The organism is Pseudomonas inefficax (genome assembly GCF_900277125.1).
GTDB lineage: Bacteria > Pseudomonadota > Gammaproteobacteria > Pseudomonadales > Pseudomonadaceae > Aquipseudomonas > Aquipseudomonas inefficax.
Genome location: NZ_OPYN01000187.1, coordinates 114,444 through 170,488, shown reverse-complemented (window position 1 = coordinate 170,488; position 56,045 = coordinate 114,444). Strand labels below are relative to the sequence as shown.

54 protein-coding genes (2 of these 54 cut by a window edge) are annotated in these 56,045 nt (G+C 63.2%); 32 read left to right on the top strand and 22 right to left on the bottom strand.

Annotated elements, in window-relative coordinates; all coding sequences use genetic code 11:
* The 6 genes from eutH to JV551A3_RS23565 all read left to right on the top strand — a co-directional run.
* Positions 1-1,007: the 3' portion of an ethanolamine utilization protein EutH gene (gene eutH / locus JV551A3_RS23590; protein WP_133974570.1), read on the top strand. 226 nt of this gene lie to the left of the window's left edge; the window shows 1,007 of its 1,233 coding nt (coding positions 227-1,233); its start codon lies beyond the left edge, outside the window; its stop codon occupies positions 1,005-1,007.
* Between the two features lie 85 nt (positions 1,008-1,092).
* Positions 1,093-1,893, top strand: coding sequence for a helix-turn-helix transcriptional regulator (locus tag JV551A3_RS23585; RefSeq protein ID WP_133974568.1), 801 nt, complete (start codon positions 1,093-1,095; stop codon positions 1,891-1,893).
* A gap of 155 nt (positions 1,894-2,048) precedes the next feature.
* On the top strand, positions 2,049-2,327 hold the full coding sequence (locus JV551A3_RS23580; RefSeq protein ID WP_133974566.1) for a BrnT family toxin: 279 nt from the start codon (positions 2,049-2,051) through the stop codon (positions 2,325-2,327).
* Entirely contained in the window at positions 2,305-2,559 is a 255-nt protein-coding gene (locus JV551A3_RS23575; protein WP_046614667.1) for a BrnA antitoxin family protein, read from the top strand. The genes JV551A3_RS23580 and JV551A3_RS23575 overlap by 23 nt, the downstream gene beginning before the upstream one ends.
* A gap of 77 nt (positions 2,560-2,636) precedes the next feature.
* Positions 2,637-3,032, top strand: coding sequence for a hypothetical protein (locus JV551A3_RS23570; protein ID WP_013973698.1), 396 nt, complete (start codon positions 2,637-2,639; stop codon positions 3,030-3,032).
* Positions 3,033-3,138: 106 nt separating this feature from the next.
* Positions 3,139-4,065, top strand: a complete 927-nt coding sequence (locus JV551A3_RS23565) for a DMT family transporter (RefSeq protein ID WP_112253194.1) — start codon at positions 3,139-3,141, stop codon at positions 4,063-4,065.
* Positions 4,066-4,192: 127 nt separating this feature from the next.
* Here JV551A3_RS23565 and JV551A3_RS23560 read toward each other — a convergent pair whose 3' ends face one another.
* A complete protein-coding gene (locus tag JV551A3_RS23560) occupies positions 4,193-5,365 on the bottom strand; it encodes an MFS transporter (protein ID WP_133974564.1) in 1,173 nt (390 codons plus the stop codon).
* Between the two features lie 105 nt (positions 5,366-5,470).
* Between JV551A3_RS23560 and ptrR the strand changes: the two genes are divergently transcribed.
* Positions 5,471-6,364, top strand: a complete 894-nt coding sequence (gene ptrR / locus JV551A3_RS23555; protein WP_133974562.1) for a putrescine utilization regulator PtrR — start codon at positions 5,471-5,473, stop codon at positions 6,362-6,364.
* A 124-nt stretch (positions 6,365-6,488) separates the two neighbouring features.
* Positions 6,489-6,617, top strand: coding sequence for a PA1414 family protein (locus JV551A3_RS31220; RefSeq protein ID WP_009683677.1), 129 nt, complete (start codon positions 6,489-6,491; stop codon positions 6,615-6,617).
* Between the two features lie 187 nt (positions 6,618-6,804).
* Here the strand turns inward: JV551A3_RS31220 and JV551A3_RS23545 are convergent, their stop codons facing one another.
* Both JV551A3_RS23545 and speB read right to left on the bottom strand, forming a co-directional pair.
* Positions 6,805-8,184 carry a sodium:solute symporter family protein gene (locus JV551A3_RS23545; RefSeq protein ID WP_133974560.1) on the bottom strand — a complete coding sequence of 460 codons (1,380 nt, stop codon included), beginning with the start codon at positions 8,182-8,184 and terminating at the stop codon, positions 6,805-6,807.
* Between the two features lie 277 nt (positions 8,185-8,461).
* Positions 8,462-9,412 carry an agmatinase gene (gene speB, locus JV551A3_RS23540; protein ID WP_133974558.1) on the bottom strand — a complete coding sequence of 317 codons (951 nt, stop codon included), beginning with the start codon at positions 9,410-9,412 and terminating at the stop codon, positions 8,462-8,464.
* Positions 9,413-9,635: 223 nt separating this feature from the next.
* Here speB and JV551A3_RS23535 point away from each other — a divergent pair, with 223 nt between their 5' ends.
* The 3 genes from JV551A3_RS23535 to JV551A3_RS23525 all read left to right on the top strand — a co-directional run bounded on the left by JV551A3_RS23535 (position 9,636) and on the right by JV551A3_RS23525 (position 13,195).
* Positions 9,636-10,529 carry a LysR family transcriptional regulator gene (locus JV551A3_RS23535; protein ID WP_133974556.1) on the top strand — a complete coding sequence of 298 codons (894 nt, stop codon included), beginning with the start codon at positions 9,636-9,638 and terminating at the stop codon, positions 10,527-10,529.
* Between the two features lie 139 nt (positions 10,530-10,668).
* Positions 10,669-12,234, top strand: a complete 1,566-nt coding sequence (locus JV551A3_RS23530) for a methyl-accepting chemotaxis protein (RefSeq protein ID WP_133974553.1) — start codon at positions 10,669-10,671, stop codon at positions 12,232-12,234.
* A 361-nt stretch (positions 12,235-12,595) separates the two neighbouring features.
* Positions 12,596-13,195 carry a tRNA-uridine aminocarboxypropyltransferase gene (locus JV551A3_RS23525; protein ID WP_133974551.1) on the top strand — a complete coding sequence of 200 codons (600 nt, stop codon included), beginning with the start codon at positions 12,596-12,598 and terminating at the stop codon, positions 13,193-13,195.
* Positions 13,196-13,366: 171 nt separating this feature from the next.
* Here the strand turns inward: JV551A3_RS23525 and JV551A3_RS23520 are convergent, their stop codons facing one another.
* The 3 genes from JV551A3_RS23520 to JV551A3_RS23510 all read right to left on the bottom strand — a co-directional run bounded on the left by JV551A3_RS23520 (position 13,367) and on the right by JV551A3_RS23510 (position 15,996).
* The gene (locus JV551A3_RS23520) at positions 13,367-14,725 is read right to left on the bottom strand and encodes a TolC family outer membrane protein (RefSeq protein ID WP_112253187.1); all 1,359 of its coding nucleotides are present in this window, start codon (positions 14,723-14,725) and stop codon (positions 13,367-13,369) included.
* 310 nt (positions 14,726-15,035) lie between these two features.
* The gene (locus tag JV551A3_RS23515) at positions 15,036-15,455 is read right to left on the bottom strand and encodes a YbaN family protein (RefSeq protein WP_166674294.1); all 420 of its coding nucleotides are present in this window, start codon (positions 15,453-15,455) and stop codon (positions 15,036-15,038) included.
* Positions 15,409-15,996, bottom strand: a complete 588-nt coding sequence (locus JV551A3_RS23510; RefSeq protein WP_133974549.1) for a YecA/YgfB family protein — start codon at positions 15,994-15,996, stop codon at positions 15,409-15,411. The genes JV551A3_RS23515 and JV551A3_RS23510 overlap by 47 nt, the downstream gene beginning before the upstream one ends.
* Positions 15,997-16,242: 246 nt before the next feature.
* Between JV551A3_RS23510 and recQ the strand changes: the two genes are divergently transcribed.
* Both recQ and JV551A3_RS23495 read left to right on the top strand, forming a co-directional pair.
* Positions 16,243-18,390: a DNA helicase RecQ gene (gene recQ / locus JV551A3_RS23500; protein WP_133974547.1), complete on the top strand. Its 2,148-nt coding sequence runs from the start codon at positions 16,243-16,245 to the stop codon at positions 18,388-18,390.
* A 150-nt stretch (positions 18,391-18,540) separates the two neighbouring features.
* Positions 18,541-18,978 (top strand): MarR family transcriptional regulator, encoded by a 438-nt coding sequence (locus JV551A3_RS23495; protein ID WP_013973685.1) that lies wholly within the window; start codon positions 18,541-18,543, stop codon positions 18,976-18,978.
* A gap of 116 nt (positions 18,979-19,094) precedes the next feature.
* On the opposite strand, the gene JV551A3_RS23490 is transcribed toward JV551A3_RS23495, so the two are convergent.
* Entirely contained in the window at positions 19,095-21,281 is a 2,187-nt protein-coding gene (locus tag JV551A3_RS23490) for a patatin-like phospholipase family protein (protein WP_133974545.1), read from the bottom strand.
* A gap of 67 nt (positions 21,282-21,348) precedes the next feature.
* On the opposite strand from JV551A3_RS23490, the gene JV551A3_RS23485 reads away from it, so the two are divergent.
* A complete protein-coding gene (locus JV551A3_RS23485) occupies positions 21,349-21,630 on the top strand; it encodes an Rdx family protein (RefSeq protein ID WP_133974543.1) in 282 nt (93 codons plus the stop codon).
* A 1-nt stretch (position 21,631) separates the two neighbouring features.
* Here the strand turns inward: JV551A3_RS23485 and JV551A3_RS23480 are convergent, their stop codons facing one another.
* Entirely contained in the window at positions 21,632-22,522 is an 891-nt protein-coding gene (locus JV551A3_RS23480) for a DMT family transporter (protein WP_133974541.1), read from the bottom strand.
* A 178-nt stretch (positions 22,523-22,700) separates the two neighbouring features.
* A complete protein-coding gene (locus JV551A3_RS23475) occupies positions 22,701-23,474 on the bottom strand; it encodes a helix-turn-helix transcriptional regulator (RefSeq protein ID WP_133974537.1) in 774 nt (257 codons plus the stop codon).
* Positions 23,475-23,605: 131 nt separating this feature from the next.
* Here JV551A3_RS23475 and JV551A3_RS23470 point away from each other — a divergent pair, with 131 nt between their 5' ends.
* Positions 23,606-24,418 carry a UDP-2,3-diacylglucosamine diphosphatase gene (locus tag JV551A3_RS23470; protein ID WP_133974535.1) on the top strand — a complete coding sequence of 271 codons (813 nt, stop codon included), beginning with the start codon at positions 23,606-23,608 and terminating at the stop codon, positions 24,416-24,418.
* Positions 24,419-24,548: 130 nt separating this feature from the next.
* On the opposite strand, the gene JV551A3_RS23460 is transcribed toward JV551A3_RS23470, so the two are convergent.
* The gene (locus tag JV551A3_RS23460; protein ID WP_133974531.1) at positions 24,549-24,860 is read right to left on the bottom strand and encodes an Mpo1-like protein; all 312 of its coding nucleotides are present in this window, start codon (positions 24,858-24,860) and stop codon (positions 24,549-24,551) included.
* 153 nt (positions 24,861-25,013) lie between these two features.
* Between JV551A3_RS23460 and JV551A3_RS23455 the strand changes: the two genes are divergently transcribed.
* A complete protein-coding gene (locus JV551A3_RS23455; RefSeq protein ID WP_133974529.1) occupies positions 25,014-26,075 on the top strand; it encodes an AraC family transcriptional regulator in 1,062 nt (353 codons plus the stop codon).
* Here the strand turns inward: JV551A3_RS23455 and JV551A3_RS23450 are convergent.
* The gene (locus JV551A3_RS23450) at positions 26,032-27,486 is read right to left on the bottom strand and encodes a TrkH family potassium uptake protein (protein ID WP_133974527.1); all 1,455 of its coding nucleotides are present in this window, start codon (positions 27,484-27,486) and stop codon (positions 26,032-26,034) included. The genes JV551A3_RS23455 and JV551A3_RS23450 overlap by 44 nt on opposite strands.
* 102 nt (positions 27,487-27,588) lie before the next feature.
* Between JV551A3_RS23450 and JV551A3_RS23445 the strand changes: the two genes are divergently transcribed.
* Entirely contained in the window at positions 27,589-28,146 is a 558-nt protein-coding gene (locus JV551A3_RS23445; RefSeq protein WP_133974525.1) for a nitroreductase family protein, read from the top strand.
* 145 nt (positions 28,147-28,291) lie between these two features.
* Here JV551A3_RS23445 and JV551A3_RS23440 read toward each other — a convergent pair whose 3' ends face one another.
* The 5 genes from JV551A3_RS23440 to JV551A3_RS23415 all read right to left on the bottom strand — a co-directional run bounded on the left by JV551A3_RS23440 (position 28,292) and on the right by JV551A3_RS23415 (position 31,988).
* Positions 28,292-29,632 carry a sensor histidine kinase gene (locus JV551A3_RS23440; protein ID WP_133974523.1) on the bottom strand — a complete coding sequence of 447 codons (1,341 nt, stop codon included), beginning with the start codon at positions 29,630-29,632 and terminating at the stop codon, positions 28,292-28,294.
* A 60-nt stretch (positions 29,633-29,692) separates the two neighbouring features.
* Positions 29,693-30,109, bottom strand: a complete 417-nt coding sequence (locus tag JV551A3_RS23435) for a Spy/CpxP family protein refolding chaperone (RefSeq protein WP_112253174.1) — start codon at positions 30,107-30,109, stop codon at positions 29,693-29,695.
* A gap of 101 nt (positions 30,110-30,210) precedes the next feature.
* Positions 30,211-30,888: a response regulator transcription factor gene (locus JV551A3_RS23430; protein WP_112253173.1), complete on the bottom strand. Its 678-nt coding sequence runs from the start codon at positions 30,886-30,888 to the stop codon at positions 30,211-30,213.
* A 205-nt stretch (positions 30,889-31,093) separates the two neighbouring features.
* Positions 31,094-31,393 carry a YciI family protein gene (locus JV551A3_RS23420; RefSeq protein WP_012273585.1) on the bottom strand — a complete coding sequence of 100 codons (300 nt, stop codon included), beginning with the start codon at positions 31,391-31,393 and terminating at the stop codon, positions 31,094-31,096.
* 1 nt (position 31,394) lies between these two features.
* The gene (locus JV551A3_RS23415; RefSeq protein ID WP_133974521.1) at positions 31,395-31,988 is read right to left on the bottom strand and encodes a septation protein A; all 594 of its coding nucleotides are present in this window, start codon (positions 31,986-31,988) and stop codon (positions 31,395-31,397) included.
* Positions 31,989-32,055: 67 nt separating this feature from the next.
* Between JV551A3_RS23415 and JV551A3_RS23410 the strand changes: the two genes are divergently transcribed.
* The 6 genes from JV551A3_RS23410 (at position 32,056) to JV551A3_RS23385 (ending at position 38,652) form a co-directional block, all read left to right on the top strand.
* Positions 32,056-32,916 (top strand): PHP domain-containing protein, encoded by an 861-nt coding sequence (locus JV551A3_RS23410; protein ID WP_023661025.1) that lies wholly within the window; start codon positions 32,056-32,058, stop codon positions 32,914-32,916.
* A gap of 13 nt (positions 32,917-32,929) precedes the next feature.
* Positions 32,930-33,559 carry an L-threonylcarbamoyladenylate synthase gene (locus JV551A3_RS23405; protein WP_112253257.1) on the top strand — a complete coding sequence of 210 codons (630 nt, stop codon included), beginning with the start codon at positions 32,930-32,932 and terminating at the stop codon, positions 33,557-33,559.
* Positions 33,560-33,684: 125 nt separating this feature from the next.
* A complete protein-coding gene (locus tag JV551A3_RS23400) occupies positions 33,685-34,410 on the top strand; it encodes a segregation and condensation protein A (protein ID WP_166674293.1) in 726 nt (241 codons plus the stop codon).
* Positions 34,397-35,164 carry an SMC-Scp complex subunit ScpB gene (scpB, locus tag JV551A3_RS23395; RefSeq protein ID WP_133974517.1) on the top strand — a complete coding sequence of 256 codons (768 nt, stop codon included), beginning with the start codon at positions 34,397-34,399 and terminating at the stop codon, positions 35,162-35,164. Before JV551A3_RS23400 ends, scpB begins: the two co-directional genes overlap by 14 nt.
* A gap of 274 nt (positions 35,165-35,438) precedes the next feature.
* On the top strand, positions 35,439-36,506 hold the full coding sequence (gene rluB / locus JV551A3_RS23390) for a 23S rRNA pseudouridine(2605) synthase RluB (RefSeq protein WP_133974515.1): 1,068 nt from the start codon (positions 35,439-35,441) through the stop codon (positions 36,504-36,506).
* Between the two features lie 727 nt (positions 36,507-37,233).
* Entirely contained in the window at positions 37,234-38,652 is a 1,419-nt protein-coding gene (locus tag JV551A3_RS23385; RefSeq protein ID WP_166674292.1) for an amino acid permease, read from the top strand.
* Between the two features lie 170 nt (positions 38,653-38,822).
* On the opposite strand, the gene JV551A3_RS23380 is transcribed toward JV551A3_RS23385, so the two are convergent.
* Entirely contained in the window at positions 38,823-39,707 is an 885-nt protein-coding gene (locus JV551A3_RS23380; RefSeq protein WP_133974513.1) for a LysR substrate-binding domain-containing protein, read from the bottom strand.
* A gap of 152 nt (positions 39,708-39,859) precedes the next feature.
* On the opposite strand from JV551A3_RS23380, the gene ydiJ reads away from it, so the two are divergent.
* Positions 39,860-42,880: a D-2-hydroxyglutarate dehydrogenase YdiJ gene (gene ydiJ / locus JV551A3_RS23375; RefSeq protein WP_133974511.1), complete on the top strand. Its 3,021-nt coding sequence runs from the start codon at positions 39,860-39,862 to the stop codon at positions 42,878-42,880.
* A 139-nt stretch (positions 42,881-43,019) separates the two neighbouring features.
* Here ydiJ and JV551A3_RS23370 read toward each other — a convergent pair whose 3' ends face one another.
* From JV551A3_RS23370 to phhA, 4 genes are all read right to left on the bottom strand, one after another.
* Positions 43,020-44,216 (bottom strand): MFS transporter, encoded by a 1,197-nt coding sequence (locus tag JV551A3_RS23370; RefSeq protein WP_133979149.1) that lies wholly within the window; start codon positions 44,214-44,216, stop codon positions 43,020-43,022.
* Positions 44,217-44,307: 91 nt separating this feature from the next.
* The gene (locus JV551A3_RS31215; protein ID WP_015271274.1) at positions 44,308-44,436 is read right to left on the bottom strand and encodes a hypothetical protein; all 129 of its coding nucleotides are present in this window, start codon (positions 44,434-44,436) and stop codon (positions 44,308-44,310) included.
* 190 nt (positions 44,437-44,626) lie between these two features.
* Complete coding sequence (locus JV551A3_RS23365) at positions 44,627-44,983, bottom strand: 4a-hydroxytetrahydrobiopterin dehydratase (protein ID WP_003254532.1); 357 nt, start codon at positions 44,981-44,983, stop codon at positions 44,627-44,629.
* Positions 44,984-45,022: 39 nt separating this feature from the next.
* The gene (gene phhA, locus JV551A3_RS23360; RefSeq protein ID WP_133974508.1) at positions 45,023-45,811 is read right to left on the bottom strand and encodes a phenylalanine 4-monooxygenase; all 789 of its coding nucleotides are present in this window, start codon (positions 45,809-45,811) and stop codon (positions 45,023-45,025) included.
* Between the two features lie 256 nt (positions 45,812-46,067).
* Here phhA and JV551A3_RS23350 point away from each other — a divergent pair, with 256 nt between their 5' ends.
* On the top strand, positions 46,068-47,627 hold the full coding sequence (locus tag JV551A3_RS23350; protein ID WP_133974506.1) for a sigma-54-dependent transcriptional regulator: 1,560 nt from the start codon (positions 46,068-46,070) through the stop codon (positions 47,625-47,627).
* Positions 47,628-47,782: 155 nt separating this feature from the next.
* Here JV551A3_RS23350 and JV551A3_RS23345 read toward each other — a convergent pair whose 3' ends face one another.
* The gene (locus JV551A3_RS23345) at positions 47,783-48,037 is read right to left on the bottom strand and encodes a DUF2790 domain-containing protein (RefSeq protein WP_003260110.1); all 255 of its coding nucleotides are present in this window, start codon (positions 48,035-48,037) and stop codon (positions 47,783-47,785) included.
* Between the two features lie 397 nt (positions 48,038-48,434).
* Here JV551A3_RS23345 and acs point away from each other — a divergent pair, with 397 nt between their 5' ends.
* From acs to JV551A3_RS23310, 7 genes are all read left to right on the top strand, one after another.
* Complete coding sequence (acs, locus tag JV551A3_RS23340; RefSeq protein WP_112253161.1) at positions 48,435-50,396, top strand: acetate--CoA ligase; 1,962 nt, start codon at positions 48,435-48,437, stop codon at positions 50,394-50,396.
* A 634-nt stretch (positions 50,397-51,030) separates the two neighbouring features.
* A complete protein-coding gene (locus JV551A3_RS23335) occupies positions 51,031-51,816 on the top strand; it encodes an ABC transporter substrate-binding protein (protein ID WP_019099125.1) in 786 nt (261 codons plus the stop codon).
* Between the two features lie 88 nt (positions 51,817-51,904).
* Positions 51,905-52,594, top strand: a complete 690-nt coding sequence (locus JV551A3_RS23330) for an ABC transporter permease (RefSeq protein ID WP_112253159.1) — start codon at positions 51,905-51,907, stop codon at positions 52,592-52,594.
* Positions 52,591-53,289: an ABC transporter permease gene (locus tag JV551A3_RS23325; protein WP_003260115.1), complete on the top strand. Its 699-nt coding sequence runs from the start codon at positions 52,591-52,593 to the stop codon at positions 53,287-53,289. Before JV551A3_RS23330 ends, JV551A3_RS23325 begins: the two co-directional genes overlap by 4 nt.
* A gap of 22 nt (positions 53,290-53,311) precedes the next feature.
* A complete protein-coding gene (locus JV551A3_RS23320) occupies positions 53,312-54,076 on the top strand; it encodes an ABC transporter ATP-binding protein (protein ID WP_025340127.1) in 765 nt (254 codons plus the stop codon).
* A gap of 98 nt (positions 54,077-54,174) precedes the next feature.
* On the top strand, positions 54,175-55,155 hold the full coding sequence (gene argR / locus JV551A3_RS23315) for a transcriptional regulator ArgR (RefSeq protein WP_133974504.1): 981 nt from the start codon (positions 54,175-54,177) through the stop codon (positions 55,153-55,155).
* Between the two features lie 341 nt (positions 55,156-55,496).
* Positions 55,497-56,045 carry the 5' end (the start) of an aspartate aminotransferase family protein gene (locus JV551A3_RS23310; RefSeq protein WP_133974502.1) on the top strand. Its footprint extends 672 nt past the window's final position, so 549 of the gene's 1,221 nt are visible here — the first part of the coding sequence; the start codon lies at positions 55,497-55,499; its stop codon lies beyond the right edge, outside the window.

Below are 56,045 nucleotides of genomic sequence, written 5' to 3'. Positions count from 1 at the left end.
CCGATGCCGGCATTGCCGGGCCGATCTTCATCGCCTCGGACCTGGGCGGTTACCAGCTGGCCCAGGCGCTGTCGCATAGTCCCGAAGGCTGGATCCTCGGCCTTATCACTGGCTTCCAGTGCGGTTCGACGGTGATCTTTGTCATCCCGGTGGGCCTGGCAATGCTCAACAAGGCCGACCACAAGTACATGGCGCTGGGCATCATGGCCGGGCTGCTGAGCATCCCGATCAGCATCGTGTTGATCGCCATGGGCATGCAGGCCATGGGCCTGGGCGTGCGCCCGGACATCGCCACGGCGGGCGCTGCGACCCAGGCGCTGCACTTCACCCTGCCCACCCTGCTGCGCAACCTTTCGCCGCTGATCCTGTTCTGCGTGGCACTGGCGGCGGCGCTGCGCTACTTCCCCAACCTCATGGTCAGCCTGTTCCTCAAGCTGGGGCAGTTGATGTACGCCGCCGTGACGCTGGTGCTGGTGGCGTCGATCGTCGAGTACTTCACCGGTGCGTTCACTTCGCTGTTCGGTGGCTGGGGCTTCGCCCCGATCATCGCCGACAAGGACGACCAATTCCGGGCGCTGGAGATTGCCGGCTACGTGGGCATCATGCTGTGCGGTGCGTTCCCGATGGTTTACCTGATCAAGCGTTTCCTGTCGCAGCCGATCGAAAAGGTGGCGTCGGAACTCGGCCTGTCGACGGTGGGCGCGGCCGGCATCCTCGCGGCCTCGGCCAACATCCTGGCGATGTTCCGCCTGGTGGCCGACATGCCGCCGAAAGACAAGGTGCTGGTGATTGCCTTTGCCGTATGCGCCGCCTTCACCTTTGGTGATCACCTGGCCTACTCGGCCAACTTCCAGCCCACGCTAATCGGGCCGCTGATCATTGGCAAACTCGCCGGTGGCCTGCTGGGCATGCTGCTGGCCTACTGGCTGGCGGTGCCCAAGGCACTGGAGCTGGGCCGCCAGGAGGAAGAGGCCGGCCTGCTGCCCGCCAGTGCACCGTTGCACTGACAGGGCCAGGCATCGTTCAATGCCGTTCAGGCTTGCACAGCCGGGCGGCATTTGCGCCTTCTCCCACACCGCACGGGCCTCCGCAATGAACAGCGACAACGCCGACCGCCTGGGTGCGGTCATTCGCAGCATCGGCAGCGATGCACTGGGCCCGGCCCTCGACACCGCGCTCAAGGGCGTGGTCGATTTCGACATGAGCTGCGCCTACCTGTTTCGCTTCAACCAACCCGCGCTGCTGATTCATGACGGCTACAACCAGCGAGTCGCCGAACGTACGCTGAAAGCCTACCTGCGCGGCGGCTATCTGCTCGACCCGTTCTACGTCGCCTGTACCAACAACCACCCGGGTGGCCTGTGGCGGATGCGCGAACTCGCCCCGGACAGCTTCTTCGCCTCGGGCTTTTCCATCTCCCACGACATCCACCCCTGCGTCTCGTCGCACCACGGCAGCCTGATCGAAGAGATCGGTTTCATCGTGCCGGTAAGGCTACGGACCGCCCTGGTGTATTCGTTGATGCGTGGCCTGGACAAGGGCGCGTTCGAGGCCGAGGAAGCGCAGCGACTGGCAGCGTTGACGCCGGTCATCGATGCCATTTTCAGCCAGCACCTGCGCCTGGCACATGCCGATGACCTGGCCGACCCGCAGGAGTCCGACAGCCAGTTGGAAGATGCTTTCGTCGATATCCTCCAGGGCCAGCTGACCGAAACCCAGCGGCATGTGGCCAAGCTGATCCTGCAAGGGCACAGCAGCCAGTCGATCTCACGCGAGCTGGGCATCTCGGAGGGCACAGTGAAAGTACACCGGCACAACATCTGGCAGCGGCTGGGGATTGCCGGGAATGCGGAGCTGTTTCGATTGTTCATCAACTATCTGGTCAAGCAGTAACCGAGCCTTGCTAGCCGGTTGGCCAGGCCACTTCCCTCCAGGTTGTAATCCCTTTCCCAAAACCTCCTGAAGCTATTGAAGAGTGGGCGATCGCCCCCTAGCCTTGGCATGGATCAGGAGGTATCGTATGTACAGATGTAATTACGGAGCGTCCCATGTTCTTTGAATGGGACGATGCCAAGAACCAGATAAACATCCGCAAGCACGGCATCGATTTCAGCGATGTTCCAGATATGTTCAATCACCCGATGTTGAATCGCCGTGATGACAATACGGACCATGATGAGGAGCGCTGGGTCTGCCTGGGCTGGCTGAAGTGTCTGATAGGCGTGGTCGTGTACACGGAAAGGCAGGGTGATGTCATTCGCATCATTTCTGCACGCAAAGCCACCAGATGGGAGGCCAAACATTATGACCAAAGCATCGAAAACTGACTGGAGTCGCCTGGCTCGACAGGACGACCAGGCTATTGATACCTCGGATATTCCTGAGCTGGATGAAAATTTCTTCCGAGAGGCCGAGCTGCGAGTTCCAGCCAAGCAGACGGTGACCATTCGCCTCGATTCCGATGTCCTCGCCTGGTTCAAAGAGCAGGGTAGTGGCTACCAGACCCGGATCAACCAGTTGCTGCGCCAGTACATGCAAGCGCAACAACGCCAGCGCTAAGATATTTCGGAACGCCGGGCAACCTCGATAGGTCCCAACCTGTGTACCCCTTCCGTCCACAGCAGGAGCCCGTAGCCATGAGCATCGCCTACGATTGGGACCTGATCGAGCGTTTGCTGCACGAGGTGCAGAACGGCGCCGGTCACAGCTTCACGCCACGCCCCTATGCCGAGCAGCACGCTGCGGCACTGGCTGCCAAGGGGGAGCCGGTGGGCGACCTGGACCACTTGAAAACCCGTGCCTGCGAGTACGAAAGGCTGTTGTTCGAGCGTGGTTTCATCGAAACCCGGCCCGAAGAGGACGGCGGCAACGGCGAGAACTTCGTGCTGACCGAGCGTGGTTCGCGGCTGATGAGCCTGATCGACAGCAGCATCCCGGGCTTCGAGCACCCGCGCCAGGTGCTGGACGAGCAGGAGGATGCGCTGGACGAAACCACATTCGAGCAGGTGTCGGCGAAGGCACAGATCGCCTGAGGTCGTTTTGAGGGTGGCAAGGGCGGCCATGGAAACCCGATAATCGGTAGTTCATGAACACTACCGAGACCTCGCCCATGCCAATGACCACCGTCGAGGCCCGCCTATGAGCGCGGTCCGCAAGAACCCTGATGCCTTTGCCTTCCAGGTGATGCTGGGGCTATGCCTGATCTGGGGTTGCCAGCAGGTTTTGATCAAGACTGCCGCCATCGATATCGCGCCGGTGATGCAGGCGGCGTTGCGCAACGGCATCGCCGCCGTGCTGGTGGGCCTGATGCTGTGCTGGCGCGGAGGTTGGAACCAGGTCGGCAGCACTTGGCGTGCCGGGGTGGTGGCGGGCGGGCTGTTCGGCCTGGAGTTCCTGTTCATTGCAGAGGGGCTGAAGCTGACCTCGGCGGCGCACATGTCGGTGTTCCTCTATACCGCGCCGGTGTTTACCGCGTTGGGCCTGCATTTCAGGTTGCCCAGCGAACGCCTGCGGCTGCTGCAATGGCTGGGGATCCTGCTGGCGTTCGGCGGCATTGCCATGGCATTTGCCGGCGGTATGTCGTTCGAGCACATGGATGGCCGCACGCTGTTGGGCGATGCCTTTGGCGTGATCGCCGGGCTGGCCTGGGGGGCGACTACAGTGGTGGTGCGCTGCTCGCGGCTGTCGGAGGCGCCGGCGACCTTGACCCTGTTCTATCAGCTGGCGGTGGGCTTTGCCGGGTTGCTGCTGATTGCCTTGCTCAGCGGGCAGATCGGCGCGGTGGCGCTGACGCCGCTGGCGATGGGCAGTGTGCTGTTCCAGGGGATTGTGGTGTCGTTCATCAGCTACCTGACCTGGTTCTGGTTGCTGCGCAAATACCTGGCATCGAACCTTGCGGTGTTTTCGTTCATCACCCCGCTGTTCGGGGTAACCTTTGGCGTGTTGCTGCTGGATGAGCCGCTGAGCCTGAACTTTGTGGTTGGCGCGTTGATGGTGCTGCTGGGGGTGGTACTGGTGAGTGCCGAGCCTTGGGTGAAGCAGCAATTGCGTAAGTTTGTGGGGTAAGGGCTGGCCTGTACCGGCCTCTTCGCGGGCTCGCCCGCTCCCACAGGTACTGCACAGGTCTTGAAGATTGTGCGGCCCCTGTGGGAGCGGGCGAGCCCGCGAAGAGGCCAGTACAGGCAACCACAACTCAGGATGCAGCCTTGGCTTGACAGGCGCTGCCTTGCTGTACCGAGCTGGCAAACAAGACCAACCCCCCAGCCACCACCAACCCTCCCGCCGCCACCATCAGCGCCGGCTGCAGCCCGCCGCTGTAATGGCTGCTGACCGCCGCCAACAATGGCCCGCTCAATTGCCCCAGGGCAAAGCAGGCCGTCAGCAGCCCGGCATTGCGCTGGGTGGCATGCGGCGCCAGCTCCCGCGAACGTTGCATCACCAGCTGCATGCAGGCCAGGAACGGCCCGCCACACAGCACCACGCCCAACGCCAGCCCGACACCCCCGCCCATCAGGCAGGCCAGTACACCCAGCCCCTGCAGCCACAGGGTGGCGGTGAGCCAGATCGAGGTACGGCCGCCGCGGCGCAGGCTGACCAGCAGCACTCCCAGCGCCGCCGCCAGGCCGAACGCAGGCCAGAACAGGTCGGCAAGCCACTGCCCACGAAAATGCTGGTTGGCCATCTGCGACAGGAAGGTGGCCGGCAAGATGTAGCCCACGCCATATAGCGCATACACCAGCCCTAGGCGGCCGATGCCGACACTGCCCGTCGGGCCTTGGCGTGCAGCTGACGGCACCGGCGCCGCTTGCAGCGCCCCGGGCAGCCAAGGCCGGACCGCCAGCAGCATCACCAGCGCGGCCACGGCATAGATCAGCCACAGTGCTGCCGAGCCCAACCCCCACAGGTGCGCCACCAGTGCCAGCAAACCGGTCAAGGCAATACCCAGACCAGGCCCTGCGAACACCAAGGCACCCAGGCGCTGTCGGTTATTGGCATTGGCTACCTGCTGGCTGAGACTGGTGATCATCACCAACACCCAGGCGCTGGCCACGCCTGTGCCGAAGCGCAGCAGCAGGTGGCTCCAGAATCCGTCGGCGGCCCATGAGACCAGGGTCAGCAGCACGCACAGCCACAGCCCGCCGTGCAGGCGCAGGCGCACCTGGCCCGGCGAGCGGGCGAACATGGCATCGACTGCGCCGATGAAGTAACCCAGGTAGTTGGCCGCTGCGACCAGCCCGGCGACCGTCAGGTCGAGCTGGCCTTCGGCGATCAGTTGCGGCAGCTGCGGAGTCAGGGCGAAACGCCCGATGCCCATGGCCATCATCAGCGCCACGGCGCTGGCCAGCAGTTGAATGAGTGGCGACATGACAAGTCTCCTGCAAGGGGTAAGCGATGGTTGGCAGGTTAGGGCGGTTTCTTTTTCAATAAAATTGAATAATGATGATCAAGTTGTTCTGTTTTGGAGAATGCCGTGGAGTTCAGCCAACTGCGTATCTTCCAGGCCGTTGCCGAGGAAGGTTCGGTCACCCGTGCCGCAGAGCGCCTGCATCGGGTACCGTCGAACCTGTCGACGCGCTTGCGCCAGCTCGAGGAACAGCTGGGTGTCGAGCTGTTCCTGCGCGAGCGCCAGCGTCTGCAGCTGTCGCCGGCGGGCAAGGTGCTGCTGGACTATGCCAACCGCATGTCTGCCTTGCGCGACGAGGCACTGGCCGCCGTGCGCGGTGGCCAGCCGGCCGGGGACTTCGTGTTGGGGACCATGTACAGCACGGCGGCGACCCATTTGCCGAGGTTGCTGGCGCGCTATCACCAGGCCTATCCGGCGGTTAACCTGCAGGTGCGTGCGGCGCCCAGTGGCGAGCTGCTGGAAGGCCTGCTCAACCACACTTTGGACGCGGCCCTGGTGGACGGGCCGCCGGGCCTGGCCGGGCTGGATGGTGTGCCGCTGTGCGATGAGCAACTCGTGCTGATTACCAGCCCCGAGCACCCGGCGGTGCACACTGCCAAGGACGTGGCGGGCAAGGCGGTGTTCACTTTCCGCCAGGGCTGCTCGTACCGCATGCGCCTGGAGGCCTGGTATGCCCATGCCCATACGCCCATGGGCCGGGTGATGGAGATCGAGTCGTACCAGAGCATGCTGGCCTGCGTGATCGCCGGCGCGGGCGTGGCAATGATGGCCAGGTCGATGCTCGACAGCCTGCCCGGGCGCGATCAGGTAAGGGTCCATCCGTTGCAGGCGCCATTCGATCAGGCGGTCACCTGGTTGATGTGGCGCCAGGGCATGCGTGGGGCGAATTTGCAGGCCTGGATCGACCTGCAACAAAGCGAAACGATTAACCAGTCGTCGGAATGCGCCGGTACGGCTTGATCCGTATCAAAATGGCCCTTATCTGTAGCTGTAGAGGCATGCGTAATACAGGACATAGGGCTATGATCTGTATGAAACATCGCAGGATTGAATTGCCGTGAGGCTGACCCGTCAAGGGGGCATTATGAATAAACCACTGTCCAACTGGCTCCACGACCTGGCTGTCGCCTTGGGGCTGATTCCACCACCCTTGCAGCCGGTGCCGATCCCGACTGATGAAGAGCAGCGCAAACGCCAACCGCGTCGTCGCTGATACAGACAAAGGCCGCTGCACCTGGGTGGGTGCAGCGGCCTTTTTGTGCCTGATGAAAATCTGTTGCCTGTACCGGCCTCTTCGCGGGTAAACCCGCTCCCACAGGTCTCCCACAGCACTCGGCCTGTGATATTCCTGTGGGAGCGGGTTTACCCGCGAAAGGGCCAGTACAGGCAGCCCGGATCTATCAGGCCAGCTTCACCGCCGCCGCCGGCTTGCGCGACATCAGGCTGACCACCACAAAACTCACCAGGCCAACCGCCAGGCTGTAGTAGATCGGCGTATTGGCCTCCAGCCCATCCTTGAACATGAACAGCAGCGCGGTCGCGAAGCCCAGCGACATGCTGGCGATAGCCCCGGCAGTGGTAGCGCGCTTCCAGAAAATCGCGCCGATCAGCGGGATCAGCATGCCGCCGACCAGCAGGTTGTAGGCCAGGGTCAGGGCATTGATTACATCGTTCACCACCAGGGCGATGCCCAGCACCACAAGGCCGGTGAGCAGGGTGAACAGGCGGCTGACGCCCAGGCTCGACGCCTTGCCGCCACGCAGCTTGGGCAGCAGGTCTTCGGTCAGGGTGGTCGACGCAGCCAGCAGGCCGGCGCTGGCGGTGGACATCATGGCGGCCAGCGCCGCTGCCATCAGCAGGCCACGGATGCCATCGGGCAGGGTGGTCTTGATCATCTCGGCAAAGGCATTGTTCGGGTTGGCCAGGTCGGGCATCAGCACATGCGCGGCCATGCCGATCGCGGCGCAGGCCAGGCCGTACAGTACGCAGTACACACCGGCGGTGGTGCCGGCGCGCTGGCAGACCTTCTCGTCACGGGCAGTGAACACTCGCTGCCAGATGTCCTGGCCGATGAGGATGCCGAAGAAGTAGATCAGGAAGTAGGTGATGATGGTGTCCCAGCCAATGGTGGTCAGCTGGAAGCTGGCCGCCGGCAGCTTGGCCACCAGGGTGTCCCAGCCACCGGCCTTGTACAGGCACACTGGCAGCAGGATGAACATCAGGCCGACGGTCTTGATCACGAACTGGACGATGTCGGTCAGGGTCAGCGACCACATGCCGCCAATGGTCGAGTACAGCACCACCACACCACCGCCCAGCATCAGCGAGGCCCAGAACGGCAGGTCGAGCAGCACCTGCAATACAGTGGCCATGGCCAGGGTCGAGGTGACACCGATCATCAGCGCGTAGGCCAGCATGATCACGGCGCTGGCCTGGCGTGCGGCCGGGTTGTAGCGCTGCTCAAGCACCTGGGTCACGGTGAAGATGCGCAGGCGCAGCAAGGGTTTGGCGAGGAACAGGTTGAGGGCGATGATGCCCAGGCCCAGGGCTGCGCACAGCCAGAAGCCTGAGATGCCGTGGACGTAGCCCAGGCGTACGGTGCCGACGGTAGAAGCGCCACCGAGTACGGTGGTGGCCATGGTGCCCATGTACAGGACCGGGCCGAGGTTGCGCCCGGCCACCAGGTAGTCCTCATGGGTTTTCGCGCGCCGCATGCCATACCAGCCAAGCCCGAGCATGCCGGCGGTATAGATCATTACAACAATGATGTCCAAGGCCATTGGGGGTCTCCCGATTATCTTTATTATGGCGAGATTGACCACGCGGGCGGGTTCACGGCGCCCGGCGGTCTTGTCGTGTTGTTGGCGGGCCTCAATGGCCCTCCCATATGGCTCCTGCCGGGGTGTAGCGAGTACTGCGGGCGCTTTCTGTAGGAGCGGCCTTGTGTCGCGATCGGGCCGCAGAGCGGCCCCGGCAGCCTATGCGACACCGCCACAGTCCGGGGGCCGCCTTGCGGCCCGGTCGCGACACAAGGCCGCTCCTACAAAGGGCCGTCGTTTACCGGCGGACAACGCCCGGTAGCACGCAGAGCATCTCGAACAGCAGGTTGGCACCGAGCAGCGAGGTGTTGCCGGTGGTGTCGTAAGGCGGGGAGACTTCGACAAGGTCACAGCCGATCAGGTCCAGGCCGTGGCAGCCGCGAATGATCTCCATCGCCTGGATGGTGGTCAAGCCACCGATTTCCGGGGTGCCGGTACCAGGCGCCCAGGCCGGGTCGATGCCGTCGATGTCGAACGACAGGTACACCGGACCACCGCCGACCTTTTCGCGCACTTCGGCCATCAACGGTTCCAGCGACTTGTGCCAGCACTCTTCGGCCTGGACCACACGGAAGCCCTGGCGGCGGCTCCAGTTGAAGTCATCGGCGGTGTAGCCCTGGGCGCGCAGGCCAATCTGCACCACGCGGTCGCAATCGAGCAGGCCTTCTTCCACGGCGCGGCGGAAGGTGGTGCCGTGTGCGATTTTCTCGCCGAACATGTGGTCGTTGACGTCGGCATGGGCATCGATGTGCACCAGGCCGATCTTGCCGTGCTTCTTGTGCAGCGCGCGCAGGATGGGCAGGGTGATGGTGTGGTCGCCACCCAGGGTCAGCGGGATGATGTTGTGTTCGAGGACCTCGTCATACGCTTCTTCGATGATGCGCACGGCGTCCAGCAGGTTGAAGGTGTTGATCGCCACGTCACCGATGTCGGCCACCGACAGCGAGTCGAACGGTGCGGCCCCGGTGGCCATGTTGTACGGGCGGATCATCACCGATTCGGCGCGGATCTGGCGCGGGCCGAAGCGGGTGCCGGAGCGCAGCGAGGTACCGATATCCAGTGGCACGCCGATGAAGGCGGCGTCCAGGCCTTGGGCACTTTGCAGGTGGGGGAGACGGAGCATGGTGGCGATGCCGCCGAAACGCGGCATTTCGTTGCCGCCCAGTGGTTGGTGGAGGATCTTGTCCACGGTGGGCCTCATCAGTCGGTCGATTGTTCTGTTTGTTCGAACCTGTGCCGCCGCGCGCCTTTCAGGTTTGGTCTTGCTGGCGGGCAGGGACATTTCGGCCAAGTCTGCTGAAGGTAGTGCCGGGGAAAAATCGCTACCGGCAAATACTTAGTTCAGGAATTTCTGAACTAAAGGCGCAGAGCGGTTAGACTGCGCGCAAATACCCTTGCGGAACCGTTGCATCATGGCCTCGACCTTGCCCGACCTGAAACTGCTGCGCATCTTTGTCAGCGTGGTGCGCCACCAGGGCTTTGCCAATGCCCAGCGCGAACTGAACCTGTCGACCTCGGCCATCAGCACCTACATGAGCCAGCTCGAAGGCGCCCTGGGGATCGTGCTGTGCCACCGCGGCCGTGGCGGGTTCAGCCTGACCAGCAAGGGCGAGCTGTTCCACCAGGAAACCCTGCGCCTGCTGGCCGAGCTGGACGGTTTCGAACAGTATGCCGCCGCCCTCAAGGGCGAGTTGCGCGGCACCCTCAACCTGGGGGTGATCGACTCCACGGTCGGTGACCGGGCCTTGCCGCTGGCCGAGGCCATCGGCGCCTACAGCCAGGAACACCCGGCCGTGCACTTGCACCTGTCGGTGTCCAGCCCTTACGAGCTGCAACTGGGCGTGCAGGACAACCGCCTGGACCTGGCCATCGGGGCGTTTTCCTCGCGCATGAGCGGGCTGCTCTACCAGCCGCTGTATCGTGAGCAGCACTGGCTGTATTGCAGCAACCGCCACCCGTTGTATGCCGAGCGGCGCATCCCCGAGCAAGTGGTGACCCAGCAGCGCATGGTCGGGCGTGGCTACTGGAGCCAGGCCGAGCTGGCCCGGCATGGCTTCAAGCACAGCGCGGCAACCGTGGAGAGCATGGAGGCGCAGTTGATCCTGATCCTGTCCGGGGCCTACATCGGCTACCTGCCCGAGCACTATGCCCAGGCCTGGGTCGACAAGGGCGACTTGCGCGTGCTGTCGCCGTCGACCTTCGGCTACCAGGCACCGTTTTCGCTGATCATTCGCCGCGGGCGCAGTCGCGAGCCATTGATCCAGACCTTCCGCGACCTGCTCAAAAGCCAGCTCATCGTGGGCTGAAGTCCGGCACATGCTGTATTTCGTCGGTGCTCGTTAAATAGTTGGCGCCGCTGACCGACAACATAATGGCGCCCTGCTATATATCAAATCAGCGTGTGCTGCTGACTACCTCCCTTTAATCCTGCAAGGATTGCCCAAGATGCGCATGAATTTGCCCGTCACTGAGCACGAAAGAACCTTTCCCAACGACCAACGCCTGATTTCCACCACTGACCTCAACAGCCGCATCACCTACTGCAACGACGCTTTCGTGGAGATCAGCGGGTTCACCTACGACGAACTGGTCGGCCAACCCCACAACCTGGTGCGCCACCCGGACATGCCGCCGGCCGTGTTCGGCCACATGTGGGAAACCATCAAACAAGGCAAACCTTGGATGGGCGTGGTCAAGAACCGAGCGAAGAACGGCGATTACTACTGGGTCAGCGCCTATGTCACGGCCATCTACGAGCAGGGCCGCATCAGTGGCTACGAGTCGGTGCGCTCAGTGCCCAGCCGTGAGCAGATCCGCCGTGCCGAGGCGCTGTACGCGCGCTTGCGGACCGGCCGCGCACCGGTGCCGTGGGTGGCCCGCCTGGGGCATGGCCTGGGCCACGGTTGGCCATTGATCGGTGCTGGCCTGGTGTCGGCAGCGGGCTACCTGTGGCTAGCGCCTTACGCGGCGCTCGGGGTGTTGATGGCCAGCCTGCTGGTGGCCTGGTATCTGGTCGAGCACCGGCAGAACCAGGCCGTCCGCCGCACGCTGGCCGAACATCCCAAAGCCTTCACCAGCCCGCTGGTGGCGCTGACCTACAGCGATAACCCGGGCCTGCAAGGCCAACTCGACCTGGCCATCATCAGTGAGGAAGCGCGCCTGCAAACGGCGTTGACCCGCCTGGTGGATGCAGGGGTCGGGGTGAAGTCGCGGGCGGCGCAGTCGTCCGACTTGTCCGATGCCCAGGCACAGATGCTCGACCGTCAGCGCAACGAGACCGACCAATCCGCCGCCGCCATCGCGCAGATGGCGGCGACCATCCAGCAGGTTACCCATAACGTGCAGAGCACGGCGCATGCAGCGGGTGATGCCGACCAGCTGGCGCAGCAGGGCAGCGAGCTGGCCATGCAGAGCTTGCAAGCCATGGGCAGCATGAGCAATGCGGTCAACGATATCGGCCAGGCCGTCAATGCGCTTGCCGAGCAGACTCAGTCGATCGGCAGCGTGGTCGACGTGATTACCTCGATCGCAGAGCAGACCAACCTGCTGGCGCTCAACGCGGCCATCGAGGCGGCCCGTGCCGGCGAACAGGGGCGCGGGTTTGCCGTGGTGGCGGACGAAGTGCGATCACTGGCCCAGCGCACCCGTGCTTCGACCGAAGAGATCCACCAGATCATTGCTTCGTTGCGCGCCGGGGCAGAGCGTGCGGTGAGCACCGCCAGCCGCGGCGAGCAGATCTCGCGGGACAGTGTGCACAGTGTCGAGGCGGTGCAGGCAGCGTTGAGCGGGATTGCCCAGGCGGTCAGCCGTATCACCGGCATGAGCCAGCAGATGGCGACGGCATCGGAGCAGCAGAGCCATGTGGCCGAGGACATCAACCAGCAGATCGTGCGGATAGCCCACCTGTGCGACCAAAGTGCCGGGCAGGCCAGGCAAGGCGCCGAAATCAGCCAGGACCTGGAGCGCATGGCGGAATACCTGCATAGCCTGGCGGAGCGGTTCAACCGCTGAAATCGCAGGGGCTGCTTTGCAGCCCTTTCGCCGGCAAGCCAGCTCCCACAGGTACAGCACAAGGCTCAGGCCTATGGTGGTCCTTTGGGAGCAACTGGCTTGGATATCTCTTCAAGCCAGCACTGTCCCTTGTAGGAGCGGCCTTGTGTCGCGATGGGCCGCGCAGCGGCCCCGACAATATTTGCTGCGAAGCTGAAAACCTGGGGCCGCTTCGCGCCCCATCGCGACACAAGGCCGCTCCTACAGGTATTTGCACATGGCTTGGGGTCAATGCGGTCGAAGTGGGAGCTGGCTTGCCGGCGAAAGGCCCGCAAAGCGGGCCCCGGTTCTGTGGCAAACTGTTCCCGCCAAGGAGAACCCCATGCCCAGACTCCGCTGCGAGCGCTGCCAGCGCCCGCTCGACCATTGCCTATGCTCACTGATCCCCGCACTCGAAAGCCGCACCCGCGTCATCCTGCTGCAGCATCCCAGTGAAATATCCCATGCCCTGAATACCGCCCGCCTGGCCGCTCTTGGCCTGAACAACGCCGAGTTGCGGGTAGGCGAGGTATTCGATGACCTGAGCGAATTGCTGGCGACCCCGGGTTACCGGCCGGCCCTGCTGTTCCCGGGCGATGACGCCCAGGAATTGCTGGCCTATGGCGAGACGGACGACAAACCCTTGCTGTTGATCGTGCCCGACGGCACCTGGCGCAAGGCGCGCAAGCTGCTGTACCTGAACCCGTTGCTGGAAGCATTGCCGCGGGTGACGCTGGGGGCTGTCGCACCTTCACGCTACCGGTTGCGCAAGGCGCCGCAGGCGGGGGCGTTATCGACTATCGAGGCCGTGGTGGGGGCGTTGAACGCGTTGGAGCAGCCTGCCTGTTTCGATGCGCTGCTGGCACCGTTCGAGGCGTTGATCGAGGGGCAGATAAGGGCCATGGGTGTAGAGACGTTTCAGCGCAATCATGGTGAGGGGTGAGGTGGCAGTGATGGCCCTATCGCCGGCAAGCCAGCTCCCACAGGTGCAGCGGCAGGGCCCAAGTTTGTGTTTCTACAGCTGGAACACAAAGGGTGAAGCTTGAGCTGTACCTGTGGGAGCTGGCTTGCCGGCGATAGGGCCGCAAAGCGGCCCCGGCTATCTCGAACCCGATCAACGCATATCGGGCAAACGCGCCTCGGTGCGTACTTCGGTTGAAGCCAGCGCTTCCGGCGGCAGCGAAATACGTTGCTTGCTAAGCAGCTCGCCCATGGTCGCCAGTACGCGATAGCGCGAGAACTCCTCGGTGTAACGCACTTCGGTGTAGCGGCGGTCGGCGTTGTACAGCTCGTTCTCACTGTCCAGCACGTCCAGCAGGGTGCGTTGGCCCAGGCCGAACTGGTCCTGGTAGGCCGCGCGCACGCGCTTGGTGGTCTCGGCGTATTCACGCGCAGTCGGCAGCTGCTTGCTGGCGTTGTTCATGGCGTTCCACGCCAGGCTCAGGTTCTCGGTCAGCTCACGCAGGGCGTTGTTGCGAATGTCCAGGGCCTGGTTGACCTTGTGTGCGTCGGAGTTCAGGCGGGCCTTGTCGCTGCCGCCGCGGAACAGGTTGTAGTTCATCTCGACGCCAGCTTGCCAGTCGTTATTGTTGTGACCCTTCTCGCCGCCGGTGTTGTTGTTGGCACCTGTGGCCAGGATGGCATCGAAGCGAGGATAGAAGGTCGACTTGGCCACTTCGTACTGTTTCTCGGCGGCATTCACGTCAGCCTGGGCCGACTTGATATAAGGGTTGTTCTGGCGCATGCCTTCACGCGCCTGTTCGAGATCGGCCGGCATTTCCACCTTGATCGATTGTGGGCTTTCCAGCTCGTCCGGCATACGGCCGACGACGCTGAAGAAGTTGGCCTCGGCATCGGCCAGGTCGACTTCGGCGGTGTCCAGGTTGTTTTCAGCCAGGGCGCGACGTGCGCGGGACTGGTCGAGGTCGGCGGTGCTGCCGACGCCGCGCTCGTTGCGCAGGCCGATCTGGTCGTTGACCCGCAGGTGGGCTTGCAGGTTGTTCCTGGCCAGGGTCACCAGCTCGCGGCGCTTGAGCACTTCCAGGTAAACCTCGACTGCACGCAGCGCGACATCCTGGGCAACAGCCTGGGTGTAGTAGGCGCGGGAGGTGGAGACCGCTTCGGTGCGGCCCACTTCATTCGAGGTGTTGAAGCCGTCGAAGATCATCTGCCGCAGGCGCAGCTCGGACTGGGTGTAGTTGAGGGTTTCCTTGTTGTGGTTGCCCTCGGCACGAGTCGTAGTGTTGTCCGAACGCTGGCGACCATAGCCGGCGACCAGATCCACGGTAGGGTAGTAGCCACCACGCGCAAACTTCACATCTTCATCAGCCGACAGCTTGCTGTTGCGATTGGAGCTGACCTGCGGGTGGTAATCCACGGCGCTCTGGACAGCCTCGGTGATCGACATCGCCTGTACGTTGGCACTCGCCAGGGCCAACAGTAATGCACTGGTGATGGGGTTCAAGACGCGCATGGTACATCTCCCTGATCCTGGAATTGATCCTGCCGCTCGCCAAAAAAATGACGATAAAGAAATTACACATAGTGTTGCAGGTTTTTAATAAGACAGCTAAGTACATTCATCGCGATAGATAAGAAGATTTATTCATATCATATTGACATTTAATAGTTAAACTGTCTAACAGGCTTACGAAAGAACAAGATTCGGGCAGCGAAAAAAAACCTGTAAGCCAAGTAATACGTGGCTTCCACAGAGTTCCAGAATTATTTCGGATAAGTAGGATAAAAGTTAGGCGAAGTTGATATTTGGCGACAAAATATTGTCACTTTGGCTTGCGCAGGGTTTTCTGGCTGAGGATATACAGGCTTACCAGCACGGCACTGGCCAACATGAAGGTGCGCGCCCAGAACAGGGGGACCAGATAGCACGACAGGCCGATGCTGGCCCACATCAGGCCGATGGCGTAGACCTTGCCCTTGAGGGGGATACCTTCACCACTGAGGTAGTCACGGATCCATGGCCCGAGCTTCGGGTGATGGACCAGCCAGTGGTGAAAGCGCGGCGAGCTGCGGGCAAAGCAGGCGGCCGCCAACAGCAGGAACGGGGTGGTGGGCAGTACCGGCAGGAATATCCCCAACACCCCCAACGCGACGCTGAGCCAGCCGGTGGCCAGCAGCAGGTAGCGCACAGGCGTCTTAGTGGTGGCGTGGCTTGAGCAGCGCCGGCTTTTCGTCAGGGGCATGCAGCAGCAGGAACAGCGCCGTCAGCGCTTCGGGGATCTGTACGATCATGTCGTCCTGCAGGTTGGCGTTGCTGGCGATGTCGGCGAACTCCGGCTGCTCGTCGAACAGGCCCGAGCCGACCATGATCGGCAGCAGCATCTCGCTGACTTCTTCTTCGGCGTTCTCGAACCAGGCCTCTTCACGCAGGAATACGCCTTCCATGAAGCCGATGCACCAGCCGCGCAGGTCGGAATCGTCCGGTTCGTCGGTCAGGTCGAGGTCGCACGGCAGCTCGAACTCGTCGTCGCTGGCCAGCTGGCGGGCGATGTGTGCCTTGAGCGCCACCAGGGTGGCCTCGATCTCGGTGCGCTGAGCGTCGCTGGCGTAGTGCGGCTCTTCGGCGAACAGGGCGTCGATCCACTCGCGCTCGGGCACGTCCTCTGCATTGATCGACAGGGCGGTGAGGTAGCCGTGGGCGGCGACGTAGTCCAGAGCTTCTTCGTGCAGCTCGTCGGCGTCGAGGAAGGCTTGCAGGCGGGTCAGTTGCTCGGCGAAGGACATTACAGGGCTACCTTGGGGAATAAACGATAACGAATTCTAGCACCTTGCGACGGCGGCGGGGCAAAGGGAACGTCTATCGCAGTGGTGCCCTGCGCGGGGCGGTGCTGCGGTATACTCCGCGATTTTTCATCCAGGGGCAGGTTTTGCCGGCTGCCTGGCAAAAACCGCTTACGCATTTGGCGTGTGCGGGGCGGGTTTTTCGTCCAGCCTGTATCCGGGATGGTACGGCGATTTGTGGAGTTGCACATGCTCGAACAGGCTCAGCGCGTTCTCAAGGACGTCTTCGGCTACGACAGTTTCCGCGGGCGCCAGGCAGCGATCATCGACTGCGTGGCCAATGGCGGCGATGCCCTGGTGCTGATGCCCACCGGCGGCGGCAAGTCGCTGTGTTTCCAGGTGCCGGGGCTGCTGCGCCCGGGCCTGACGGTGGTGGTCTCGCCATTGATTGCGCTGATGGACGACCAGGTCGCCACGCTCGATGAACTGGGTGTGCCGGCCGCCGCGCTGAACTCCACGCTGACCCCGGAACAGCAGCGTGACCTGGCCGGGCGCTTGCGCCGTGGCGAAGTGAAGATGCTGTACCTGGCCCCCGAGCGGCTGGTGCAGCCGCGCATGCTCGACTTCCTGCGCGACCTGGATATCTCGCTGTTCGCCATCGACGAGGCCCACTGCGTGTCGCAATGGGGCCACGATTTCCGCCCCGAATACCTGCAACTGGGCCAGTTGGCCGAGCTGTTCCCGCATGTGCCGCGCATCGCGCTGACCGCCACCGCCGACATGCGCACCCGCGAAGAGATCGTCCAGCGCCTGCACCTGCAAGGCGCCGAACGCTTCCTGTCGAGTTTCGACCGGCCCAACATCTTCTACCGCATCGTGCCCAAGGAGGCGCCGCGCAAGCAGCTGATGGCCTTCCTCGGCGAGCGCCGCGGCAACGCCGGCATCGTCTATTGCCTGTCCCGCAAGAAGGTCGACGAAACCGCTGCCTTCCTCTGCGATCAGGGCTTCCCGGCGCTGCCGTATCATGCCGGCCTGGCTGCCGAGACGCGTGCGGCCAACCAGCACCGCTTCCTCAACGAGGAAGGGCTGATCATGGTCGCCACCATCGCCTTCGGCATGGGTATCGACAAGCCCAACGTGCGCTTTGTCGCCCACCTTGACCTGCCCAAGTCGCTCGAGGCGTACTACCAGGAGACTGGCCGCGCCGGCCGTGACGGGCTGCCGTCCGATGCCTGGATGGCCTACGGCCTGCAGGACATGGTCATGCTCAAGCAGATGCTGCAGAACTCCGAAGGTGACGAGCGCCACAAGCGCATCGAGCAGCACAAGCTCGACGCCATGCTGGCCCTGTGCGAAGAAACCCGCTGCCGCCGCCAGTCACTGCTGGCCTATTTCGACGAAACGCTCGAGCAACCGTGCGGGCACTGTGACAACTGTGTCGACCAGGTGCAGACCTGGGATGCCACCGAGCCTGCCCGCCAGGCGCTGTCGGCGGTGTTCCGCACCGGCCAGCGCTACGGTGTCGGTCACCTGGTCGATGTGCTGCTGGGCAAGGACACCGAGAAGGTGCGCAATTTCGGCCACGAAAAACTCTCGGTGTTTGGCGTCGGCAAGGGGCTGGCCGAGGTCGAGTGGCGTTCGCTGTTCCGTCAGCTGGTGGCGCGCGGTCTGGTCGACATCGACCTGGAAGGCTACGGTGGCCTGCGCCTGTCCGACAGCTGCCGGCCGCTGCTGCGTGGCGAGGTGACCCTGCAGCTGCGCCGTGACCTCAAGCCACAGACCACCGCCAGGACTTCTTCGTCCAGTGGCGGCAGCCCGGCCAGCCAACTGGTGCGTGCCGAAGAGCGCGAGCTGTGGGAGGCACTGCGTACCCTGCGGCGCAAGCTGGCCGAAGAACACAGTGTGCCGCCCTATGTCATCTTCCCCGACTCGACGCTGCTGGAGATGCTGCGCAGCCAGCCGGTCAGCCTCAGCGACATGGCCCAGGTCAGCGGCGTGGGGGCGCGCAAGCTGGAGCGTTATGGCCAGGCCTTCCTCGAGGTGCTGAACAACAGCGGCGGCACCGACGAAGCACCGAAAGTGGTGCTCGACCTGCGCCACGAACTGATCAGCCTGGCCCGCGCCGGCATGACTCCGGCGCAGATCGCCGGCCAGCTCAACTGCAGCGAGAAGAATGTCTACAGCCTGCTGGCCGAGGCGCTGGGCCGCCAGGAATTGAGCCTGGAACAGGCCCTGGACCTGCCGGAAGACCTGATGATGGAGGTGCAGGATGCCTTCCTCGATGGCGAGGGCGAGTTGCCACCAGTGTCGGCGATTGCGCCGCTGTTCGGGGCACGGGTGCCGGAGGGCGTGCTGTACTGCGTGCGGGCTGCGCTGGCGGCCGAGTTCGAACTGTAAGTGACGACAGGTTCGAAGGCAGAACTGCCATCTGCTGACCTTTGTCATGTTTTTTGACGATTATCGGATATTCCAGGGTGCCCGAGCCTTGCCTCGTGGGGCGGGGCATGGTTAGCTGCCTAATAATTAGATCTGTTCAATGAGTTGCTTATGCCCCTGACCGACAACCAACACCGCTTCGGCATGCAGCTGGCCCAGATGTCCCGGGGTTGGCGTGCCGAGCTGGACCGCCGCCTGGCCGGGCTCAACCTGTCCCAGGCGCGCTGGCTGGTGTTGCTGCACCTGGCCCGTTTCGAAGAGGCCCCGACCCAGCGTGAGCTGGCCCAGAGCGTGGGCGTCGAAGGCCCGACCCTGGCGCGCCTGCTCGACAGCCTGGAGGCGCAGGGGCTGGTACGTCGGCAGGCAGTGCTGGAGGACCGGCGGGCGAAGAAGATCGTGCTGTGCCCGCCGGCCAAGCCACTGATCGACCAGATCGAGACTATTGCCAATCAGTTGCGGGTCGAGCTGTTCACTGGCGTGGATGAAGCGGAGCTACAGGTGTGCATGCGGGTGCATGCCAAGATCCTGGCCAACCTCGAAAAATCCTGAGGGGCCCTGGGGCCGCTTTGCGGCCCATCGCGACACAAGGCCGCTCCTACAGGGGATCGCGTACTCCTGTAGGAGCGGCCTTGTGTCGCGATGGGCTGCAAGGCAGCCCCGACGGTTCAGAAGGTATGCCCCAGGTTCAGGTACACCGCCTGCTCATGCGCACTGTTGGCCCCGTAGCTCAGGTTCAACGGCCCCAGCGGCGTCTCCAGCCCCAGGAAGATGCTCGCCGCGTTGATGTAGCCACTGTCGAACTCGTTATCGTTGTTCCAAGCCCGCCCTCGCTCAAGCGACCCTCCGATGTACAGCGGGAAGTCCAGCGGCACGTAGGCCCGTGGCGTCAGGCGGCGGTAGTAGACCATGCGCATCAGGCTCACGTTCTGCCCCGATACCGAATCCTGGCGGAAGCCTGAAAGCTCCCGCGCGCCACCCAGCACGAAGCTCGAAGTCACCACCTCGGTATCATCCAGCGTGCGCCCGTAGCGCCCGCCCAGCACGAAGGTGTTCGGCCCGCTGCTGATGGCCTTGTCCAGGTTGAACATCCACTGCCGGTAATCCTGGTCGGAATCCAGCGACTGGTCATACTTGCGCAAGGTCAGGCCGATATCTTCGCCGCGGTGCGGGAAGTACACATTGTCGAGGGTGTCGAACGAGTACTTCAGCTCGTAGAAACCTTCGTTGAAACTGACCTTGGGCAGGTCCTGGTCGCCGATGCGCACCTCGGCTTCGCCCCAGGCCTTGCCCACGCCCAGGCGCACTTCACCGTTGGTGCCGATCTGCCGCCCCAGGTTCAGGCCGAAGCCGTAGCGCTCCAGGCGATACTCGGCCACTGGGTCGTTGTCCAGGGTGGCTTCGATGTTCTGCGAGCCGAAGTCCAGATACGGTGCGATGAAATAGCGCGAGCCCACATCCAGCGGCTGGTAGAACTCGCTGTACAGCTCCTGCTGGTCGCCGATCTGGCCACGGGTCAGCCATTCGGCGCCGAGGCTGTTGATGCCGTTGACCCGGTAGCTGGCACCCAGGTTGAAGGCACTGTCGCCGCGCAGGTCGTCCGACAGGTTCAGGCCCAGGCGCAGGTAGTCGGTGCCACCGCGTCGGCCACGGGCATTGATCACCAAGGTGTTGTCGTCGCCCTTGTGCACCACGCGGTACTGTACCCGGTCGAAGTAGTCCAGGCCGTACAGCGTGCCCATGTCGGTCTGCAGGCGGCCGAGCTCCAGCGGCGCATCGATCGGTTGGCGAATGTACGAGCGGATGACCTCGTCGCTGACCTTGGAGTCGTTCTCGATCTTGATTGCGGTGATCGTCGGCGTGCGCTGGCGCGGCGAGCGGGCCACGGCCAGGTTGTTGTCACCTTCGGGCTGGCGCAGGGCGGCAAGGCGCGGGTCGAGCAGGCGGGTGGCGCGGTAGCCGGCCTCGATCATTTCTTTGGCGCGGCCAAAATCGGTCACGCCGAAGGCAGTCAGCGGTGGCTGGATGAGGATGTCATCGCGGTGCAGGCTGGCCAGTTGTTCTTCCGAGTTGCGCCGGGTCATCAGGGTGATCGACTGGTTGAGCACGTCGACCACCGTGGCCAGCTGCTTGCGGTCACGCAGCGGGGTGCCGATGTCGACCACGATGGCCAGGTCCACACCCATTTCACGGGCGACGTCCACCGGGATGTTGTCGACCATGCCGCCGTCCACCAGTAGCCGGCCGTCCAGCTCGACCGGGGCGAACACCGCCGGGATCGACATGCTGGCGCGGATCACCTGGGGCAGGTGGCCACGGCGGAATACCACCTTTTCGCCACTGGCGATATCGGTGGCCACGGCGCGGAAGGGGATGGGCAGCTTGTCGAAGTCACGGGTATCGGCGGTGTGCGCCAGCTTGCTTTCCAGCAGCAGCGCCAGGTTCTGGCCCTGGATCACGCCCAGCGGCAGGCCCAGGCTGCCGTCGTCGCGAAAACTGAGCTTCTGCTTGACCAGGAAGTCGCGGTCATCCTGCTTGCGCCGGAACGGCACATCCTTGCGCGGCGGGGCGTCGGACAGCGCCTGTTGCCAGTCGAGGGTGGTGGCGAGCTTTTCCAGCTCTTCGACGCTGTAGCCCGAGGCATACAGGCCGCCGACCACGGCCCCCATGCTGGTGCCGGCGATGGCGTCGATGCGCACACCCTGTTCCTCCAGGGCCTTGAGCACACCAATGTGGGCCAGGCCACGGGCCGCGCCCCCCGACAACACCAGGCCAACCTTGGGCCTGGCGGCTTCGGCGGCGAATACCGTGAGGGAGGTGAGGGTGAGCAGGAAACAGAACAGCAAACGGCGCATCGTGAGTCTCAAACCGTGGGCTAAAGACCGCTAGTATAAGCGGCCCCTCACCTGGAGATGTCTCACCATGGCCGACAGCAAACCGGAAATCGTCATCACATATTGCACCCAGTGCCAATGGCTGCTGCGTGCCGCCTGGCTGGCCCAAGAACTGCTCAGCACCTTTACCGACGACCTTGGCCGCGTGGCACTGGAGCCTGGCACCGGCGGTATCTTCCGCATCACCTGCAATGGCGTGCAGGTCTGGGAGCGCAAGGCCGATGGTGGCTTCCCCGAGGCCAAGGTACTGAAGCAGCGGGTTCGCGACCAGATCGACCCGCAGCGTGACCTGGGCCACAACGACCGCTGAATCAGGCGCCCTCGGCCAGCGGCCGCTGCCTGGGCGGTTGTTCGGCAGCCAGGCGGCTGGACAGTACGATGGCGAAGATGATCAGTGCGCCGCCCAGCAGCATGCGCAGGGTGGGGGTTTCGGCGAACACCACCCAGGCCACGGCGATGCCATAGACCGGCTCCATGCCGAACACCACGGCGGCGGTGCGCGCCTTGATCACCGACAGGCTGGCGACGAACAGGCTGTGTGCCACGCCGGTGCAGAAGATGCCGAGCAGGGCGATCCACAGCCAGTCCTTGGTGGTTACGCCAGCCAGGCCCGGTGCCGCGAACGGCAGCAGGCACAGGCCCACCACCAGGTTCTGCCACAGTGCCGCCTGCACCGCAGGCAAGCGGCCGGAGCCAGCGCGGTTGGTGAGTGACAGCAGGGAGAACAGCAGCCCCGACAGCAATGACCAGAGCAGGCCACCGGTGGCTTCACTTGCCAGGTCGAATGCCGGCGTGACCAGTACCAGGCCGATGCTGACTAGCAGTACCAGCAAAGCCTCGTTGCGGCGGATGCGTTCGCGGAACAGCAGGCCCTCGAGGATTACGGTAAAGGCCGGGAAGCTGGCGAAGCCGAGGGTGGCGATGGCCACGCCGGCAACCTTTACCGCGATGAAGAAGCTGACCCAGTGCCCGGCCAGCAGTACGCCGCCGAGCAGCAGGCGGCGGACGTCCTGACCGCTCAGGCGTTGCCAGCCCGGCCCGGCCAGGCTGGCGAACAGGGCCAGGGCGAGCACGGCGAAGGCGGCGCGGCCGAAGACGATGATCGCCGGGCTGGCGCTGGCGGCCAGTTTGCCGAAGACGCCGGTAAGGCCGAAGAACAGCGCGCCGATATGCAGGGCGCCGAGGGCGGTACGGTGGTTCATGGGTGGTCCTTGCTCAAGATCTCTACTGGCTGTGCCGGCCTCTTCGCGGGTAAACCCGCTCCCACAGGTACTGCACAGGTTTCGCAAGCGGCGCGATATCTGTGGGAGCGGGTTTACCCGCGAAGAGGCCGGCACAGGCAAAGTGTAAAGGTTCAGGCCAACACATTCTGTCGCCAGACTAGTGTGCCTTGTCGCCCGACTCTCGCCGCAAAGCCAACGGCGTACACCCGAACGCCCGCAACATCGCCGCCGAAAACGCGCTCTGCGAGCCGTACCCCACCTGCGCAGCAATCTCCCCCATCGGCAGCAAGGTCTGCATCACCAGCCGTCGCGCCTTGAGCAAGCGCCGCTGGCGAATGTAGTCCATTGGCGTCATCCCGCACTCCGCTGTGAAGCGCGCATGCAGGCGGGCGCTGGACAACCCGGCGATGCGCGCCAGGTCAGCCACTTGCAGCGGATAGGCGGCATGCTGCTCGATATGCGCATCGAAGGCTGCATAAGGCAGACGCTGGCTGGCCGTGACGCTGGCTGCCACCGTGGGGTTGAGGCTGGCCAGCAGCAGCGCTGCCCCTTGCCGGGCAATCAGCGGGTCGTGCATGGGGCTGGTCGCCAGCCAGTCCACCAACTGTTGCTGGCGTTCATCCAGGCCCAGGGCGGCAGGGCGGTCGAGCAGGCGACGGCTGGCATCGGCATGTTCGCCCAGTTGCTCGCGCAACCAGTGGTCCCCTGGTACATCCAGCACCAGGCAATCGCTGCCGCCATCGCTGGCGCAGGTGTGGTGGGCGCCCGCCGGTACCACGATCAGCCCCTGTCGATCGATCCCGGCGCCATGCCCCTGCACCTCGAACTCCAGGCGACCGCGCAGGCCAAACACCAGTTGCGGGTGTTCGTGGCTGTGGGCGATCAGGCTGTCGCGGTAATGGCGCAGCGAGAGGATCGGGCCGGCGCTCATGGGGAAAGATGTCCTCACAGGGTAGAAACGCATTGTGCCTCATTCCCTGCAGTCCATCACTCGTAACGGTTTTGCCACTGCGCTGTCATCCGCGCCTGCCAGTCTCCAGCAAACCGCGCCGGAGCCTGCCCATGACCCATGCCGAACTGTCCCGTCCCTCGCGCAAGCAACGCGTGCGTACCCTGTGGATTTCCGATGTGCATCTGGGCACCCGCGACTGCCAGGCCGAACACCTGTCGCAGTTCCTCAAGGGCTACCAGGCCGACCGCATCTACCTGGTGGGCGATATCATCGATGGCTGGAAGCTGCGCGGCGGAATCTACTGGCCTCAAGCTCACACCAACGTGATCCGCCGCCTGCTGACCATGAGCAAGCGGGGCACCGAGGTGATCTACGTCACCGGCAACCATGACGAATTCTTGCGCCGTTACTCCAGGCTGATCCTCGGCAACATCCAGTTGGTGGACGAGGCCGAGCACCTGACGGCCGATGGCCGCCGCCTGCTGGTGATCCATGGCGACCAGTTCGATGTAATCACCCGTTACCACCGCTGGCTGGCGTTCCTCGGTGACCGTGCCTACGAGTTCACCCTGGTGCTCAACCGCTGGCTCAACCACTGGCGTGCCCGCTATGGATACGGCTATTGGTCACTGTCGGCGTACCTGAAGCACAAGGTCAAGGGCGCGGTGAACTTCATCAGCGACTTCGAGGATGCCATTGCCCACGAGTGCACCCGCCGTGGTTTTCATGGGGTGGTGTGTGGGCATATCCATCATGCCGAGATTCGCCAGGTGGGGGAGGTGGAGTACCTCAATTGCGGGGATTGGGTGGAGTCGTGCACGGCGCTGATCGAGCATTGGGATGGCACGATCGAGCTGTACCGTTTCGCCGAGGCGCAGGCGCGGGAAGCGCAGGCAGCGGCGGCGGTGCGCGAACTGGCTTAGGGCTTGATGGCCCTGGGGGCTGCCTTGCAGCCCATCGCGACACAAGGCCGCTCCCACAACGACCAAGTTTAAGCGGTCGTTGTGGGAGCGGCCTTGTGTCGCGAAAGGGCCGCAACGCGGCCCCAAAAATCTAAAGGTTGATCTTGCCCAGCAGGATATCCCTGAACATCGCGAAATCCCCGATCAGGCTATACAGCGGATGGGTAAAGGTCGCAGGCCGGTTCTTTTCGAAAAAGAAATGCCCGACCCAGGCAAAGCCGTAGCCGAACACGGGCAAGGCCAGCAGCAGCAACCATTTGCCACTGCCGATGGTATAGGCCAGCAGGGCAATCACCAGGCTGGTGCCGACGAAGTGCAGGCGGCGGCAGGTGGGGTTGCTGTGCTCCCCCAGGTAGTAAGGGTAGAACTCGGCAAAACTGCGAAACTGCGCTGTGCTGTTCATGGCAGTGCTCCGGGATTAATACTTCTGGACAAGATGCACGGCGTGGAGCCTGATTCGAGTCTAGAGTGACTGGCGAGGCCTATCAGTGACAATAGGCGCCAATTGAATATCCTTGGGGTTCACCGCAGGAGCGGTCAGCATAAGATGCCTGTCATGAGCGAAAGAACCACGTCGGCCAGCTGGGCATCAGGGATCGTCAAGGCACTCGAACTGGAAGGGCTGGACTGCCGGGCCATGTTCAAGCAGCTGGGGCTGGACTTCGCAGCTCTCGACGACCCCGACGCGCGCTTCCCCCAGGACTCCATGACCCGGCTGTGGCAACTGGCGGTGGAACTGTCGGGCAACGAGGCCATAGGCCTGAACATGGCGAGGGTGGTGCGCCCGGCTTCGTTCCATGTGGTGGGTTATGCGTTGATGTCCAGCCGCACCCTGGCCGAAGGCTTCGAACGCCTGGTGCGTTACCAGCGCATCATCGCCGAAAGCTCCGACCTCAGCTTCGTCCTCGGCCCCGAGGGCTATTCGCTGATCCTGACCGTACACGGCGACCATCTGCCACCGACCCGGCACAGTGCCGAAGCGTCGCTGGCCTGCGCGCTGGCGCTGTGCAGCTGGCTCAGCGGTCGGCTGGTGCAACCGCGCCGGGTGCTGGTGCAGGGGCCGCAACCAAAGGACATCGAGCCGTACAAGGTGGCGTTCCACTCGCCGCTGGTGTTCGGTGCGCCGCACGATGCGTTGGTGTTCGAACGCGCCGACATGGAGGCACCGCTGCCCACGGCCAACGAAGCCATGGCCATCCTGCATGACCGCTTTGCTGGCGAATACCTGGCGCGTTTCTCGGAAAGCCGGGTCACCCATCGCGTGCGTCAGGTACTGTGCCGCATCCTGCCGCAAGGCGAACCCAAGCGCGAAACCCTGGCCCAGGCCCTGCACCTGTCGCAGCGCACCTTGCAACGGCGGCTGCAGGAAGAAGGCACCAGCTTCCAGACCTTGCTCGACGATACCCGCCGCGAACTGGCCGAACAGTACCTGGCGCAGCCAGGCATGACCCTGCTGGAAACCGCCTACCTGCTGGGTTTTGCCGACCCCAGCAACTTCTATCGGGCGTTCCGTCGCTGGTTCGATGCCACGCCCAGTGAATACCGCGCCCGCCTGGGTGCCGAGCCCGAGGTGGTCAGTGGCGCCAGAACGCCGGCATGCACAACACTAGCACGGTGATGATTTCCAATCGGCCGAGCAGCATGCCGCTGGCGAGAATCCACTTGGCAGCGTCCGGCAGCATGGCGTAGTTGCCCGACGGGCCGATCACTTCACCCAGGCCCGGGCCTACACCCGAGACCGTGCCGGCAGCGCCAGTCAGGGCGGTCATCCAGTCCACGCCAAGCAACGACAGCAGCAACGCCATGACGCAGATGGTGATGGCGAAGAAGAACGAGAAAGTCAGGATCGAACGCACGATTTCTTCGTCGAGGCGGTGGCCGTTGTACTTCTGCTTGATCACTGCGCGCGGGTGGATCAACTGGTTGAGGCTGGCCTTGAGCAGGATGTAGGCGACCTGGAAGCGGAAGATCTTGATGCCGCCTGCCGTCGAGCCGGAGCAGCCGCCGACGAAGCCCAGGTAGAAGAACAGCATCAGCGAAAAGTTGCCCCACAGGCTGTAGTCACCCAGGGCGAAGCCGGTGGTGGTGACCACCGAGGTCACGTTCAGCGCCACGTGGCGCAGGGCGTCCAGCCAGTGCAGGTTGGTGGTGGCCCAGTACCAGGTGCCAAGCACCAGCCAGGTGACCACCAGCATGCCCAGCAAACCTTGCACCTGCTGGTCGCGGATCAGTGCCTTGCGGTTGCCGCGCAGGGTCGCCACATAAAGGGTGAAGGGCAGGCTGCCGAGGATCATCACCACCACCGCGACCCAGTGCACGGCCGGGATATCCCACTTGGCCAGCGACTGGTCGGAGGTGGAAAACCCGCCAGTGGAAATCGCCGACATGGCGTGGTTGATAGCATCGAACGGGCTCATGCCGGCCCACCAGAAGCCCAGCGCGCCCAGGATAGAGAAGCCGACGTAAACACCCACGATCGACTTGGCGACCATGTGCGAGCGCGGCATGACCTTCTCCGAGCGGTCGGAAGATTCGGTCTGGAACAGGCGCATGCCACCGATGCGCAGCAGCGGCAGGATCGCTACCGCCATGCCGATGAAGCCGATGCCGCCGAGCCAGTGCAGCATCGAACGCCACATCAGGATGCCCGGCGACATGTTATCCAGCCCGCTGAGCACGGTGGCGCCGGTGGCGGTGATGCCCGACATGCTTTCGAAGAAGGCGTCGGTGTAGCTGATGTGCTGGGTCAGCAGGAACGGCAGGGCGGCGAACACACACACCACCAGCCAACTGCTGACGGTCAGCAGGTACATGTCGCGCGGGCGCAGGTGCACGTGTTCGGGGCGGCCCTGGAGCACCAGGGCCAGGCCGGCGATGAAGGTGATCAGGCTCGACCAGAGGAACGAGGGCATGTCACGGGTGCGTTCGAAGACCACCAGCGTAGCCATGGGCACGGCCATGCTGACGGCGAGGGTAATCAGGAAGATGCCGATGATGAAACCAATGATCCTTAAGGTCGGCAACGCCATGTGATCTGCTCTGACTCGAAACGGAAGGGCGCCATTCTACCTATGGGTCTGGTGATGTAAACGCTAGAATGGCGACACATTTATCTGCCAGGAGGGTAGCCGATGGAGGCTCTCGACGCATTGCTCAACCGTGTTTCCGTGCCACGCCTGACCGACCCGGCGCCCAATGCCGCCCAGCGCGAGGCACTGTTCCAGGCCGCCCTGCGCGCCCCGGACCACGGCCAGCTGCGGCCGTGGCGCTTTCTCACCATCGAAGGCCAGGGCCGCGAGAAGCTGGGTGAGCTGTTCGCCGAAGCGCTGCAGCACAGGGGGGATGCCAGCCAGGCTGCCCTGGACAAGGCCCGCGCCATGCCCCTGCGCGCGCCGTTGCTGATCGTGGTGGTTGCCAAGCTGCAGGACCATTTCAAGGTACCCAAGTCCGAGCAGCGGCTGGCGGCGGGCTGTGCGGCGCACGGCATCCTGATTGCTGCATATGCGCAAGGTATCGGTGCGGTATGGCGCACCGGGGACATGGCTTTTGATGCGCATGTGCACAAGGGCCTGGGGTTGGCCGGGAACGAGGAGCTGATCGGTTACCTGTACGTGGGGACGCCGCTGACCGAGCCGCGTACCGCGCCTATTCTGGAAACCGCTGATTTCGTCAGTGCCTGGGGCGAGTAACCTGGCCTTTGGCTGATTGCTGTATCAGGGCTGCTGGCCCTTTCGCGGGTAAACCCGCTCCCACAGGTGCGGCGTAAGTCTTGAGTCTTGCGTAGGTCCTGTGGGAGCGGGTTTACCCGCGAAGAGGCCAGAGGCCTTCACATCATCAGCTGCCGGTTGCCTCGGTCTCAGGCAACTCCAGCCGAGCTACAAATCCACCTTGTGGGTGATTGTCCAAAATCAGACTACCGCCATGCCGCTCCGCCGCCTTGCGTGCAATCGCCAGCCCCAGCCCATGCCCCGGCGCATCCTGCCCCGGCGCACGGAAGAACGGTTCCCCCAGCTGCGCCAGGTGTTCCGCCGCTGCCCCCGGCCCATGGTCACGCACGCTGATCACGATACGGTCCTGCTCGCGCACGGCGCCGACTTCGATCGGCTGGCCCTGCGGGTTGAAGCGCAGGGCGTTGCGCAGCAGGTTGTCCACGGCACGCTCGATCAGCGTTGGCCAACCCTGCAAGGTCAACCCCGGCTGTGCCTCCAGGCGCACGTCCTGCTCTGGTGCGCTAAGCTGGGCGTCCTTGCGCACGCTGCCGAGCAGGGCGTTGAGGTCGACCGGCTCGGCATGCGCCTGTTCGGCATCGACCCGCGCCAGGGCGAGGATTTCGCTGATCAGGTCCTCAAGGCGGTCGCATTCGCGGGTCAGGCGTGGCCACAGCGCCTCGCGCTGCTCAGGCTCGGCACGCTCGGCCAAGGCCAGGGCGATACGCAGCCGGGCCAGCGGTGAGCGCAGTTCATGGGAAACATCGCGCAGCAACTGGCGCTGGCTGCCGATGGTGCTTTGCAGGCGCGCGCCCATCTTGTTGAAGTCCTTGGCCAGCACACCGAACTCGTCACGCCGCGCTGCCAGCCGCGCCAGGCTGTTCTGCTGGTAGGTGGTCTGGCCCAGGTCATGCACGGCGCTGCGCAGGCGGCTTAACGGGCGGGTGATGGACAGGGTTACCAGCAGGCTGAACAGGGTCAGCACCACCAGCGCAATGCCCAGCGCACTGAGCGGCCACAACAGGCTTTCGCGGTGCCAGGCATCCAGCGCCGGGTGGGGTATGCGGTAGATCAGCAGGTACGTCTCACCGGTGTCGGGGCTGGTGTATTCCTCGGTCAGCCGGCGCCACGGCAGGCGCCGCTGGTCATTGTGCTGGCGTGCCTCGAAGGCCGCCGCACGGCGCGGGAAAGTGCCGGGCACCACGGCTTCGCCACTGTCGTCGAGCACCTGCACGTCGATCTTGTAGCGGTCCTTGCGCCGTTCCAGGAAGTGCTGTGCCGAAGCCAGGCCTTCCTGTTCGTAATGTTTGGCCCACTTGCTGGCCAGGGTATTCAGGCCCGGGTGGCGGCTGAGGATCCAGGCATCCTGGTTGAGCATATGGCCCAGCAGTATCGACAGGCCTGCAACCAGGGTGATGGCCAGCCAGAAACTGGCCAGGATGCGCCAGAACAGTGAACGCAAGTGCACCTCCTGCAAACAAGAAAAGCCCGGCTCGCACTGAGGCGGGCCGGGCATCGGGCTGACAGCTTACTGGGCCTTGTTGCCTTTTTCAGCTTTCCAGGCCTGGAACTCCTGCCACTCGGCTTTCTTTGCGGCGCGTTCCTTCTGCAGTTCGTCGAACTTCTTCTGCTGCTCAGGCTTGAGCAGGGCACGGACCGCGCCGTCGGTCTTGTCGCGGTTGGCCTGCAGTTCGTCTTTCATCGCCTTCTGGTCGGCGGCCGGCAGTTTGGACAGGTAGCGCTCGGTGATGTCGCGGCGCTGTTTCATCTGTTCGCCCATCAGCTTGCCGATCTGCTGGCGCTGGTCACGGCTCAGGTCCAGCTGGTGGAAAGGCGCATCACCGCGATGATGTGGGCCGTCGTGGCGCGGGCCGCCTTCAGGCATGGCCATGGCCACGGTCGGCAGGGCGGCGGCGAACATCAGGGCGATAAGGGTCTTGCGCATGGTGTCTCTCCTTTCATGGGCCGGTGGTTACCGGATGAGCACAGTCTAGGGAGATCACCGTCAAGCGCGGTCAGTGGATGGTAAAGGCTCGGTAAAGATGTTCAGAGGCAGTAGTAATAGCCACGGCTGCGCAGGGCGACGATGCGTGGCCGGCCATCGGCGTGGGGGCCGATCTTCTTGCGCAGGTTGCTGACGTGCATGTCCAGGCTGCGGTCGTACAGGGTCAGCTTGCGGCCCAGGCCGATCTGCGCCAGCTCCTGCTTGTCCAGCGGCTCGCCGGGTTGGCGCAGCAGCGCTTCGAGAATGCGGCTTTCGGACAGTGTCAGGGTCATTTCGCGGCCATCGATGCTGGCCACGCCACGGGCAGGGCTGTAGACCAGGTCGCCCAGTTCCACCTGGCTGGTGGTGGCGGTGGGGTGGCTGCGGCGCAGCACGGCACGCAGGCGAGCGGTGAGTTCACGCGGGTCGCAGGGTTTGGCCAGGTAGTCGTCGGCGCCCAGTTCCAGGCCGAGAATGCGGTCCAGCGGTTCGCCGCGGGCCGAGAGCATCAGCACCGGCAGTTCGGCATGCTCGCTGCGCAACTGCTTGAGCAGTTCCAGGCCGCTGCCGTCGGGCAGCATCACATCGAGCACCACGGCCGAAGGGGCGTGCGTTGCCAGGGCCTGGCGTGCGCTCTGGCCGTCGTGGCAGGCGCGCACGGTAAAACCTTCCTGGGTCAGCCAGCTGCCGAGCAGCTCGCACAGCTCCTGGTCATCATCTATCAGTAACAGCTCGCTCATGACTCACTCAATTCAACCATTGACGGCGGCTATTCGGCCCGCCAGTGGCAAAGATACCGCAGACTGATGGCAACAGTATAACTGCCGGTACCGCGTCGGCTTCTTCGCGGGCTTGCCCGCTCCCACAGGTAACCCACAAACCTCAGGACCTGTGATGTCCCTGTGGGAGCGGGCAAGCCCGCGAAGAAGCCGACGCGGTCTCAGATCAAGGCAGCACTTGCTTGAACGGCTTGACCACCACCTTGTCGTACACGCCCGCGGCAATGTAAGGGTCGGCATCGGCCCAGGCCTGCGCGGCGGCCAGGGATTCGAACTCGGCAACGATCAGGCTACCGCTGAAACCCGCTTCGCCAGGGTCGTTGCTGTCGATGGCCGGGTGCGGGCCGGCCAGTACCACGCGGCCCTCGGCCTTCAACTGCTGCAGGCGTTCGATGTGCGCCGGGCGGGCGGCCAGGCGCTTTTCCAGGGAGTTTGCGACGTCGCTGGCGATGATGGCGTAGAGCATGTCAATCCTTGGGTTTGGAGGTAGAAGGGTCGTCGTGCAGGTGGCGCGACAGGTACACGCCCTGCGCCACCAGGAACAGTACGGTCATGCCCAGGCTGCCGAACACCTTGAAGTCGACCCAGAAGTCCTGGAAGGTGAAGGCGACGAACAGGTTGGCCGCGCCGCAGAACAGGAAGAAGCCGATCCAGGCCAGGTTCAGGCGTGTCCAGATGGCATCGGGCAGGCTCAGGGCGTGGCCCATGATGCGTTTGATCAGCACCCGGTCGCCGATGAAGTGGCTACCGGCGAAGCCCAGGGCGAACAGCCAGTTCACCACCGGCGCCTTCCACTTCAGGAAGGTTTCGCTGTGGAAGGTCAGGGTCAGGCCACCGAACACCAGGCAGGCCACCAAGGTCAGCCACTGGCCCTTTTCCAGCTTGCGCTGGCGCAGGAACAGCGCGCCGTAGACCACCAGCGAGCTGATGATCAGCATGGCCGTGGCGCTGTAGATGCCGCCGAATTCGAAGCTGTGGCCGGCGACTTCCATGGGGCGCGGGTCTAGCTTGTAGACGATGAAGAACAGCAGCAGCGGGATGAAATCGATGAATTGTTTCACAATGGCAGCCAGAATCGGGATGTGACGGCATAATAACAAACATCGATTCCAGCGAAAGCGCTCCTCCATGAATGTTGATCTGCACTGTCACAGCACGGCCTCCGATGGCGCCCTGTCGCCCTCGATACTGGTCGCCCGGGCCCATGAGCATGGGGTGCAAACGCTGGCACTGACCGACCATGACACCATCGAAGGCCTGCCCGAGGCGCGCCAGGCGTGCCGCGACAAGGGCATGCACTGGGTCAGCGGGGTGGAGCTGTCGTGCACCTGGGGTGGCGCGACCATCCATGTGCTGGGTTACGACTTCCCGCTCGACGCGCCGCCCCTGCTGGCGGCGATCGAGGCGCTGCACCGTGGCCGCTGGCTGCGTGCCGAAGAAATCGACAAACGGCTGGCGGCCAAGGGCATGCCCGGTACCCTCGACGGCGCCCGCGCCGTGCAGCACGAACTGGGCGATAGCGGCAATGCTCCGGCGCGCCCGCATTTTGCCGAGTACCTGGTACGTGCCGGGCACGTCAAGGACCGCGGCGAGGCGTTTCGCAAATGGCTGGGGGCCGGCAAGCTGGGGGACGTCAAGCAGCACTGGCCGACCCTCGATGAAACCGTCGCCACCTTGCGCCAGTCCAACGCTTGGGTGAGCCTTGCGCATCCCATGCACTACGATCTGACCCGCAGCAAGCGCAGAAGGCTGATTGCCGACTATATTCAGGCAGGCGGGCAGGCACTTGAAGTGGTCAACGGGATGATGCCTGCCGAGCAGGTGGGCACCATGTCCATCCTCACCCGTGAGTTCGGCCTGCTGGCAAGCGCTGGCAGTGACTTCCACGGCCCCGGCACCTGGGGCGAGATCGGTGCCTACCGGCCTTTGCCCGAGGACCTGCCACCTCTGTGGCGCCGATTCAGCCATGAACAGCCTTTGGCGGTATGAACAGGACGACTACGTGAGCCAATTTTTCCAGATTCATGCGGAGAATCCGCAGGCGCGCCTGATCAAACAGGCCGTCGAGATCATCCGCAAGGGTGGCGTGGTGGTGTATCCGACCGACTCGGCCTATGCCCTGGGTTGCCAGATCGGTAACAAGGCGGCGATCGAGCGGGTGCGGCGCCTGCGCGGCCTGGACAAGACCCACAACTTCACCCTGATGTGCTGCGACATGTCGCAGCTGGGGTTGTATGCCAAGGTCGATACCGGCACCTTCCGCCTGCTCAAGGCCCATGTACCCGGGCCTTACACCTTCATCCTCAACGGCACCCGCGAGGTGCCGCGCCTGCTGCTGCATGAAAAGCGCCGAACCATCGGCCTGCGCGTGCCGGACCATGCCATCACCCTGGCGCTGCTGGCTGAACTGGGCGAGCCGCTGATGAGCGTGAGCCTGATCCTGCCGGGTGATGACGAGCCGATGACCGACCCTTACGAGATCCGCGAGCGCCTGGAGCATCATGTCGACCTGGTAATCGATGGCGGTTTCGGTGACCTCAAGGCATCGACCATCATCGACCTGTCCGGCGATGAACCGGAACTGGTCCGTGAAGGCTGTGGCGACCCCACGCCGTTCCTGGTCAGCGCGTGAGTCAGGTGGAAACACCCGAGGCACCGGCCGAGCAGGCCGAGGAGCCTCGGCAGCTGCAACTGGCCCTGGTCTATGGCGAAGCCTTGACCGAGCTGCCGCTGGACCTGTACATCCCGCCGGACGCCCTGGAAGTCATCCTCGAAGCCTTCGAAGGCCCGCTGGACCTGTTGCTGTACCTGATCCGCAAGCAGAACATCGACATTCTCGACATCCCGGTGGCGGAAATCACCCGCCAGTACATGGGCTACGTGGAGCTGATGAAGAGCGTGCGCCTGGAGCTGGCCGCCGAATACCTGGTGATGGCTGCCATGCTCGCCGAGATCAAGTCGCGCATGTTGCTGCCGCGCTCGGCCGACGTCGAGGAGGAGGAGGGTGACCCGCGCGCCGAACTGATCCGCCGGCTGCAGGAGTACGAGCGCTTCAAGGCTGCCGCCGAAGGTATCGATGAATTGCCACGGGTCGGCCGCGAGGTGGTGGTGCCGCGCCTGGAGGCGCCGCAGGCCAAGGTGCGCAAGCTGTTGCCCCAGGTCAGCCTGGAAGAGCTGCTGGTGTCGATGGCCGAGGTGATGCGCCGCAACGACCTGTTCGAAAGCCATCAGATCACCCGCGAGACCTTGTCCACCCGCGAGCGCATGAGCCAAGTGCTGGAACGCCTCAAAGGTGGCGGTTTCGTGCCGTTCGTCGAGCTGTTCGCCGCCGAGGAAGGCAAACTGGGCGTGGTGGTGACCTTCATGGCAATTCTCGAGCTGGTGAAGGAATCGCTGGTCGAACTGGTGCAGAATGAACCCTTCGCCGGCATCCACGTGCGGCTTCGCCCGGCGCTTGTTGAAGAACCTGATGAACCTGAATGAACCCCGCGACCTGGCGTCGCTGATCGAAGCCTTCCTGCTGGCTTCGGGCAAGCCGCAATCCCTGGAGCGCCTGTACGAGCTGTTCGAGGAAGCCGAGCGACCGGAGCCCAAAGTCTTCAGGCAGGCGCTGGAGCTGCTGGGCAAGTCGTGCAGTGGCCGCGCCTTCGAGCTCAAGGAGGTAGCCAGCGGTTACCGTCTGCAGATTCGCGAGGACTTTGCGCCGTGGGTCGGGCGCCTGTGGGAAGAGCGCCCGCAGCGTTACTCGCGTGCTTTGCTGGAAACCCTGGCACTGATCGCCTATCGCCAGCCCATCACCCGTGGCGAAATCGAGGATGTGCGGGGCGTGGCGGTGAACAGCAACATCATCAAGACCTTGATGGAGCGTGAGTGGATCCGCGTGGTCGGCTACCGCGAGGTGCCCGGGCGGCCGGCGATGTTCGCCACTACCAAGGCATTTCTCGACCATTTCAACCTCAAGAGCCTGGACGAACTCCCGGCTTTGGCCGAGCTGCGCGAGATGGAGCCAGAGCCGTTGCTCGACCCGGATGATGCGCCAGTGCCGGCGCACCTGCAGGCATTGGCCGATGCCAGCCTTGGGGAAGGGGAAGAGGTTGCCGAGCCGAAGGAGGAGACCAGCTTCCGTAGCCTGCTGGTGGAGCTGGATGCCATGGAAGAGGGGCTGAAGACCGATTTTGATGATTTGCGCGAGGAGGCTGAGGCTGCCGTGGAAGAGGAGGGCAAGGTGCAGCCCTGAAGCTTCTGTTGTCTGTGCTGGCCCTTTCGCGGGTAAACCCGCTCCCACAGGTACCGCATCACTCTCAAGGCCTGTGACATCCCTGTGGGAGCGGGTTTACCCGCGAAGAGGCCGGCACTGCCAATACATCACCATTAGGCAGAAACCCCTGGCAAAGCCCACAAAACCCTCTACCCTCCAGTGCGTTCCGCCGCCGAACCGCGTATGATGCGCGGCCTTTTGGCGCGTTCGTCGCCAGAACCCGTATTTCATTCCTACACCGGGAGGTGCCCAGATGAGTGAGCAAGACCTGCAAGATACCGAGATCACCCCTCCATCCGGCGAAAAGCTGCAGAAAGTGCTGGCGCGCATTGGCGTTGGCTCGCGCCGTGACGTCGAGGCCTGGATCAGCCAGGGCCGCATCAAGGTCAACGGCGTCGAGGCCACCCTCGGCCAGCGCGTCGACCTGCACGACGCCATTGCCGTGGATGGCAAGCTGATCAAGCGCGAAGAGGCCGCCGAGGCCACCCGCCGGGTGATCATGTACAACAAGCCCGATGGCGAAATCTGCACCCGTGACGACCCGGAAGGTCGCCCGACCGTGTTCGACCGCCTGCCACGGCCGAAAGAAGGCCGCTGGATCAACATCGGCCGCCTCGACATCAACACCACCGGCCTGCTGCTGTTCACCACCGACGGTGAACTGGCCAACCGCCTGATGCACCCGTCCTACGAGATGGACCGTGAATACGCGGTACGTGTGCGTGGTGAGGTCGACGACGAGATGATCGAGCGCCTGAAGGCCGGCGTGATGCTGGAAGATGGCCCGGCCAAGTTCACCGATATCCAGAAGGCACCCGGTGGCGAAGGCTTCAACCACTGGTACCACTGCGTGGTGATGGAAGGTCGTAACCGTGAAGTGCGTCGCCTGTGGGAGTCCCAGGGCATGGTGGTCAGCCGCCTGAAGCGCGTGCGTTTCGGCCCGGTGTTCCTCAACTCCGACCTGCCGATGGGCCGCTGGCGGGAAATGACCCAAGGCGAAATCGACATCCTCGCTGCTGAAGTGGGCCTGCAGCCGGTGGCGCTGCCAGCCATGAAGCTCAAGGCCAAGGACAAGATGGAGCGCCTGCAGCGCAAATCGACCCGTCCGCTGGGCCGTGGCGAGCGCGTGCGCAACCTGCGCCCGGCTCATGAAGGTGCAGCTGCCGGCGAACGCCCGGCGCGCCAGCCGCGTGAAGAGGCCCCACGCAAGACCGGCCGTGGCAGCACCGTGGCCGAGCGCCCGAGCGAGATGCGCAAGCGTCCGGCCAAGCCTGAGGGTGACAAGCCTGCAGGGCGTGGCCGCGGCAAGCCGCGTGGCTGATTGGCTTTTGCGTTGAAAGAGAACCAGCCTTCGGGCTGGTTTTTTTATGCCTGTGAGATTTTGGGGCTGCTTTGCAGCCCATCGCGACACAAGGCCGCTCCCACAATAAAACGCGTCACATGTGGGAGCGGCCTTGTGTCGCGAAAGGGCCGCAAAGCGGCCCCAAGATATTGAACAAAAAGTATTTTTCGGACGACTGGCAAGTTCTCGAACCGCCTTGTAAAGAAAATTGTACGAATGTGGTCGATTTCAGCCAGGATTTCAGATTTGGTCGAATCATGTAAACAAACCTTGCCGCCGCTTCCCCATCAAGACAGCCGGCCAAGCCTCTCCCACCCTTGCCCAAACCCCCGCCCCACGGTGTTATAGCCGCCATTGCCGTGTGCAAAAGCCTGTCCACAGAGCCAGGCTGACAAAACAACAAATGGAGGCGCCATGTACGCCGATCACACCGCCTTTCAAGGCCCACACCACAGGATCGCTGCGTTTTTTCCCGAGGAAACGATGCAGTGCGTTGACGCCTGCGCGTTTGCAGGGGTATACAGTGCGCCGCGTTTTACCTGTGACTCCTTTGCGTACCGCGCACTCTTGATCACACCTGGTTGACCCGCCCCGGCGGCGCCTGAGGTCAAGAAACCCAAGGTAACCACCTTGCCCATTCCGCTGCGCCACGAGCGCGGTGGGTCCGATTCCGTCACAGATAAAAACAATGCAGGTGACTTCGTTCATGAGTGGACAAAACATGCATTCAGGCGAGCTCAAGCGGGGCCTGAAGAACCGCCATATCCAGTTGATCGCCCTCGGCGGTGCGATTGGTACCGGCCTGTTCCTCGGCTCGGCAGGCGTGATGAAATCCGCTGGCCCGTCGATGATCCTTGGCTACGCCATCTGCGGCTTCATCGCCTTCATGATCATGCGCCAGCTCGGCGAAATGATCGTCGAAGAGCCGGTGGCCGGCTCGTTCAGCCATTTCGCTCACACCTACTGGGGTGGTTTCGCCGGCTTCCTGTCGGGCTGGAACTGCTGGGTGCTGTACATCCTGGTGGGCATGTCGGAGCTTTCGGCGGTCGGCAAGTATGTTCACTACTGGTGGCCGGAGATCCCTACCTGGGTCACGGCGGCAGGCTTCTTCGTGCTGATCAACGCCATCAACCTGATGAACGTGAAGTTCTTCGGTGAGGCGGAGTTCTGGTTCGCCATCATCAAGGTCGTGGCCATTGTCAGCATGATCGGCCTGGGTGCCTACCTGCTGACCAGCGGCAGCGGCGGCCCAGAAGCCACCGTGGCCAACCTGTGGTCGCATGGTGGCTTCTTCCCGAACGGTGTCAGCGGGCTGGTGATGGCCCTGGCCTTCATCATGTTCTCCTTCGGTGGCCTGGAAATGCTCGGTTTCACTGCCGCCGAGGCCGACAAGCCGAAGACCGTGATCCCCAAGGCGATCAACCAGGTCATCTACCGCATCCTGATCTTCTATGTCGGTGCCCTGGTGGTGCTGCTGTCGCTGACCCCATGGGACAACCTGGTCGCCAGCATCGATGCGTCCGGTGGCAGCTATGGTAGCAGCCCGTTCGTGCAGGTGTTCTCGCTGCTGGGCAGTGACGTGGCTGCGCACCTGTTGAACTTCGTGGTCCTGACCGCAGCGCTGTCGGTGTACAACAGCGGCACATACTGCAACGCCCGCATGCTGCTGGGCATGGCCGAGCAGGGCGATGCCCCGGCATCGCTGGCCAAGGTCGACAAGCGTGGCGTGCCGGTGCGTTCGATCCTGGCTTCGGCCGCCGTGACCTTCTTCGCGGTGCTGCTCAACTACCTGATGCCGCAGAACGCCCTGGAGCTGCTGATGTCGTTGGTGGTGGCCACCCTGGTGATCAACTGGGCGATGATCAGCTACTCGCACCTGAAGTTCCGCCAGCACCTGGACCGCACTGGCCAGAAGCCGCTGTTCAAGGCGCTGTGGTACCCCTATGGCAACTACATCTGCCTGGCGTTCGTGGTGCTGATCCTGGGCATCATGCTGATGATCCCGGGTATCCAGGTGTCGGTGTATGTGATGCCGCTGTGGGTGTTCGCGATGTTCGTGGTGTACATGGTCAAGCCGCGTCGCCGGATGAATGGCGGTGTCGCTGCGGGTGGCATGGCCAAGTAAGGTGCCCTGGCGGTAGCGAGAACCCGAAGCCGGGAGACTGGCTTCGGGTTTTTTGTTGCCTGCGCTGGCCCTATCGCCGGCAAGCCAGCTCCCACAGGTACCCCACAGACCTTGAGATCGGTGCGGTCGGTGTGGGAGCTGGCTTGCCGGCGATAGCGCCGGGGCAGGGATCAGATCTGCTCCAGCAACCAACTGCGAAAGGCCCGCAACGATGGCAAGGCCTCGTTCCTCGGCGGGTAGATCAGGTAATAGCTGCGCTGGCTGGCAAACGCCACCCCTGGGCTGTACAGCTCACCCTTGGCCAGTTCTTCCTCCACCAGGATGCGCGGCACCAGGCCGATGCCGATCCCTGCCCGTACCGCCTGGATCAGGTGCGAGGTCAGTTCGAAGCTAGGCCCCAGGCGCATCGCCCGGTGCGCCAGGCCATGGTGCGAGAACCACTCGCCCCAGGCATGCGGGTTGTTGGCGACATTCAGCAGCACCTCTTCACTGATGCGTGCCGGGCTCCAGCTCTGGCTGTGCGCGCCAGCCTCAGGCGGCAATATAACCACCAGTTCCTCGGCATGCAGGCGATGGCAGATCAACCCGGGCAGGTCGTGGCTGGCCACGCCGATGGCGGCATCGATCTCGCTGGTGTCGAAGTTGATGGCTTCGATGCGTGAATGTATGTGCACCAGCATGCCCGGGTGGGCGCTGTAGAAGGCGTGCAGGCGTGGCAGCAGCCATTTCGAGCCAAAGGTTGGCAGGGTGGCCAGGCGCAAGGTGCCCACCCCCGACTGGTAGGCCAATGCCTGCAAGGTGGCGCTGCGGATGCGCCCCAGTGCCTCGCTGAGCTCGCGCTGGTACAGGCGGCCGACATCGGTCAGCTGCACCTGGCGCCCCTCGCGGCGGAACAGGGTCAGGCCCAATTGCTGCTCCAATGCCTGCACCTGGCGGCTGACTGCGCTTTGGGTCAGCGACAGTTCGGCGGCGGCGCGGGTGTAGCTTTCATGCCGGGCGGCGGCTTCGAAAGCCAGCAGCAACGACATGGACGGGGTCAGATGGCGGTAATTCATTCATGAAAGTCATCATTAGCGGCAGGATTATCCGTTTGCCCCTGAAGCGAAACTACAGGAACATTGGCCTGTACGTCATCCTCGCATGCCTCCATCCATGCCGGAACGACAGGAATCCCGTGAATTAGCCCATATCAAGAGGCCATCCTTCGATGATCGCCCAGCTGCCGACCGTTGCCCCGAGCGCCAACTACCCCGAATTCCTCGAAGCCCTGCGCAATAGCGGCTTCCGTGGCCAGATCAGTGCCGACTACGCTACCCGTACGGTGCTGGCCACCGACAACTCGATCTACCAGCGCTTGCCACAGGCGGCGGTGTTCCCGCTGGATGCCGACGATGTGGCGCGGGTCGCCACGCTGATGGCCGAGCCGCGCTTCCAGCAGGTCAAGCTGACCCCGCGCGGCGGTGGTACGGGCACCAACGGCCAGTCGCTGACCGACGGTATCGTCGTCGACCTGTCACGGCACATGAACAAGATCCTCGAAATCAACGTCGAGGAACGCTGGGTGCGGGTGCAGGCCGGTACCGTCAAGGACCAGCTCAACGCCGCCCTCAAGCCGCACGGGCTGTTCTTCGCCCCCGAGTTGTCCACTTCCAACCGTGCCACTGTCGGCGGCATGATCAACACCGACGCCAGTGGCCAGGGTAGCTGCACCTATGGCAAGACCCGCGACCATGTACTGGAGCTGCACAGCGTGCTGCTCGGTGGCGAGCGCCTGCACAGCCTGCCGATCGACGATGCCGCGCTGGAGCAGGCCTGTGCCGCGCCTGGCCGGATCGGTGAGGTGTACCGCATGGCGCGGGACATCCAGGAAACCCAGGCCGACCTCATCGAAACCACCTTCCCCAAGCTCAACCGTTGCCTGACTGGCTACGACCTGGCGCACCTGCGCGACGAGCAGGGCCGCTTCAACCTCAATAGCGTGCTGTGCGGCGCCGAGGGCTCGCTGGGCTATGTGGTCGAAGCCAAGCTCAATGTGCTGCCGATCCCCAAGTACGCCGTGCTGGTCAACGTGCGCTATACCAGCTTCATGGATGCACTGCGTGATGCCAACGCGCTGATGGCGCACAAGCCGCTGTCGATCGAAACCGTCGACTCCAAGGTGCTGATGCTGGCGATGAAGGATATCGTCTGGCACAGCGTCGCCGAGTACTTCCCGGCTGACCCCGAGCGACCGACCCTGGGCATCAACCTGGTGGAGTTCTGCGGCGACGAGCCGGCCGAGGTCAATGCCATGGTGCAAGCGTTCATCCAGCACCTGCAGAGCGACACCAGCGTCGAGCGCCTGGGCCACACCCTGGCCGAGGGCGCCGAGGCGGTGACCCGCGTCTACACCATGCGCAAGCGTTCGGTGGGCCTGCTGGGCAACGTCGAGGGCGAAGTGCGCCCACAGCCGTTCGTGGAAGACACTGCGGTACCGCCTGAGCAACTGGCCGACTACATCGCCGACTTCCGTGCACTGCTCGATGGCTATGGCCTGGCCTATGGCATGTTCGGCCATGTCGATGCCGGCGTGCTGCACGTGCGCCCGGCGCTGGACATGAAGGACCCGGCCCAGGCCGCACTGGTCAAACCGATTTCCGACGCTGTGGCGGCGCTGACCAAAAGCTATGGCGGCTTGTTGTGGGGTGAGCATGGCAAGGGCCTGCGCTCGGAATACGTGCCGGAATACTTCGGCGAGCTGTACCCGGCGCTGCAGCGTCTGAAGGGGGCTTTCGACCCGCACAACCAGCTCAACCCCGGCAAGATCTGCACCCCGCCAGACAGCGCCGAGGGCCTGACCAAGGTCGATGGCGTGACCCTGCGCGGCGACCTCGACCGCACCATCGACGAACGCGTGTGGCAGGACTTCCCTAGCGCCGTGCACTGCAACGGCAACGGCGCCTGCTACAACTACGACCCCAACGACGCCATGTGCCCGTCGTGGAAGGCCACCCGTGAACGCCAGCATTCGCCCAAGGGCCGTGCCTCGCTGATGCGCGAATGGCTGCGCCTGCAGGGCGAGGCCAACATCGATGTACTGGCGGCTGCGCGCAACAAGGTGTCGTGGCTCAAGGGCCTGCCGGCGCGTTTGCGCAACAACCGTGCGAGTAGCCAGGGCCAGGAAGACTTCTCCCACGAGGTGTACGATGCCATGGCCGGCTGCCTGGCGTGCAAGTCGTGCGCCGGGCAATGCCCGATCAAGGTCAACGTGCCGGACTTCCGCTCGCGCTTCCTCGAGCTGTACCACGGCCGCTACCAGCGCCCGCTGCGTGACTACCTGATCGGTTCGCTGGAATTCACCATCCCGTACCTGGCCCATGCGCCTGGGCTGTACAACGCGGTGATGGGCTCGAAGTGGGTGAGCAAGCTGCTGGCCGACAAGGTCGGCATGGTCGACAGCCCACTGATCAGCCGCTTCAACTTCCAGGCCACCCTGACCCGTTGCCGCGTTGGCGTGGCCACGGTACCGGCCCTGCGTGAGCTGACTCCAGCGCAGCGCGAGCGCAGCATCGTGCTGGTGCAGGACGCCTTCACTCGTTACTTCGAGACGCCGCTGCTGTCGGCCTTCATCGACCTGGCCCACCGCCTGGGCCACCGGGTGTTCCTGGCGCCGTACAGTGCCAACGGCAAGCCGCTGCATGTTCAGGGCTTCCTTGGGGCGTTCGCCAAGGCAGCGATCCGCAATGCCACCCAGCTCAAGGCCCTGGCCGAGTGCGGCGTGCCGCTGGTGGGCCTGGACCCGGCGATGACCCTGGTGTATCGCCAGGAGTACCAGAAAGTACCAGGCCTGGATGGTTGCCCGCAGGTGCTGTTGCCGCAGGAGTGGTTGATGGATGTGCTGCCCGAGCAGGCGCCGACTGCGCCGGGTAACTTCCGCCTGATGGCGCACTGCACCGAGAAGACCAATGTGCCGGCCAGCACCAAGCAGTGGGAGCAGGTGTTCGCCCGTTTGGGGCTGAAGCTGGTGACTGAGGCGACTGGCTGCTGCGGTATGTCCGGCACCTATGGGCACGAGGCGCGCAACCAGGACACCTCGCGGACCATCTTCGAGCAGTCGTGGGCGACCAAGCTGGACAAGGAAGGTGAGCCGCTGGCGACGGGCTACTCGTGCCGCAGCCAGGTCAAGCGCATGACCGAGCGGCAGATGCGCCACCCGCTGGAAGTGGTGCTGCAGTACGCCCAGCGCTGACCTCAAGGGCCCAGGGGGCTGCTTTGCAGCCCTCCTGGTTTACGCCGTCCCTGTAGGAGCAGCCTTGCGCTGCGAAGAGGCCGGTAGAGCAAAAGATTTTCTTGGGCAGTAATGGCCTTTTCGCAGCACAAGGCTGCTCCTACAGGTCCCGTGCATGCCTTGAAGATGATGCCTGGTGGTACAGATACAGGCTCAACACCAGCCCGCAAGCCGCCGCAGCTGCCGCAAACAGAAACATCGAAGCAAACCCGAACCCCGCCGCCACCGCGCCCACCAGCGGCCCGGTCACCCCCAGCGACAAATCGATGAACAGCGAATAAGCCCCCACCGCCGCCCCACGGTTGGCTGCCGACACCTGGTTCACCGCCTCCACGCCCAACGCCGGGAACACCAGCGAGAAGCCGAACCCGCTCAGCGCAGCCCCCGCCAACGCCAGTTCGGCACTGGGTGCCAGCCACAGCATCAGCAGCCCAAGCGTTTCCACCGACAGGCAGGCGATCGCCACCCGGAACCCGCCAAGCCGGTTGATCAGGTTGCCGAACAGCAGTCGCGCACTGATGAAGCTGGCGCCGAACAGGCTCAGGGTCAATGCCGCATTGGCCCAGCCACGGCTGGCGTAATACAAGGTGATGAAGGTGGCGATGGTGCCAAAGCCGATCGAGCCCAGTGCAAGCCCCGAGCCGTGCGGGAACACCTTGCCCAGCACCCTCAGGAATGGCAGGCGCACGCCACTGACGATCGGCGCGGCCTGTTTGGGCCAGGCCAGCAGCAAGCCGAGCGCACACAGCAGAATGATGCTTATGCCCATGCTCCACAGCCCCAGGCCCTTGACCATCAGCACGCCCAACGGAGCGCCGATGGCCAGCGCGCCATAGCTGGCGATGCCGTTCCAGGAAATGACCTTGGCCGTGTTTTCGGCACCTACGCGGCCAATGCCCCAGCCAATTGCACCGGAGCCCACCAGGCTTTCGGCGCTGCCGAGCACCAGGCGGCCGACCAGCAGGCAGGCAAGGCTCAGCCAGGGCAGGTGAGTGAGGAAGGCGCAGGCCAGCATGAACACCCCGCTGAGCCCGCAGCCGGCCAGGCCATACATGACTGCCTTCTTGCTGCCGTGGTTGTCGATGATGCGGCTGGCGGTGGGGCGGCTGAGCAGGGTGGCCAGGTACTGCACGCTGATCACCAGGCCCGCGACCACGGCACTGAAGCCCAGGTCGTTGTGCACATAGCCAGGCAATACGGCCAGCGGGATGCCGATGTTCAGGTAGCCGATGAAGGTGAAGAGGACGATGGAGACGACTTGCAGGGTAACCGCAAGGGGGCGCGGTGAGTGGGGCATGAGGACCTACGTGGGTTCTGGACGGTGTGAAAACGTGATGACGGGGGTAGCCCGCAGGTCAGCCGTTTTCACACAGTCGGGGGATGCGCGGTTATTCCTGGTCAGCGCTGGATTGATCGTCACCATCCTGCTCGACGGCAGCTGCCGGTTCGGCGTGAACGGTCACGGTTGGCTCTTCTGGGTTCAGGCTTGGGAAGGGAAGATTCGGGATTTCATGCATCTCGTCGTTCCTCGCAAGTGTGAGTGAAAAGTCTGCGCCAGGCGCGTTTGGGGCTTCGCGAAGCAAGGGCAGGATACACAAGTCTGGATGACAGTTTGGATTTTTTGCCGATCGTTGGTCGGTTTTGCGGGCGAACAGCGGACGTTTTTGCCGTAAAAAATGGGGCCACCGGGCCCCATTCTTTCAGTGCTTACTTGCGGCCTTCAGCCGTCTCCGCCACCTTGTCAGTACGCGCACACATGATGAAGTCATTGCGGTGCAGGCCTTTGATCGAGTGGCTCCACCAGGTCACGGTGACCTTGCCCCACTCGGTCAGCAGGCCCGGGTGGTGGCCTTCGGCTTCGGCGATCTCGCCCACGGCATTGGTGAACGCCAGGGCGTGCTTGAAGTTCTTGAACAGGAACACGCGCTCCAGCTCCATGTGGCCGTCACGTACTTCGATGTTCCAGTCCGGGATTTCGCGAATCAGCTCGGCCAGCTCTTCGTCGGTGACCTTGGGTGCGTCGGCGCGGCAGGCTTCGCAATGGGCTTGGTTCAAGGCATTCATGTGGTGTTTTCCGGTTCGAGTTGTTATCGGCAAGGTCGCTCAGGCAGCGACCTTGGGTGGAAACTTCGGTGCGTGCAGGCCCAGCTGCATGGCTTTGTGAACCATGCCCATGATGTCTTCGTGGGCCAGGTCGAACAGGCGCTTCATGTTCGGCAGCACGAAATACAGCGGCTGCAGGATGTCGATGCGATACGGTGTGCGCATGGCCTCGATCGGGTCGAAGGCCTGGTGCTCGGGCTCGTCAGACAGACTGTAGACGGTCTCCTTTGGCGACGAGAGAATGCCTCCACCATAGATCTTGCGGCCCTGCGCGGTTTCCATCAGGCCGAACTCGATGGTCATCCAGTACAGGCGCGCCAGGTACACGCGTTGTTCCTTGGTCGCGGCCAGGCCGAGCTTGCCGTAGGTATGGGTGAATTCGGCGAACCAGGGGTTGGTCAGCAGCGGGCAGTGGCCGAAGATCTCGTGGAAGATATCGGGCTCCTGCAGGTAGTCCAGCTCTTCCGGGGTGCGGATGAAGGTGGCCACCGGGAAGCGCTTGCTGGCCAGCAGTTCGAAGAAGGTCTGGAAGGGTATCAGCGCCGGCACCCGGGCAACCTGCCAACCGGTGGTGGCGCCCAGCACCTTGTTGATCTCGCCCAGTTGCGGAATACGGTCATGGGGCAGCTTGAGCTGGTCGATGCCGTCCAGGTATTCCTGGCACGCACGGCCTTCGATCACTTTCAGCTGACGGGTGATCAAGGTGTTCCATACCGCATGCTCTTGCTGCGGGTAATCGATAAAACCATGCGCATCGGGCTCGCGTGCCACGTATTGCGTCTGTTTCATGTGGCTCTCCTGGTGAGGGCTTTTCTTGTTATGTGCAGGACATACCCAAGGAATATCCCTTCGCAGGCCACTTTGCACGTGGTTGGCCCGTGGCTGGTATTGGCTTTTGGCGATGTTTTTGTAACGATAATTTTACAAAAAGGCGCAGGTGTCGGAAAATCCGAGGTATCTGGCTGAAGCTTCGGCTGTTTTTGTCAGCTTATCTTTACGACTTTTCCGCGCGGTGTTGAAAAACATTGGCGCTTCGAGAGCCTTCATGCGTATCAAAGTGCATTGCCAGAACCGTATTGGCATCCTGCGCGACATCCTCAACCTGCTGGTGGAGTACGGCATCAACGTGCTGCGCGGCGAGGTGGGCGGTGACCATGGCAACGCCATCTACCTGCATTGCCCGAACCTGATCAATTTGCAGTTCCAGGCGCTGCGACCGAAGTTCGAGGCGATTGCCGGGGTATTCGGCGTCAAGCGTGTGGGGCTGATGCCCAGCGAGCGCCGGCACATGGAGCTGAATGCGCTGCTGGGGGCGCTGGACTTCCCGGTGCTGTCGATTGACATGGGCGGCAGCATTGTCGCCGCCAACCGTGCCGCTGCGCAGTTGCTGGGGGTGCGGGTGGACGAGGTGCCGGGCATGCCGCTGGCGCGCTATGTGGAGGACTTCGACCTGCCAGAGCTGGTGCGGGCCAACAAGTCGCGTATCAACGGCCTGCGCATCAAGGTCAAGGGCGATGTGTTCCTGGCAGATATCGCGCCACTGCAGTCCGAGCACGACGACAGCGAGGCGCTGGCCGGTGCGGTGCTGACCCTGCACCGCGCCGACCGTATCGGTGAGCGCATCTACAACGTGCGCAAGCAGGAGCTGCGCGGTTTCGACAGCATCTTCCAGAGCTCGCGGGTGATGGCTGCGGTGGTGCGCGAGGCGCGGCGCATGGCCCCGTTGGACGCGCCATTGCTGATCGAAGGCGAGACCGGCACCGGCAAGGAGCTGCTGGCGCGTGCCTGCCACCTGGCCAGCCCGCGCGGCCAGTCACCGCTGATGGCGCTCAACTGCGCCGGGTTGCCCGAATCGATGGCCGAGACCGAGCTGTTCGGTTACGGCCCCGGGGCATTCGAAGGGGCGCGCGCCGAGGGCAAGCTGGGGCTGCTGGAACTGACTGCCGGAGGCACGCTGTTCCTCGACGGGGTAGGGGAGATGAGCCCGCGCCTGCAGGTGAAGCTGCTGCGTTTTCTGCAGGATGGCTGCTTCCGTCGCGTAGGCAGTGATGAAGAGGTTTACCTGGATGTGCGGGTGATCTGCGCGACCCAGGTGGATTTGTCCGAATTGTGTGCTCGTGGCGAGTTTCGCCAGGACCTGTATCACCGGCTCAATGTGTTGTCGCTGCACATTCCGCCATTGCGCGAATGCATGGATGGCCTGGAAGGGCTGGTGCAGCATTTTCTCGACCAGGCCAGCCGACAGATCGGCTGTGCCATGCCGCGCCTGGCGCCAGCGGCAATGGACAAACTCGGCCAGTACCATTGGCCGGGTAATGTAAGGCAGTTGGAAAACGTGTTGTTCCAGGCGGTTTCGTTATGTGAAGGCGGCGTGGTAAAGAGTGAACATATACGTTTGCCGGATTACGGCGTGCGCCCACCGCTGGGTGAGTTTTCGCTGGACGGGGATCTTTCGCAGATTGTCGGTCGCTTTGAAAAAGCGGTGCTGGAAAGTTTGATGGGGGAATTCCCGAGTAGTCGGGCTTTAGGTAAAAGACTGGGTGTTTCACATACCACGATTGCCAACAAGTTGAGGGATTATACGTTGGGCAAGTCGGTAGATTAATAAGCGGTTGGTCAATAACCTGTTAATCAGGTGCAATATTCTTCGCGGGCTTGCCCGCTCCCACAGGTATCGCGCCAAATTCAAGGCAGGCGCTGTACCTGTGGGAACGGGCAAGTCCGCGAATGGGGCCCACTGGGCCCCCAATTCACAAGGCATCAGCCGTTCGAGCAGCCGTTCCCCATCACGCGGTATTCGAGAATGTGCTTCTGGCCCTTGGAGTCCTCGTAGGTCATGCGGGCGGGCACGACTTCGCACACATTGGGCACTTCGCTCATGGAAATGACGCGAGCAATGTCCAGGTGCTGCGAGTAACTGTACTGTTCAACCGGAATCTGCTCGGCATCTTTGGCTTCGCCGGCCATCGCCGCGCCGCAAAGACTGCCAAGTACCAATACCAGTAAAGCTTTCATTTTCAATTTACCTGTCTAAGGTCGTGAGGGGGCACGCGGCGCTTATGGCGCCGCGAGTATTGCTAGTTTTAACTATCGGGTTTGGATGGGGATTAACGCTTGCCTTCGTGGGGGCTGTTACCAGTTGTTAATCGCCTTGCCGTTGCTGGCGAGGTGAATTTTATGGCTGGGGCCAGGGCTGAAACAGTGGGTCTTTTGATAAAGTGTTTTGACAGAATCTGTAACAATCCTCTGGTAAGCGCCCCCTTTTTTTCTCGCCTGGGCTGTAAGGTGCGTGCCAGAGCGCTTTGCCAGAACGGGCGTACCAAATTACTACCAACGTCGAATGGCTTTTGTCGCTCTGGTACAGTTACAAACGGTTCCATACAAAAACAACTATTACACCGAGGTAACACAGATGAGTGCGGCTCCACTGTATCCCGTTCGTCCCGAGGTTGCGGCCACCACCCTGACCGACGAGGCCACCTACAAGGCCATGTACCAGCAGTCGGTGATCAACCCGGACGGCTTCTGGCGCGAGCAGGCCCAGCGCATCGACTGGATCAAGCCGTTCACCAAGGTCAAGCAGACCTCCTTCGACGACCATCACGTCGATATCAAATGGTTCGCCGACGGCACTCTGAACGTTTCCTCCAACTGCCTGGACCGCCACCTCGAAGAGCGCGGCGACCAGTTGGCCATCATCTGGGAAGGCGACGACCCTTCCGAACACCGCAACATCACCTACCGCGAACTGCACGAGCAAGTCTGCAAGTTCGCCAACGCCCTGCGTGGCCAGGATGTGCACCGCGGTGACGTGGTCACCATCTATATGCCGATGATCCCCGAGGCCGTGGTCGCCATGCTGGCCTGTGCCCGTATCGGTGCGATCCATTCGGTAGTGTTCGGCGGCTTCTCGCCCGAGGCACTGGCCGGCCGTATCATCGACTGCAAGTCCAAGATCGTGATCACCGCCGACGAAGGCGTGCGCGGTGGCCGGCGTACCCCGCTCAAGGCCAACGTCGACCTGGCGCTGACCAACCCTGAAACCAACAGCGTGCAGAAGATCATCGTGTGCAAGCGCACCGGTGGCGACATTGCCTGGCACCAGCACCGCGACATCTGGTACGAAGACCTGATGAAGGTCGCCTCCAGCCACTGCGCGCCGAAAGAGATGGGTGCCGAGGAAGCGCTGTTCATCCTCTATACCTCCGGCTCCACCGGCAAGCCGAAAGGCGTGCTGCACACCACCGGCGGCTACCTGGTATACGCAGCGCTGACCCATGAGCGCGTGTTCGACTATCGCCCGGGCGAGGTGTACTGGTGCACCGCCGACGTGGGTTGGGTCACTGGCCACAGCTACATTGTCTACGGCCCGCTGGCCAACGGCGCTACCACCCTGCTGTTCGAAGGCGTGCCGAACTACCCTGACATCACCCGCGTGTCGAAGATCGTCGACAAGCACAAGGTCAACATCCTGTACACCGCGCCAACCGCCATCCGCGCGATGATGGCTGAAGGGCAAGCTGCTGTTGAAGGTGCCGATGGCTCCAGCCTGCGCCTGCTGGGGTCGGTGGGGGAGCCGATCAACCCCGAAGCCTGGAACTGGTACTACAAGACCGTGGGCAAGGAACGTTGCCCGATCGTCGACACCTGGTGGCAGACCGAGACCGGCGGCATCCTGATCAGCCCGCTGCCGGGCGCTACCGGCCTCAAGCCGGGCTCGGCAACCCGCCCGTTCTTCGGTGTGGTGCCGGCGCTGGTGGACAACCTGGGCAACCTGATCGAGGGCGCTGCCGAAGGCAACCTGGTGATCCTCGACTCCTGGCCGGGCCAGTCGCGTTCGCTGTACGGCGACCACGACCGTTTCGTCGATACCTACTTCAAGACCTTCCGTGGCATGTACTTCACCGGTGACGGCGCGCGCCGCGACGAAGATGGCTACTACTGGATCACTGGCCGCGTGGATGACGTGCTGAACGTGTCCGGCCACCGCATGGGTACTGCCGAGATCGAAAGTGCCATGGTGGCGCATGCGAAAGTGGCCGAGGCCGCGGTGGTGGGTGTGCCGCACGACATCAAGGGGCAGGGCATCTATGTGTATGTCACCCTCAATGCCGGTATCGAGGCCAGCGAGCAGTTGCGCCTGGAGCTGAAGAACTGGGTGCGCAAGGAAATCGGCCCGATCGCCTCGCCGGATGTGATCCAGTGGGCGCCGGGGCTGCCGAAGACCCGGTCGGGCAAGATCATGCGCCGCATCCTGCGCAAGATTGCCACGGGTGAGTACGATGCGCTGGGTGACATCTCCACCCTGGCCGACCCGGGCGTGGTGCAGCACCTGATCGATACCCACAAGGCGATGAGCCTGGCTTCGGCCTGATTGCGAAGCAGGCAAGCGCGGCTTTGTGCAATCCCTGTGGGAGCGGCTTTAGCCGCGAAGAACTCAGCGCGGTGGATGGCACCGGCGTTGCCGGTGTTCGCGGCTGAAGCCGCTCCCACAGGATAAGGCATGTGCCTGAGGTCTGTGCTGTACCTGCAAGAAGCCAACAAGAACCCCGCCCGGGCAACCGGCGGGGTTTTTGCTTTACTGTTACCCGACATTCATCGGTAACTGTTCTGTCACCGCCCCTGCACAAGTTCGGGGCGTCAGGAAACAATTCCGGTCCGTTTCGGTGCATCCCTGTAGCCATTTTTTGCAATACGGCACGCTACACTTGCCGTCCTACAAGGCTTTGCCAATAATAGGCCCAGGAATTGCTAGGTCTATAGGTTCTATTTCTTGCGCTTTTGCATATTTTGCATTGGCTGTCAACATTGCCCGCAGCGGTTTCAGGCGCTTCTGTAAGTAGTTGTCGCTTTGAAGAAATATCGACTACCGGGCTGTCGCTAAAATGCCAATCACTCGCTCGTGGTCTGCGACCTTGGTCGAACCCTGCGCGGCTCGCGTTGTACCCATTCGCATATCGGGCAGTTGTTACCTGCCTTGTATTGCCCCGTACCGATGGAGTTACCTGATGAAGAAGCTCGCACTGCTTGGCGCCCTGGCGCTGTCCGTGTTTTCCCTGGTGTCGCAGGCCGATGAAAAACCGCTGAAAATCGGCATCGAAGCCGCCTACCCACCCTTCGCCTTCAAGCAGCCAGACGGCAGCATCGCCGGTTTTGACTACGACATCGGCAACGCCCTGTGCGAAGAGATGAAAGCCAAGTGCACCTGGGTCGAGCAGGAGTTCGACGGCCTGATCCCGGCGCTGAAAGTGCGCAAGATCGACGCCATCCTGTCGTCCATGTCGATCACCGAAGACCGCAAGAAATCGGTCGACTTCACCAAGCGCTACTACCTGACCCCGGCGCGCCTGGTGATGAAGGAAGGCACCACCGTCAGCGACAGCCTGGATGAGCTCAAGGGCAAGAAGATTGGTGTCCAGCGTGGCTCGATCCACGACCGTTTCGCCAAGGAAGTACTGGGCGCCAAAGGTGCCACCGTGGTTCCTTACGGCACCCAGAACGAAATCTATCTGGACGTGGCGGCTGGCCGCCTCGATGGCACCGTGGCCGACGCCACCCTGCTGGAAGATGGCTTCCTCAAGACCGACGCCGGCAAGGGCTTCGCCTTTGTAGGCCCGTCCTTCACCGACGCCAAGTACTTCGGTGACGGCATCGGTATTGCCGTGCGCAAGGGTGACAAGGCCAACGTCGACCGCATCAATGCGGCCATCGACGCCATCCGTGCCAACGGCAAGTACAAGGAAATCGAGAAGAAGTACTTCAACTTCGACATTTACGGTCCAGACTCGAACTAAGACGTCGGGTTTCACCTGTGCAATGGTGCAAACAGCAGAGGCTCTGAGGTTTGCACCATTTTTCATTCTCTAGGTCGAGGACCTCATCATGTTGAAAGGCTACGGGGCAGTCATCCTCGACGGGGCGTGGCTGACGCTTCAGCTCGCCCTGTCGTCGATGGCCCTGGCCATCGTGCTCGGCCTGATCGGTGTGGCGCTGCGCTTGTCGCCGGTGCGCTGGCTTGCCTGGCTGGGCGATCTGTATTCCACGGTGATTCGTGGCATTCCGGACCTGGTCCTGATCCTGCTGATCTTCTACGGCGGGCAGGACATCATCAACCGGGTTGCGCCGCTGCTCGGTTATGAAGACTACATCGACCTGAATCCGCTGGTCGCGGGTATCGGTACCCTGGGCTTCATCTTTGGTGCCTACCTGTCGGAAACCTTCCGCGGCGCGTTCCTCGGTATTCCGAAAGGCCAGGCAGAAGCGGGCGTGGCGTATGGCATGAGCAACCGCCAGGTGTTCTTCCGCATCCAGGTGCCGCAGATGATCCGCCTGGCGATCCCGGGCTTCACCAACAACTGGCTGGTGCTGACCAAGGCCACCGCGCTGATTTCGGTAGTGGGCCTGCAGGACATGATGTTCAAGGCCAAGCAGGCGGCCGACGCCACCCGCGAACCTTTCACCTTCTTCCTGGCGGTCGCGGCGCTGTACCTCGTACTGACCAGCATCTCGCTGCTGGCCCTGAAGTATCTGGAGCGCCGCTACTCGGTTGGCGTCAAGGTGGTTGAGCTATGATCTTCGACTACAACGTCGTCTGGGAGGCACTGCCGATGTACTTCGGCGGCCTGCTGACCACCCTCAAGCTGCTGGCGATTTCGCTGTTCTTCGGGCTGCTGGCGGCCATTCCGCTGGGGCTGATGCGGGTTTCGAAGCAGCCGGCAGTCAACCTGGTTGCCTGGCTCTACACGTATGTGATCCGCGGCACGCCGATGCTGGTGCAGCTGTTCCTGATCTACTACGGCCTGGCGCAGTTCGAGGCGGTGCGCGAAAGCTTCCTCTGGCCGCTGCTGTCCAGCGCTACCTTCTGCGCCTGCCTGGCGTTCGGTATCAACACCAGCGCCTACACCGCCGAAATCATCGCTGGCAGCCTCAAGGCCACACCACATGGCGAGATCGAGGCGGCCAAGGCCATGGGCATGTCGCGCATGAAGATGTACCGGCGCATTCTGCTGCCGTCGGCCTTGCGCCGGGCGCTGCCGCAGTACAGCAACGAAGTGATCATGATGCTGCAGACCACCAGCCTGGCGTCGATCGTCACCCTGATCGACATCACTGGCGCTGCGCGTACTGTCAATGCCCAGTACTACCTGCCTTTCGAGGCCTATATCACGGCGGGCGTGTTCTACCTGTGCCTGACCTTCATCCTGGTGCGCCTGTTCAAGATGGCCGAACGCCGCTGGCTCGGCTACCTGGCGCCGCGCAAGCACTGACCGCTTTGTGAGAATCGACAGCATGTACAAACTCGAAGTCCAAGACCTGCACAAGCGCTACGGCAGCCATGAAGTGCTCAAGGGCGTGTCCCTGTCGGCCAAGGCAGGCGATGTCATCAGCATCATCGGCTCCAGCGGTTCGGGCAAGTCGACCTTCCTGCGCTGCATCAACCTGCTGGAGCAGCCGCACGCCGGCAAGATCCTGCTCAACAACGAAGAGCTGAAGCTGGTACCGGGCAAGGACGGCGCACTCAAGGCCGCCGACCCGCGTCAGCTGCAGCGCATGCGCTCGCGCCTGTCGATGGTTTTCCAGCACTTCAACCTGTGGTCGCACATGACTGCGCTGGAAAACATCATCGAAGCGCCGGTGCACGTGCTGGGCGTGAACCGCAAGGAGGCCCTGGAAAAGGCCGAGCACTATCTGGCCAAGGTTGGTGTCGCCCACCGCAAGGACGCCTTCCCGGGGCACATGTCCGGCGGCGAGCAGCAACGTGTGGCAATTGCCCGGGCGCTGGCCATGGAGCCGGAGGTCATGCTGTTCGACGAGCCGACCTCGGCGCTGGACCCGGAGCTGGTCGGCGATGTGCTCAAGGTGATGCAGGCGCTGGCCCAGGAAGGCCGCACCATGGTGGTGGTGACTCACGAAATGGGCTTTGCCCGTGAGGTGTCCAACCAGCTGGTGTTCCTGCACAAGGGCCTGGTGGAAGAAACCGGCTGCCCGCGCGAAGTGCTGGCCAACCCGCAGTCGGAACGCCTGAAGCAGTTCCTCTCCGGCAGCCTGAAGTAAAAACTGCATTTTTGCACCAGAATAGGGCATGCTGCGCGGCGAGCGCAGCCTGACCCGGCGCACAGACTCGAACGACCTCAGGTTTCGGACCGCACCCTATGACCACCCAGCGAATCGGTTTTCTCATCTGGCCCAGTACCAGGCCCTTGACCCTGGCGCTGGCCGAGGAAGTGTTGCAGGTGGCGCAGCGGGTGCACCCGGAGGTGTCCTACGAGCTGGTCTTCCTGCAGGCGGAGCCGGCGCAAGAGGGTAGCTGGCGCCTGCCGGGCGAGCCGTGGAATGGCCGCCTTGAGGGGTGTCAAAAGTTGTTCCTGTTGGCTGACGAGCAGCCGTCGGCGGTGGGGGCGGCGTTGTCGGCGGCGCTCAAGCAGCTTGCGCGCAGTGGCTGCATGGTCGGTGGCCTGTCGGCCGGGGTCTACCCTCTGGCCATGCTGGGCCTGCTCGACGGTTACCGGGCTGCGGTGCACTGGCGCTGGCAGGATGATTTTGCCGAGCGCTTTCCCAAGGTGATCGCCACCAGCCACCTGTTCGACTGGGATCGCGATCGCCTGACTGCTTGTGGCGGCATGGCCGTGACCGACCTGCTGCTGGCGGTGCTGGCCCGTGACCACGGGGCGGAACTGGCCGGGGCGGTGTCGGAGGAGCTGGTGGTCGAGCGCATCCGCGAGGGGGGCGAGCGCCAGCGCATTCCGCTGCAGAACCGCCTGGGCTCCAGCCATCCCAAGCTGACCCAAGCGGTGCTGCTGATGGAGGCCAACATCGAAGAGCCGCTGACCACCGACGAAATTGCCCAGCACGTGTGCGTGTCGCGTCGGCAGCTGGAGCGCATCTTCAAGCAGTACCTGAACCGCGTGCCGAGCCAGTATTACCTGGAGCTGCGGCTGAACAAGGCGCGGCAGATGCTGATGCAGACCAGCAAGTCGATCATCCAGATCGGGCTGTCCTGTGGCTTCTCCTCGGGGCCGCATTTTTCCAGTGCCTATCGCAACTTCTTTGGTGCAACGCCGCGGGAGGATCGCAACCAGCGGCGTAGCAGCAGCCCGTTCGAGCTGAGTTCGGCGCCGGCCGAAAAAGGCTGATTGCCCTGTAGTCTGTACTGGCCCTATCGCCGGCAAGCCAGCTCCCACAGGATCACCACAGGCCTTGATGGTTGCGGGGTACTTGTGGGAGCTGGCTTGCCGGCGATAGGGCCGGTGCAGGCCACCTTCTTCTATATGTGAACACCCGTTCACCCAGCCCCCTCTCTCCCGTACACTGCGCGATTGCGACAGTGTTTGTCGCATTGCCGAAAGCCTTGTCAAAACTGGGTTTTGCGCTGTAACAAGTTGTCGCTTGGCCGCAAGGACAGGCGCTGATCAGTCCTTACAATCCCCCCATCGCTCGCCACTTCCAGGCCAGCGTTCCTCTTCAGGAGACTCAGATGTCCGTTGAGCAAGCCCCGGTGCAACGTGCCGATTTCGACCAGGTCATGGTCCCCAACTATTCTCCGGCGGCCTTCATTCCTGTGCGAGGCGAGGGTTCCCGCGTCTGGGACCAGTCGGGTCGCGAATTGATCGACTTTGCCGGCGGCATCGCGGTCAACGCTCTGGGCCACTGCCACCCGGCACTGGTCAAGGCCCTGACCGAGCAGGCCAACACCCTCTGGCACGTCTCCAACGTGTTCACCAACGAGCCGGCCCTGCGCCTGGCCCACAAGCTGGTGGACGCCACCTTTGCCGACCGCGCGTTCTTCTGCAACTCCGGCGCCGAGTCCAACGAGGCCGCCTTCAAGCTGGCCCGTCGCGTGGCCCACGACCGCTTCGGGCCGGAAAAGCACGAAATCATCGCCACCGTGAACAGCTTCCACGGCCGTACACTGTTTACCGTCAGTGTCGGTGGCCAGCCGAAGTACTCCGATGGCTTCGGCCCGAAGATCACCGGCATCAGCCATGTGCCGTACAACGACCTGGAAGCGCTGAAGGCACAGATT

Bases quoted from the DNA above. Each gene is read 5' to 3' on its own strand.
- JV551A3_RS23585 (WP_133974568.1), top strand. From the start codon at position 1,093: ATGAACAGCGACAACGCCGACCGCCTGGGTGCGGTCATTCGCAGCATC.
- JV551A3_RS23580 (WP_133974566.1), top strand. From the start codon at position 2,049: ATGTTCTTTGAATGGGACGATGCCAAGAACCAGATAAACATCCGCAAG.
- JV551A3_RS23575 (WP_046614667.1), top strand. From the start codon at position 2,305: ATGACCAAAGCATCGAAAACTGACTGGAGTCGCCTGGCTCGACAGGAC.
- JV551A3_RS23570 (WP_013973698.1), top strand. From the start codon at position 2,637: ATGAGCATCGCCTACGATTGGGACCTGATCGAGCGTTTGCTGCACGAG.
- JV551A3_RS23565 (WP_112253194.1), top strand. From the start codon at position 3,139: ATGAGCGCGGTCCGCAAGAACCCTGATGCCTTTGCCTTCCAGGTGATG.
- JV551A3_RS23560 (WP_133974564.1), bottom strand. From the start codon at position 5,365: ATGTCGCCACTCATTCAACTGCTGGCCAGCGCCGTGGCGCTGATGATG.
- JV551A3_RS31220 (WP_009683677.1), top strand. From the start codon at position 6,489: ATGAATAAACCACTGTCCAACTGGCTCCACGACCTGGCTGTCGCCTTG.
- JV551A3_RS23545 (WP_133974560.1), bottom strand. From the start codon at position 8,184: ATGGCCTTGGACATCATTGTTGTAATGATCTATACCGCCGGCATGCTC.
- JV551A3_RS23535 (WP_133974556.1), top strand. From the start codon at position 9,636: ATGGCCTCGACCTTGCCCGACCTGAAACTGCTGCGCATCTTTGTCAGC.
- JV551A3_RS23530 (WP_133974553.1), top strand. From the start codon at position 10,669: ATGCGCATGAATTTGCCCGTCACTGAGCACGAAAGAACCTTTCCCAAC.
- JV551A3_RS23525 (WP_133974551.1), top strand. From the start codon at position 12,596: ATGCCCAGACTCCGCTGCGAGCGCTGCCAGCGCCCGCTCGACCATTGC.
- JV551A3_RS23520 (WP_112253187.1), bottom strand. From the start codon at position 14,725: ATGCGCGTCTTGAACCCCATCACCAGTGCATTACTGTTGGCCCTGGCG.
- JV551A3_RS23515 (WP_166674294.1), bottom strand. From the start codon at position 15,455: ATGCCCCTGACGAAAAGCCGGCGCTGCTCAAGCCACGCCACCACTAAG.
- JV551A3_RS23510 (WP_133974549.1), bottom strand. From the start codon at position 15,996: ATGTCCTTCGCCGAGCAACTGACCCGCCTGCAAGCCTTCCTCGACGCC.
- recQ (WP_133974547.1), top strand. From the start codon at position 16,243: ATGCTCGAACAGGCTCAGCGCGTTCTCAAGGACGTCTTCGGCTACGAC.
- JV551A3_RS23495 (WP_013973685.1), top strand. From the start codon at position 18,541: ATGCCCCTGACCGACAACCAACACCGCTTCGGCATGCAGCTGGCCCAG.
- JV551A3_RS23490 (WP_133974545.1), bottom strand. From the start codon at position 21,281: ATGCGCCGTTTGCTGTTCTGTTTCCTGCTCACCCTCACCTCCCTCACG.
- JV551A3_RS23485 (WP_133974543.1), top strand. From the start codon at position 21,349: ATGGCCGACAGCAAACCGGAAATCGTCATCACATATTGCACCCAGTGC.
- JV551A3_RS23480 (WP_133974541.1), bottom strand. From the start codon at position 22,522: ATGAACCACCGTACCGCCCTCGGCGCCCTGCATATCGGCGCGCTGTTC.
- JV551A3_RS23475 (WP_133974537.1), bottom strand. From the start codon at position 23,474: ATGAGCGCCGGCCCGATCCTCTCGCTGCGCCATTACCGCGACAGCCTG.
- JV551A3_RS23470 (WP_133974535.1), top strand. From the start codon at position 23,606: ATGACCCATGCCGAACTGTCCCGTCCCTCGCGCAAGCAACGCGTGCGT.
- JV551A3_RS23460 (WP_133974531.1), bottom strand. From the start codon at position 24,860: ATGAACAGCACAGCGCAGTTTCGCAGTTTTGCCGAGTTCTACCCTTAC.
- JV551A3_RS23455 (WP_133974529.1), top strand. From the start codon at position 25,014: ATGAGCGAAAGAACCACGTCGGCCAGCTGGGCATCAGGGATCGTCAAG.
- JV551A3_RS23450 (WP_133974527.1), bottom strand. From the start codon at position 27,486: ATGGCGTTGCCGACCTTAAGGATCATTGGTTTCATCATCGGCATCTTC.
- JV551A3_RS23445 (WP_133974525.1), top strand. From the start codon at position 27,589: ATGGAGGCTCTCGACGCATTGCTCAACCGTGTTTCCGTGCCACGCCTG.
- JV551A3_RS23435 (WP_112253174.1), bottom strand. From the start codon at position 30,109: ATGCGCAAGACCCTTATCGCCCTGATGTTCGCCGCCGCCCTGCCGACC.
- JV551A3_RS23430 (WP_112253173.1), bottom strand. From the start codon at position 30,888: ATGAGCGAGCTGTTACTGATAGATGATGACCAGGAGCTGTGCGAGCTG.
- JV551A3_RS23420 (WP_012273585.1), bottom strand. From the start codon at position 31,393: ATGCTCTACGCCATCATCGCCAGCGACGTCGCAAACTCCCTGGAAAAG.
- JV551A3_RS23410 (WP_023661025.1), top strand. From the start codon at position 32,056: ATGAATGTTGATCTGCACTGTCACAGCACGGCCTCCGATGGCGCCCTG.
- scpB (WP_133974517.1), top strand. From the start codon at position 34,397: ATGAACCTGAATGAACCCCGCGACCTGGCGTCGCTGATCGAAGCCTTC.
- rluB (WP_133974515.1), top strand. From the start codon at position 35,439: ATGAGTGAGCAAGACCTGCAAGATACCGAGATCACCCCTCCATCCGGC.
- JV551A3_RS23385 (WP_166674292.1), top strand. From the start codon at position 37,234: ATGAGTGGACAAAACATGCATTCAGGCGAGCTCAAGCGGGGCCTGAAG.
- JV551A3_RS23380 (WP_133974513.1), bottom strand. From the start codon at position 39,707: ATGAATTACCGCCATCTGACCCCGTCCATGTCGTTGCTGCTGGCTTTC.
- ydiJ (WP_133974511.1), top strand. From the start codon at position 39,860: ATGATCGCCCAGCTGCCGACCGTTGCCCCGAGCGCCAACTACCCCGAA.
- JV551A3_RS23370 (WP_133979149.1), bottom strand. From the start codon at position 44,216: ATGCCCCACTCACCGCGCCCCCTTGCGGTTACCCTGCAAGTCGTCTCC.
- JV551A3_RS31215 (WP_015271274.1), bottom strand. From the start codon at position 44,436: ATGCATGAAATCCCGAATCTTCCCTTCCCAAGCCTGAACCCAGAAGAG.
- JV551A3_RS23365 (WP_003254532.1), bottom strand. From the start codon at position 44,983: ATGAATGCCTTGAACCAAGCCCATTGCGAAGCCTGCCGCGCCGACGCA.
- phhA (WP_133974508.1), bottom strand. From the start codon at position 45,811: ATGAAACAGACGCAATACGTGGCACGCGAGCCCGATGCGCATGGTTTT.
- JV551A3_RS23350 (WP_133974506.1), top strand. From the start codon at position 46,068: ATGCGTATCAAAGTGCATTGCCAGAACCGTATTGGCATCCTGCGCGAC.
- JV551A3_RS23345 (WP_003260110.1), bottom strand. From the start codon at position 48,037: ATGAAAGCTTTACTGGTATTGGTACTTGGCAGTCTTTGCGGCGCGGCG.
- acs (WP_112253161.1), top strand. From the start codon at position 48,435: ATGAGTGCGGCTCCACTGTATCCCGTTCGTCCCGAGGTTGCGGCCACC.
- JV551A3_RS23335 (WP_019099125.1), top strand. From the start codon at position 51,031: ATGAAGAAGCTCGCACTGCTTGGCGCCCTGGCGCTGTCCGTGTTTTCC.
- JV551A3_RS23330 (WP_112253159.1), top strand. From the start codon at position 51,905: ATGTTGAAAGGCTACGGGGCAGTCATCCTCGACGGGGCGTGGCTGACG.
- JV551A3_RS23325 (WP_003260115.1), top strand. From the start codon at position 52,591: ATGATCTTCGACTACAACGTCGTCTGGGAGGCACTGCCGATGTACTTC.
- JV551A3_RS23320 (WP_025340127.1), top strand. From the start codon at position 53,312: ATGTACAAACTCGAAGTCCAAGACCTGCACAAGCGCTACGGCAGCCAT.
- argR (WP_133974504.1), top strand. From the start codon at position 54,175: ATGACCACCCAGCGAATCGGTTTTCTCATCTGGCCCAGTACCAGGCCC.